Origin of the sequence: Terrabacter lapilli (assembly GCF_039531305.1) — a bacterium.
GTDB lineage: Bacteria > Actinomycetota > Actinomycetes > Actinomycetales > Dermatophilaceae > Terrabacter > Terrabacter lapilli.
Map to the genome: position 1 here is coordinate 335,254 of NZ_BAAAPU010000011.1, position 57,671 is coordinate 392,924.

Here is a 57,671-nt window from a genome sequence, read left to right on the forward strand (position 1 = left end):
AGACGAACCGGTCGTCGCGGTTGGGGGCGCACGCCTTGGCCACGAGGCGGTAGAAGGAGTCGTAGCGCTGGAAGACCGGGACGGTGTCCTGGGCGGGCAGGGTGTTGAGGTAGGTCGTCTGGTAGCCGCGGAACTCCATCGTCAGCACGACGAGGGTGCGCCCGATCGTGTAGATGTCGGAGGCGGGGGAGACACCGAGCTCGGCCACCTCGGGCGCCTGGTAGCCCACCGTGCCGAAGATCGCAGAGTCCTCGTCGTCGACCCGCCGCACGCCGCCGAGGTCGATGAGCTTGACCTCGTCGCCGACCTGGATGACGTTGTCGGGCTTGAAGTCGCAGAACACGAGGCCCAGGTCGTGGAGGTACTGGAAGGCCGGGAGGATCTCGAGGATGTAGGCCAGGGCCTGGTCGACGGGCAGCGGGTCGTACTTGCCGGCGGCCTGCAGGCGCTGCTTGAGGATCGACTTCAGCGACGTGCCGCCGACGTACTCCATGACGATGTAGCCGGCGTCGTCGTGGGTGACGAAGTTGTAGATCTCGACGATGCTCGGGTGGGACACCTGGGCGAGGAAGCGCTGCTCGGCGATGGCGGCCGCGAGGGCGTCGGGGTCGGCGGAGTTGAGCAGGCCCTTGAGCACCACCCAGCGGTCCGAGACGTTCTTGTCGCGCGCGAGGTAGATCCAGCCGAGGCCGCCGTGGGCGAGGCAACCGGCGACCTCGTACTGGCCCGCGACGAGGTCGCCCGCCTTGAGCTTGGGGTCGAAGGAGAACGGCTGGCGGCACTTCGGGCAGAAGCCGGTGGTGCGCCCCGGCCTGCCGTCGCGCCCCCGGCCCACCGGCTCGCCGCACTTGGGGCAGTAGCGCTTGTTCTCGGGCACGGTCGGGTTGGTCAGCAGCGCCTTCTCGGCGTCGATCTCGGGCGCCGGGCGCACCGTGGTGATGCCGCCGCCGAGCCGCGCAGCGCGCAGCCGCTGGGAGCCTCCGGTGCGACGGGTCGCGACCGACCCGGACTCGCGGGCCCGCTTGGAGCCCAAGGCTGCCGACGCGACGTTGCTCGAGGCGGCCGAGCGCGTGGACATCTCCGGGCCGACGCCGGCGGGGGCGCTCGCCGCACCGTTGGCGGACACGGGTGCGGAGGCGCTCGGTGCCGGGGTGGCGGCGGCATACGCCGCGGCGTCGAGCTGGTCGGCGGGGGTGCCGCACACGTTGCAGTAGCCGGCCTCGATCACGCCGGTGCACCCCGGCTGCTGGCACGCGCCGCCCTCGGGGATCGAGGGGACGGCGACGGGGGGCGGCACCGGGCTCGAGCCGGCGGCCATCCCGCACAGGTCGCAGTAGCCGTCGATGATGGTGCCGGTGCAGCCCGGCTGCGTGCAGTTCATGGGCGGGGCCTAACGGGTCGGGTCGCGGGCGTGCGGGTGGCCGGGCGCCCGGCACCCGGCTGAGGCCGCGTGGCCGTGTCGACGTAGGAGGAGAAGGCCGCGGCGAGGGCGCGGGCACGGAGGATCGGCATCGGCCGGGCCGCGAGGATCTCGTCGAGCCGGCGCCGCAGCTCGGCGATGTCCCCCTCCGCGTCGGGGTCGAGCGAGGCGGACGCGGCCATGGCGCCCACGGCGCCGACGAGCCCCACGACCTCGTCGCGCTCGGCCAGCCCGGCGGCATACGTCTCGTGTGCGAGGTCGAGCGCCCGCGACACCCGCTCGAGCCGGGCGCGGTATGCCGTGAGCTCGGCCGCCGCCTGCGGCACCGGTCCCAGCGCGCGGACGTTAGGGATGGCCAGGTGCGGGGCGGGGGTGATGGCCTCGAGGCAGGCCCGCTCCAGGGCACGGATCGCGGCGGCGCGCGCGTCGAGCTCCTCGACCTGCTGCTGGGTGCGCACCCGGCTGCGCGCGGCGGAGGCGCGTTCGGCGGCGGCGACGATGAGGTCGCGCTCGAGCACGGCGACGTCGATCTCGAGCGGGCCGATGATGCCGCCGACGTCGGCGCCGCGGCGGGCGCGCTCGAGGAGGTCCGCCATGCGCCGGTCGAGCCGGGCCAGCTTCTCGGCCGCCTCGTCGCGCTGCGGGCCGTCCGGGACCAGGGGGACCTGGTCGCGGGTGCGCTCGAGGCCGGCCCGGACGAGGGTGATGCGCTGGGTCGCCTCGGCGGCGCCCGGGGCGAGCGAGGCGCGCGCCTGCAGCGTGCGGGTCAGCGAGTCGAGCAGCCGGCAGGCCTCGGGCAGGCTGACCGCGAGCGACCCGCTCGAGGGCAGCGACAGGTGCTCGGTGGTGTTGGAGTCGAGCCGCCCGTGGATGAGGGTCGAGAGGCGCTCCGCCTCGACGGGGCCGACGCGGCCGCCGTCGAACGTCGTCTCGAGCAGCGTCAGCCGGTCGCTGACCGCCTTCCAGAAGGTGAGCGCGACGGTCAGGTCGTTGGTGATCGCCACCTGCTCGGCCGGCGACAGCTTGAGCACGGCACGGTCGACCTCGCCGAGGTCGGCGCGGCGCTGGGCGACCCACTCCCGCAGCGCGTTCAGGTAGGTCTGCGCCTCGGCTGCCTGGACGGGCACCCCGAGACGCCCGGGGGCCGTCGGCGCGACGGTCCCCGGGTCGGGCAGGCCCTGCGCGACGGCGCTCATCGCCCGTACACCGGCGTCGGCGGGGCGGGTGCCGGCCCCAGCTGGCCGGCGAGCCAGCGGTCGTAGATCTTCTTCCACTCGCCGCTCGCCTCGAGGTCGGCGATGACCCGGTTGACGTAGCGGGCGAGGTAGACGTCGGCCTTGTTGAGGCCCAGGCCGTAGGGCTCCACGGTGATCGCCTTGGCGCTCGTGACGACCGTGTTGGGGTCCTGCGCGGCGAGGCCGGCGAGCACCGTGTCGTCTCCGGTGATGGCGTCGGCCTTGCCCTGCTGGAGCAGCACCAGGCAGGCCGTGTGGGTCGGTGCGGTGACGACCACGGGGCCCTTGACCTGCTCGAGCTTGGCGAGGGAGGTCGTGCCTGCGGGCGCGCAGACCCGACGGCCCTTGAGGTCGGCCAGGGACAGGTCCTTGGCGCCGGGGAGGGCCTTGCTGACGAGCACCTTCTGGCCGGAGCGGTAGTACTCGGCCGAGAAGGCGATCTTCTGCCAGCGGTCGCAGGTCATCGACATGTTGCGGGCCACCATGTCGACCTGGCGCGACTCGAGCAGCGGCAGCCGGTCAGCGGCGGTGATGACCCGCAGCTGCACCTTGTTCGGGTCGCCGAAGATCGCCTTGGCGACGGTCCTGGCCATGTCGATGTCGAAGCCGGTGATGCCGCCGCTGAACGGGTCGCGGGCCCCGAACAGGTAGGTGTCGGCCGAGACCCCGACGACGAGGTAGCCGCGCTTGATGATGCGGTCGCGCATCGTCGGGTCGTCGATCTGGCCGCGGCTCGGCAGGCTGGGCAGCGGTGCATAGGACTGCGTGGCGTTGTCGCAGGTCTGGGCCGGGGCAGGGGGTGCGGCGCTCGACGACGACGGCGGGGCGGTGGGCGGCAGGGGCGTCTCGGCATACGTCACGCCGGAGCACCCGGCGAGCGCCCCGAGGGCCGCCACGGCGACCAGGGCGGGGAGGCGCCGTCGCAGTGCGGTGACCAGGGCGCTCATCGGTACTCCTCCAGGCGCTGGCTGATGCCCCTGACGATCAGCCAGGAGGCGACGAGCCCCGCCAGCGCGACGAGGACGGCGACGAGCGTGGTGCTCCCACCGACCCCCTGCAGCGTGGAGACGGTGTCCGTGCCGGCGGTGTCGCGCGCCTCGGTGACGGCGACGTCGAACGCGTCGAAGGCCTGCGCCGCGCCACCGGCGGCGGTGCTGGTCGAGAGCTTGACGGCGTCGTCCCAGCGTCCACCGTCGTCGAGTGAGCGGACCTTGACGTGGGCGTCGGCGTAGGCCTGCCACTGCTGCCGGAGGTCACCGCTGTCGTTGACGCCCTGGAGGGTGTCGTCCACCTTCTTGCTGTCGGCGACCCAGGCCTTCTCGTTGGCCGCCCCGGAGCCGCGCCGGATCAGGGTCAGGCTCTCGTTGGCCCGGGCGTCGTTGGCCGCGGTCGTGGCGTCGGCGAGCGCGACGGCACGCTGGTAGGACCCGCTGGACACCTCGCTCGTGGCGGAGGCGATCCCGCCGATCTGGCTCGCGGCCACGAACAGCGCGACGAGGAGCAGCGCGATCGCCCCGGTGAGCGAGGGGTTGAGGTAGCGGTGGGTGCGCCGGGCCAGCCACACCGCCAGGACCACCAGGCCCAGGAGGGACACGACGCCGACGAGCAGCTGCAGGCGCGAGTTGCTGCGGTCGAACTCCTTGGCCGACCGGTCCTCGTTGGCCTGCACCACCTGCTCGACGATCGGGATCGCGTCGGCGCGCAGGCCGGCGCTGGCCTGGGTGAGGTACTGCGCGCCGACCGGCAGGCCCAGCCGGTTGTTGGCGCGGGCCTGCTCGACGAGGGCGGCGTACGTCTGGACCCGCTGGGCGAGCACGCCGAGGGCCTTGCCGTCGGCAGGCTGCGCCGCCGCGGCCTGCGCGAGCCCGGAGGCGACGCGGCCCATGGCCGCCTCGTACTTCGCCCGGGACTGCGGCGACTCCAGACCCCCGACGAGGAACGCGTTGGTCGCGACCGCGTCGGCACGCAGCAGGTCCACGTGAATGGACTGGACGCGTACGACCTGAGCCGTGTTGTTGGCGGCCCGCTCCACGGCTGCCTGGGAGGCGACGAGGGCGTTGGCGCTGACGGCGCCGAGGAGCACGGCGGCGATGACCCCGAGCAGGCCGAAGAGGCGCATCCTCCCGGGCGTGCCGTGCAGGAGCCGGTCGGCGATGCTGCGCGCCGTGGGGATGCTGCCGGCGATGGTGCGCACCGGCTGGCCGGACGGCTGCCCCGACCCCTGCCCCGAGGACTGGCCGGAGGACTGGCCGGACGTGCGCGCCGGGACGGCGACCGGGATGTTGGTCATCGGTGCGCTCATGCGGTGTCCTCGGGCTCTGGCGTGCTGGCGTGCTGCTGCTCCTTCGAGACTCCCTCACCGGATGCCGCCCCACCATCAGGTTCTGCCCTGAGAGCCGCCTGATCCGTGCCGGTCTGGTCGTCGTGGTCCGGATCGTCCTGCTGCCCGGGCTCCTGCTCGGGCTGCTCGGGCTCCTGCTCGGGCTGCTCGACGAGGTCGTCTGCGGTGAGCAGACGCAGCTCGTCGCGCGTCGGCTCCGTCGCGTCGCGCAGGCGCCACGCGTGACGGCCCACGGCCTGCTCGAAGAGGTTGCGCGCGAAGCGGCCGTTGCCGAACGACGGCCCCCGCGGCGTCGCCTCGAGCAGGTGGCGCACCCGGCGCTGCGCCTCCTCGGTCAGCTCGTAGTCGCTCCCGGAGGCGATCGAGTCGAGGATCTCGAGCAGCTCGTCGTCGGTGTAGTCGTCGAACTCGATGGTGGTCGTGAAGCGGCTGGCGAGGCCGGGGTTCTGGGCGATGAAGCGGACCATCGGGTCGGGGTAGCCGGCCACGATGACGACGAGGTCCTCGCGGTGGTCCTCCATCTCCTTGACGAGGGTGTTGACCGCCTCCTCGGCGTACTGGTCGCCGGCGAGCGCGTACGCCTCGTCGATGAAGAGCACCCCGCCGGTGGCCCTGGCGCACACCTCGGCGGTCTTCATCGCGGTCTGGCCGACGTAGCCGGCGACGAGCTCGCTGCGGTCGACCTCGACGAGCTGGCCCTGCGGCAGCAGCCCGAGCGCCTTGTAGATGCCGCCGACGAGGCGCGCGACCGTGGTCTTGCCGGTGCCGGGGTTGCCGACGAAGATCAGGTGCCGGCTCATCTTCGGCGACCTGAGGCCGGCCTCGGTGCGCAGCTTCTCGACGGTCAGCAGGGCCACCTGGCGGTGGATCTCCTTCTTGACGCGCTCGAGCCCGATCATGGCGTCGAGCTCGGCCAGCAGCTCCTCGACCGACTTCTCCGGCTCGGGCGGCGGCGCCTGACGCTGGTCTGCCGGCTGGGCCGGTGCAGCCGTCGCGGCGGCGCCGTCGGCCGGCGCTCCCGCCGAGGGAGCCTGTGGCGCAGCGCCGTCCACGCCGGCCGGGCTCATCGGGCCGGGGAGCGTGGGACGCATCGCGTCGGGGGACCCGAGGCCCAGGCCGGGTATGCCGGCCAGGAGCCCGTGGTCGGCGCCGGACCCGTTCCCGGGGTAGGCCGGCAGCCCGCCGGACGGCATACGCGCGGCGGCGAGGTAGGCGCCCGAGGCGGCGGACGCGTTGGCGATGACCCAGATCGGCGCCGCGCCGAGCATGACCGCCGAGGACGCCACCTCGGTCAGCGCCTCGGCGTACTCCAGGGCGAGCGTGTGCCGCGAGTCGATGAGGGCCTGCAGCAGGTCGGTGGGTGCGCCACGCCACCGCCGCCCGCTCGAGGCGGCGTCGAAGAAGGCCTCGTTGATGCGGCCGAGGTCGGTCAGGCCCGGGTGGGCGACCTCGGCCCACGCGGGAGCCGCGCCGGGCACGGCCTCGGCCAGGGCGGCAGCGACCCGCAGGCCCTCCTCACGGGCGGAGCCGGGGTCGAGGCCGGCCTCCGCGGCGACGTCGGTGAGCTGCTCGAGACTCTCGGCGAGGCGAGTCTCCTGCGTGGTCATGCGTCCCCCTCCATGCATCACTCCGGTGGCGTCAGCGGTGCCGGCGACGTGGAGGCGCCGTTCGCGGGTGGCGGCGCCACGCGTACGGGGTCGGGACCCAGCCCGAGCACCCCTCCGGCGGAGGCGGGCCCGAACTTCTCCTCGAGGAACGCGCCGTGCACGATGATCGCCTCGGCGTCGGCCCGGTTCACCGCGTCGTAGACCTTGTCCATCGTCGTGCCGAGCAGGTCGAGCTGGTCGACGAGGAGCATGACCGAGCTCTTGCCGGCCGCGATCGGGCGGGTGTCGGCCCAGTCGCGCGGGAGGCGCAGGTAGTTGCCGATGGCCACCGGGAGGTAGTCGGTCACGGTGGCCATGACGCTGAAGCCCTGGCTGCTGCCGAGGCCGAGGTTGTCCAGGCGCGGCAGGGTCTGGCGCACGATGCGCGTCACCCGCAGCAGCCGTGAGAGGACGACCCCCGGCACCTTGCCGTCACGGGCCTGCTGCTCGATCGCGTCGAGCGCCCCCAGGAGCTGCTCGGTGGTGGGCGGTCCCGAGCGCACCGGCTCGGGTGCTTCGGGCCGGTCCAACCCGAACCACGACCGGATTCCCACTGCGTCTGTCCCCTTCGGTTCTTCGTGCTGGCTTCATGGCGAAGGGCCCCGCTCAGCGACCGGACCCGAGGTCCAGCAACCCCGGCGCGACGTTGTCGGCGCGGCGCTCGTCCTGCTTGGCGACGCGGTCGAGGTAGGTGCGCGACTTGGCGACCTCGGTCTCGAGCGTGCCGATGGTCGCCGCCATGTTGTCGAGGGCCCTGACCTTGAACTGGTCGATGGCGTCCATCGTCTCGTAGATGTTGGCGAACGCCTTCTGCAGCGACTCGATCGAGAGCGTCGCGCTCGCCGACTGCTCCTGGATGCGGGCCGAGTTCTGCTTGAGGGCCTCGGACGTGCGCTCGATGATGCCGGAGGTCGTCGTGTTGAGCGCCGTGATCTGGTCGAGCACGAGCTGCTGGTTGTTGAGCGCCTGGGCGACGATCACGGCCGTGCGCAGGGCCGAGACGGTCGTCGTGGTGGCTCGGTCGACGCCCTTGATGAGCTCGATGTTGTTCTTGATGATGATGTCGATCGCGAGGTAGTTCTGGATCGACACCGCGAGCTGGGTCAGCAGGTCCTGGTGCTTCTGGCGGACGTAGAAGAGCACGTCCTCGCGCAGCGCCTTGGCCCGCTCGGGGTCACTCACCTCGTAGGTCGCGACCTGGGCGGCGAGGCGGGCGTCGAGGCGCTCGGCGACGTAGACGTACTGGTTGAGTCGGCCCATCGACTGCCAGAGGTTCTTCTTCTCGAGGTTGAGCGCGACGTTGTCCTTGACGAGCTCGTCCTGGCCGGACTGCAGCGAGTGCAGGATGCCGTTGAGGTGGCTCTGCGCCGACTGGTACTTGCGGAAGTAGTCGGTGACGCGGTCGCCGAAGGGGATCATCCCGAGGAACTTCTTCGGCCCCTGGGCCTGGCCCGGGTCGAGGTCCTCGACGGTGCGGCGCAGGTCGAGGAGGGTCTGGCCCACCTTCGAGTTGCCGGAGAGGCTGCCCTCGTTGAGCGCCTTGACCGGCATCTGCAGCATCCGGTTGGACGACTCCGCGGCGAAGCGGATCTCGTCGGTGCCCATGCTGCGCACGTCGGCGGCCTTGACCTCCCACTCCGGCGACCGGGCGGCGACCTTCGTCAGCGAGTCGAGGTAGGTGTCGACCTTGGCGTCGAGCCCCGGCAGGGCCGCCTCGGGGACGGCCGGGGCCATCCTGGGCGCGGCCGTCTCGGCGACCGGGGCGGTCGGCGCCGGCGCGGTGAGCACGAAGGCCTCCGCGGGCGGCTCGAGGGGGGCGACCTGGGCCGGTGCAGCGGCGTTGGCGGCCGCCTGCTGGGCAGCGGGCTGGTCAGTCATGGTGGAGAGCGTCCTTCCCTCGCGTGCCGGCCGCGTCGGTGACGCGCCCGAAGTCCCTCACCCGGCGCCGAGCCGAGGCACGTGGCGTGCGCGGCACCCTCCGCGGCACGACACACGCCGGCGGCGCGATCGTCGGGCGTACGGCCACTCTACGTGCCGCCCGCCTGCGACGGGTGGGCCTTGCGGCCGGTTCCGTCGTGACGCGTCCGGCGCCTCGCGACCTGCTCGGCTCGGGCGTGAACTCGGCCGGTGAAGGCGTCCGGTGAAGGGGCGGCCGCGGCTCGGAGCCAGGGGGAATTCCGAGCCGCGGCCGCGTTCGTGGGGCGCCCACACCTGCTGAACGGGCGACGCGGTGGGCGGGTTCCCGCAGGACAGGGCGAGCCGTCTCAGCCGAACTGCCAGGAGCGCTTGCTCAGGCCGAACCAGAAACCGTCGATGACGCTCTTGTTGTCGAGGCCGCCGGACTCGTAGGCGGCCCCGAGGGTGACGAAGAGCGGGGCGAAGTGCTCGGTGCGCGGGTGCGCCTCGTGGGCGGCGGGCGCCTTGTCGAGGAAGTCGAGCAGGCTGTCGAGGTCCTGGGCCCGCATGGCCTCCTGAGCCCAGTGGTCGAACTCGGCGCTCGCCCTCGGGGGAAGGGCGTCGGAACCGGCACGCGGGTCGAACCAGCGCAGGTTGTGCGTGGTGAAGCCGGAGCCGACGATCATCGTGCCCTGCTCGCGCAGCGGTGCCAGGCGTCGCCCGATCTCGAAGAGCCCGCGCGGGTCGAGGGTCGGCATCGACATCTGCAGCACCGGCACGTCGGCCTCGGGGAACATCTCCTTGAGCGGCACGTAGGCGCCGTGGTCGAGGCCGCGAGCCTCGTCTCGGTGGACCGAGTGGCCGGGCCAGGTGAGCAGCTTGGTCACGTCGTCGGCCAGCGTCGGTGCGGCCGGGGCGTCGTAGGTGACCTCGTAGTACTTCTGCGGGAAGCCCCAGAAGTCGTAGGTCAGGGGCGCCCCGGTGGTGGAGCCGAGCGTCGTCGGGGCGTCCTCCCAGTGCGCCGAGATCATCAGTACGTCCTTGGGTCTCGCCAGCTCGCTCGACCAGCTGGAGAGCTCCGCCGTCCAGCGCTCGTCGTCGGCGAGGGGCGGGGCGCCGTGGCTGAGGTAGAGGACGGGGGCGGACATGGGCGGTTCCTTCCGAACTGGTTGAACAATAAACTATCACGGGAACGCCTCGGTCAGTCCCATGATCCCCGAGCACGTATGCCGTCCGCTGCCCTTCCGCAGGACGTGCGGTGCCGCGGTGGGCCCTTCGGCCCTGTCGAGCCGTGGCCCCGCAGCAGACGCTGGGAGCATGAAGGACACGAACGAGATCCGTATCGTCGAGACCGAGGAGAGGCCGACTGCGGTCCTGCGGGCCGAGGTCCCGGTCGCCGAGCTGCCGACGTTCTTCCAGAAGGCCTTCGGGGCGACGTGGAACGTGTTGCGCAAGCAGGGCCTGTCGCCCACCGGGCCGCCCTTCGCCCTCTACCACGGCATCCCCACGGGATCCGTCGACGTCGAGGTCGGCTTCCCCGTCACCACGTCGCCCCGGCCCGAGGGCGAGGTCGCCGCGAGCGCGCTCCCGGGGGGTCGCGCCGTCGAGGCGGTGCACGTCGGGCCCTACGACACCATGGGAGAGACGTACGGCCAGGTCGAGCAGTGGATGGTCGCCGAGCGCCTGAAGCCCGGACCGGTCATGTGGGAGAGCTACCTCAGTGACCCCCAGGCCGAGCCCGACCCCGCGACCTGGCGCACGCTGATCCACTGGCCGGTCGCCTGAGCCGCCCTTCCCGGCCCGGCGGAGTGACGGCATACGCCCGCTTCGGTGGAGGCGTGGCTGGACCGGGCCGCGTGTGCTGTTACGGTCGGTCCCGCGTCCACGTCGAGGCAGCGACGAATCCGCTGCACGTGAGATGCGGGAAGTTGAAGGTGCATCCATGGCCGCAGGCAAGGGCCGCAAGCTCGTCATCGTCGAGTCGCCCGCCAAGGCGAAGACCATCGCCGGCTACCTCGGCGGCGACTTCGAGGTCGAGGCCTCGGTCGGCCACATCCGTGACCTGCCCAACCCGTCGGAGCTGCCGGCGGACATGAAGAAGGGCCCCTACGGCAAGTTCGCCGTGGACGTCGACAACGGCTTCGACCCCTACTACGTCGTCGACCCGGACAAGAAGAAGAAGGTCGCCGAGCTCAAGCGGCTGCTCAAGGACGCCAGCGAGCTCTACCTCGCCACCGATGAGGACCGCGAGGGCGAGGCCATCGCGTGGCACCTGCTCGAGGCGCTCAAGCCCCGGGTCCCGGTCAAGCGCATGGTGTTCCACGAGATCACCCGCGAGGCGATCCAGCGAGCCGTCAACGACACCCGCGAGATCGACACCGCGATGGTCGACGCCCAGGAGACCCGCCGCATCCTCGACCGCCTCTACGGCTACGAGGTCAGCCCGGTGCTGTGGCGCAAGGTCCGCCAGGGCCTGTCGGCCGGCCGCGTGCAGTCCGTCGCGACCCGCATGGTCGTCGAGCGCGAGCGCGAGCGCATGGCCTTCGTCCGCTCCTCCTACTGGGACGTCGAGGGCGAGTTCACGCCGGAGGGTGCCGCCCAGCAGTTCACCGCCCGGCTCTCCTCGGTCGACGGCGTCCGCGTCGCCTCCGGCCGGGACTTCGCCGACGACGGCCGCCTGACCGGCAAGGGCGTCGTCCACCTCGACGAGGCGCTCGCCACGCGGATCGCCGAGGCCTGCCTCCCGCTCCGGGCCCGCGTCACCGACGTCCAGGAGAAGCCCTACACCCGCCGCCCGTCGGCCCCCTTCACGACCTCGACCCTCCAGCAGGAGGCGTCGCGCAAGCTGCGGATGTCGTCGAAGAACGCGATGCGCGTGGCGCAGCGTCTCTACGAGAACGGCTACATCACCTACATGCGTACCGACAGCACGACGCTGTCGGACGCGGCGACGACGGCCGCCCGCAGCCAGGCCCGCGACCTCTACGGCGCCGAGTACGTCCCGGACAGCCCGCGCCGCTACGAGAAGAAGGTCAAGAACGCGCAGGAGGCCCACGAGGCCATCCGGCCCGCCGGTGACCGCTTCCGCTCCCCGGCTCAGGTGGCCGGCGAGCTGCGCGGCGAGGAGTTCGCCCTCTACGAGCTGATCTGGAAGCGCACCGTCGCCTCGCAGATGGCCGACGCCCGCGGCTCCACCGCGACCGTCAAGCTCGCCGTCGACACGGCGGTCGAGGGCGCGCAGTCCGTCGAGTTCAGCGCGAGCGGCACCGTCATCACCTTCAAGGGCTTCCTCGCCGCGTACGAGGAGGGCCGCGACGACGAGGCCACCGCCAAGGCCGACGCCGCCGCCGAGGAGCGCCGCCTGCCGAAGCTCTCGGCCGGGGTCGCGCTCGAGGTCGTGCGGGCCGAGGCCGACGGGCACGAGACGAGCCCGCCTGCCCGCTACACCGAGGCCACCCTCGTCAAGGCGATGGAGGAGCGCGGCATCGGCCGACCCTCCACCTATGCCGCGACGATCGGCACGATCCAGGACCGCGGCTACGTCTTCAACAAGGGCCAGGCGCTCGTGCCGACATGGCTCGCGTTCGCCGTGACCCGGCTGCTCGAGGAGCACTTCGGCAACCTCGTCGACTACGAGTTCACCGCCTCGATGGAGGAGGACCTCGACCGCATCGCCAACGGCGACGAGCGGCGGATCGACTGGCTCAAGCGCTTCTACTTCGGCGAGGAGGCCACGACCGGGGCCGGCCTGAAGTCGCTCGTCGAGGACCTCGGCGAGATCGACGCCAAGGAGATCAGCACGATCCCGATCGGCGACGGCATGGTCGTCCGCGTCGGCCGCTACGGGCCCTACGTCGAGGAGGTCGTCCCCGCGGGGGTCGACCTCGCGACGGGTGAGGTCGCCGACGGGGCGCAGGTCTCCGGCACGCCGCGCCGGGCCACGATCACCGACGACGTGGCGCCCGACGAGATGACGCCCGAGAAGGCCCGTGAGCTCCTCGAGGTCGCCGCCGACGACGGCAAGGTGCTCGGCCGCGACCCCGAGACCGGGCGCGAGATCGTCGCCCGGGCCGGGCGCTACGGGCCCTACGTCACCGAGGTCATCGAGGACGACGACGCGGCTGCTGCCGGCGACAAGCCCAAGGCGCGCAAGGCCGCCAAGGCCAAGCCCCGCACGGCCTCGCTCTTCAAGGACATGGAGCTCGCGACGATCGACCTCGAGACGGCGCTGAAGCTGCTCTCCCTGCCGCGCGTCGTCGGCACCGACGCCGAGGGCGTCGAGATCACGGCCCAGAACGGCCGCTACGGGCCCTACCTGAAGAAGGGCACGGACTCGCGGACCCTGGCCTCCGAGTCGCAGCTGTTCGACATCACGCTCGAGGAGGCGCTCGCGATCTACGCGCAGCCCAAGCAGCGTGGCCGCGCAGCAGCAGCGCCGCCGCTCAAGGAGCTCGGCGCCGACCCGGTCAGCGGCAAGCCGGTCGTCGTCAAGGACGGCCGCTTCGGCCCGTACGTCACCGACGGCGAGACGAACGCGACGCTGCGCAAGGACGACGACCCGGCCTCCATCACGCCGGAGCGCGGCTACGAGCTGCTCGCCGAGAAGCGCGCCAAGGGCCCGACCACCCGCAAGCGCGCCGTGAAGAAGACGGCGAAGAAGACGGCGAAGTCCACCGCCAAGCGCACGACGAAGAAGGCGACGGCCAAGAAGGCCTGACGTCCCCGAGCTCGAGCGACGGGTGGCGTATGCCGGGTGGTTGCCCTCCCGGCATACGCTCCCTCGCGCTAGCGTCGGCCCGTGATCGAGACGCGACCTCTGGGGCCAGGCGACCGGGAGCGGTGGGAGCAGCTCTTCCGGGCGTACATCGACTTCTACGGGCGCGCCCTCGACGATGCGGCATACGACAGGGCGTGGCGCGAGATCGCCTCTGGCGCAAGGCTGCACGGTCGTGGCGCGTGGCTCGACGGTCGGCTCGTGGGGATCGCGCACTTCCTCGTCCACCCCAGCTCGAGCGAGCCGGACCTGTGCTACCTCGAGGACCTCTTCACCGACCCCGACGTTCGCGGTCGCGGCGTCGCCAGTGCCCTCATCGCGGCGGTGCGCGACTGGGCCCGGGAGCACGGCTGCGGCAGCGTCTACTGGCAGACCCACGAGTCCAACGCCGTGGCCCGGCGGCTCTACGACGAGCTCGCGACGTTCGAGGGCTTCGTGGTCTACACCCTGCCCGTCGCCAGGGGTGACGCGAGCGTCGGCTCCCGGTGAGAGGCTGTGGGCATGTCAACGCTCGTGTTCGTCCACGCCCACCCCGACGACGAGGCCTCGCAGTCGGCCGGCTCCATGGCGCGCGCCGTCAGTGAGGGCCACCGGGTCGTCCTCGTCGTCGCCACCAACGGCGACCACGGAGACGCGCCCGACGACCTCGCCGAGGGCGAGACCGTGGTCGACCGGCGCCGCGCCGAGGCGGCGGCGTCCAACGCCCTGATCGGCACGCACCGGGTCGAGTTCCTCGGCTACGCCGACTCCGGCATGACCGGCTGGGCGCAGAACGACCACGAGGCCAGCTTCGCTCGGGCCGACACCGAGGAGGCCGCGCAACGCCTCGCGGCCATCCTGCAGGAGGAGCAGGCCGACGTCGTCGTCGGCTACGACTGGCACGGCGGCTACGGCCACCCCGACCACGTCAAGGTGCACGCCGTGACCAAGCGTGCGGCGCAGCTCGCCGGGACGCCCCGCTACCTCGAGGCGTCGATGAACCGCGACGCGATGATCCGCTCGCACCAGGTGGCGCTCGCGGCGGGCGCCGACGTGGGGGAGTGGGACCCGACCCAGCCGATGGACGACGGCAACCCGCTCGGCAGCCTCGAGAGCGAGCTGCACTGGGCCTGCGACGTCAGCGAGTTCATCGAGGTCAAGCGCTCGGCGCTCAAGGCGCACGCCAGCCAGTCCGACGCGCGGTCGATCCTCGAGATGCCGGTCGAGATGTTCACCGTGGCCTTCTCGTGGGAGCACTACATCGAGCCCGCCCGCCCCGCCGGGATGGTGACGGGCTGGTTCCTGGACGTGGAGTGAGGCGGCGGTGTCCGGCGTCGACTTCAGCACCGCGAGTCCCGACCAGATCGCCGCGGTCGAGCCGGCCGAGTTCGTGCGCATCGTCAGGCGGATGTCCGACAAGCAGGTCGACCAGGTGATGGCGAGCCCCAACCGGGGACTGATCATCGAGGCGATCTTCCGGCGCATGCCCGGGCTCTTCCGCCCCGACCGGGCGCGTGGGGTGACCGCCACGACCCACTGGAGCATCACCGGGCGACCCGAGGGCGGCACGGACGACTGGACCGTGCGTCTCGCCGACGGGACGTGCACCTGCACGCCCGGTCACGACGGCGAGCCGACGGTGTCCCTGACGATGGCGCCCGTCGACTTCACCAAGGTCGTCACCCGGCGGGGCAACCCGACCATGATGTTCATGACCGGGCGGATCAAGGCCACGGGTGACCTCGCACTCGCGAGGAGGATCGCCGGCTTCTTCGAGATCCCCAAGCCCTGACCAACCGTCGAGAGGCCACGTCTTGCCGCCCCGCCAACGTCGAAAGGCCAACTCGTGCCGGCCCTGACACGTCGAGAGGCCAGCTCTCGTGACGAGAACTGGCCTCTCGACCTGCACACAGCGGCGAAAGATGGCCTTTCGACGGGTGGGGGTGGGGACTTGGAGACTAGACGACGAGGTTGAGCAGCAGCACGAACACGAGGCCGGTGACCGAGAGCACCGTCTCCATGAGCGACCACGACTTGATCGTCTGTCCGACCTTGAGGCCGAAGAACTCCTTGACCAGCCAGAAGCCGGCGTCGTTGACGTGCGAGAAGAAGACCGAGCCGGCGCCGATGGCGAGGACCATGAGGGAGACCTCGTTGGTGGACATGCCTGCGGCGAGCGGCGCGAGGATCCCCGAGGCCGTGACGGTGGCCACCGTGGCCGAACCCGTGGCGAGGCGGATGAGCACCGCGACGAGCCAGGCGAGCAGGAGCACCGAGAGGCCGCTGCCCGAGATCCAGTTGGCGACGAGCTGGCCGATGCCGGTGTCGACGAGGGTCTGCTTGAAACCGCCGCCGGCCGCGACGATGAGGATGATGCCGGCGATCGGCCCGAGCGAGGACTCGAGCGAGGAGCTGACCTGCTTGACGCCCATCCCGGCGCCACGGCCGAGGGTGAACATCGCCAGGATCACGGCGATGAGCAGCGCGACGAGGGGCGTGCCGAGGAAGTCGAGGACGGTGCGCCCCGTGGTGCCCTTGCCGGCGAGGATGTCGGCCAGGGCCTTGCCCATCATGAGCACGACGGGCGTCAGGACCGTAAACATCGTGATGCCGAACGAGGGGCGGGGGCCGTCCTCCGACTCGCGGGCCTCGAACAGGTCGGGTGCGGGCACGTCGACCCAGCGGGCGGCGAAGCGGGCGAACCACGGGCCCGCGATGGCGATCGTCGGGATGGCCACCAGGATGCCGAAGCCGAGGGTGACGCCGAGGTTGGCCTTGAGGGCGTCGATGGCCACGAGCGGGCCGGGGTGCGGCGGAACGAGGCCGTGCATGGCCGAGAGGCCGGCGAGGGCCGGGATGCCGACCCGGACCACCGACTGCTGCGAGCGGCGTGCGACGAGGAAGATGACCGGCATCAGCAGGACGAGGCCGATCTCGAAGAACATCGGCAGGCCGATGATGGCGCCGACGGCGGCCATGGCCCAGGGCAGCGAGCGGGTGCCGCTGCGGCCGATGATCGTGTCGACGATCTCGTCCGCTCCGCCGGAGTCGGCGAGCAGCTTGCCGAACATGGCGCCGAGGGCGATGAGGATGCCGACGCTCGCGGCGGTGCTGCCGAAGCCCTTGGTGTAGCTGTCGAGGGCGTCGGCCATGGGGACCCCGGCGATGACGCCGACGGTGAGCGAGCCCAGCGTGAGCGAGAGGAAGGGGTGCAGCTTGAACCGGACGATCAGCAGGACGAGGACGCCGATGCCGAGCAGGGCGGCGGCCACGAGGCGTCCGGCGGGGATGTCCGGCACCTTGGCCGCGGTCAGGGCCGAGGCGGGCAGGAAGGAGAGCAGGTGGGCGGTCATGATGGGGTCGCTTCCGAGTTGCGAAGGTCGAGTAGGTCGAGGGACTGGGTGACGAGGTCGTCGACCTGCTGGTCGACGTCGAGGACGGCTCCGTGCTCGCCGGGCCCGAGGGGTTCGAGCGTCGCGAACTGCGACTCGACGAGGGCGGCCGGCATGAAGTGGCCGGGGCGGCCGGCGACGCGGGCGGCGATGACGTCAGGGTCGCCGTGCAGGTGCACGAAGAGGACCTGGGGCGCGGCTGCTGCGAGCACGTCGCGGTAGGAGCGTTTCAGCGCCGAGCAGCTGGCGACGCCGCCGCCGGCGGCGTGGTCGGCGAGCCAGGTCGCAATGGTCGCGAGCCAGGGCCCGCGGTCATCGTCCGTGAGGGGGATGCCGGCCGACATTTTGTCGATGTTGGCCCGCGGGTGGAAGTCGTCGGCGTCCGCGAACGGGACGCGCAGGCGCTGCGCGAGGGCCGCGCCGATGGTGGTCTTGCCCGAGCCGGACACCCCCATGACGACGACCAGCGGGGGTGGATGGTGCTGCATGTTCCGTGACTCCTTCGTCCGGCTCGAACGACGTCTTCGTCGAGTCGCTCGCACTAGGGTGCAGCAACAAGAGCGTCTTATCAACCCCAAGAGTCAAATAAAACAGTTTTAAAGATGGGCTGGGTCGCCCAGACCGGTCGTGTGACAGGCTGAGCCCGTGCCGATCGACCGCCGACCCGCCCTCCACGCGAGCGTCCTCGACGCCCTCGGTCGCCAGATCGTCGGGGGTGAGCTGGAGGCGGGCACCGTGCTCCGGATCGACCAGCTCGACGAGCACTACGGGGTGTCCCGCTCCGTCGTCAGCGAGGCGATCCGGGTCCTGGACTCCATGGGCCTGGTCGAGGCCCGCAAGCGCCTCGGCGTCCGGGTGCTGCCCCGCACCTCCTGGAACGTCTTCGACCCCCGGGTGATCCGCTGGCGCCTCGACGGGCCAGGGCGTGAGCAGCAGCTGCTCTCACTCGGGGACGTGCGCCGCGGCATCGAGCCGGTCGCCGCCGAGCTCGCCGCCGCGCACGCGACTCCGGACCAGTGCGGGGCCCTCGTGGGGGCGGTCATGCAGATGGCCGTGCACGCGAAGTCCGGCGACCTCGAGGCCTACCTCGGGGCCGACCAGCTCTTCCACGCAACCCTGCTCGCGGCCTCCGGCAACGAGATGCTCGCCGCCCTGGCCGACGTCGTCGGCGAGGTGCTCGCCGGCCGCACCCACCACGACCTCATGCCTGCCACGCCGAACCCGGTGGCGGTGCGGCTGCACGGCGACGTGGCCGAAGCGGTGCAGTCCGGCGACGGCGCGGCCGCGGCGGCAGCCATGAACGCGATCATCGCCGAGGCCAGCGACGCCCTCCGCGACGCGGACGCCTAGCCCGCTGCTCGCGTACGTATGCCGCCCGGCTCGACCGGACGACAGTGCCCACTCGACGTGGCGGCCGGCGTACGAGAGCTGCTCCTTGGCGCGGGTTCGGTCCTGTCCCGGGGCCCGATGACGAACCGAACTGCGCCGCGGCGCGGTTCCCGGCCCCGACCCACTCGACAGCGTGGGGCGCCAACGAAAGTGCCCACCCGACTCCGTGAGTCGAGTGGGCACCTCCGCACGGCGCTCGGCCGTCGCTGCGCTCAGGCGAGGGCGTCGATGATCTCGTTGAAGGTCGTCGACGGACGCATCACCGAGGCGACCTTGTCGGCGTCGGGGCGGTAGTAGCCGCCGATGTCGACCGGGTGGCCCTGCGCGTCGACGAGCTCCTGGGAGATCGTGTCGATGCTGTCGGCGAGGGCCTTGGCGACGGGGGCGAACGTCTCGGAGAGGCCGGCGTCCTCGGTCTGCTTCGCCAGCTCCTGCGCCCAGTAGAGCGCGAGCCACACGTGGCTGCCGCGGTTGTCGATCTGGCCGACCCGGCGCGCCGGGCCCTTGTTCTCGTCGAGCAGCGTGCCGGTGGCGCGGTCGAGGGCCTCGCCGAGCACCTTGGCCCGCGCGTTGCCGGTGACGCCGGCGAGGTGCTCGAAGCTGACGGCCAGCGCGAGGAACTCGCCGAGGCTGTCCCAGCGCAGGTAGTTCTCCTGCACCAGCTGCTGGACGTGCTTCGGGGCCGAGCCGCCGGCGCCGGTCTCGAAGAGGCCGCCGCCGTTGATGAGCGGCACGACCGAGAGCATCTTGGCCGACGTGCCGAGCTCGAGGATCGGGAAGAGGTCGGTCAGGTAGTCGCGCAGCACGTTGCCGGTGACCGAGATCGTGTCCTCGCCCTTGCGGATGCGGTCCAGGGAGAAGGCGATCGCGTCGGTCGGCTTCATGATCTCGATGGTGAGGCCCTCGGTGTCGTGCTCGCCGAGGTACTCCTTGACCTTGGCGATGAGGTGCGCGTCGTGGGCGCGGTCCTCGTCGAGCCAGAAGACGGCCGGCGTGCCGGTGGCGCGGGCGCGGGTCACGGCGAGCTTGACCCAGTCGCGGATCGGCACGTCCTTGGTCTGGCAGGCGCGCCAGATGTCGCCGGCCGAGACCTCGTGCTCGAGCACCGTCGAGCCGGACGAGTCCACGACCCGCACCGTGCCGTCGGCCGGGATCTCGAACGTCTTGTCGTGGCTGCCGTACTCCTCCGCGGCCTGGGCCATGAGGCCGACGTTGGAGACGGAGCCCATCGTCGCGGGGTCGTAGGCGCCGTTGGCGCGGCAGTCGTCGAGGACGACCTGGTAGATGCCCGCGTACGAGCTGTCGGGCAGCACGGCCAGCGTGTCCTGCTCGGCGCCGTCGGCGTTCCACATGTGCCCGGAGGTGCGGATCATCGCCGGCATCGACGCGTCGACGATGACGTCACTCGGGACGTGCAGGTTGGTGATCCCCTTGTCGGAGTTGACCATCGCGATGGCCGGACCGTCCTCGAAGCCCTTGGCGACGGCGGCCTCGACCTCGGCCCGCTCGTCGGCCGGCAGTCCCTCGACGGCCTTGAGCACGGCGCCGAGCCCGTCGTTGGGGGAGGCGCCCACGGAGGCCAGCGCGCCGGCATACGTCTCGAAGACGTCGGGGAAGAAGGCGCGCACGACGTGGCCGAAGATGATCGGGTCGGACACCTTCATCATCGTGGCCTTGAGGTGCACGGAAAAGAGGACGCCCTCCTCCTTGGCGCGCTTGACCTGCTCGGAGAGGAAGTCGCGCAGCTTCGCGACGTCCATGAACGTGGCGTCGACGACCTCGCCGGCGAGGACGGGGATCGAGTCCTTGAGCACCGTCGTGGAGCCGTCGTGGCCGACGAGCTCGACGCGAAGGGTGTCGTCGGCCGGGATGACGACGGACTTCTCGTTGTGGCGGAAGTCGTGTTCGCCCATCGTCGCGACGTTGGTCTTGGAGTCCGCGCTCCACGCGCCCATCGAGTGCGGGTGCTTGCGGGCGTAGCTCTTGACCGACGCGGGAGCGCGGCGGTCGGAGTTGCCTTCGCGCAGAACGGGGTTGACGGCCGAACCCTTGACCTTGTCGTATGCCGCCCGCGCCGCCTTCTCGTCGTCGGTGGTGGGGTTGTCGGGGTAGTCGGGCAGGGCGTAGCCGGCGGCCTGCAGCTCGGCGATCGCGGCCTTGAGCTGTGGGATCGAGGCCGAGATGTTGGGCAGCTTGATGATGTTGGCCTCGGGCGTCTTGGCGAGGGCGCCGAGCTCGGCCAGGGCGTCGCCGATGCGCTGCTCGGGCTTCAGGGCCTCGGGGAAGGAGGCGATGATGCGACCGGAGAGCGAGATGTCACGGGTCTCGACCTCGACGCCGGCCTGCTTGGCGAAGGCCGAGACGATCGGCAGCAGCGAGGCCGTCGCCAGTGCGGGCGCCTCGTCCGTGTGCGTGTAGATGATTGTCGAGTCCAACGCGGGTGCTCCGTTCGGGTTGCTGGTCGTGCCGAGATCCGAGAGGCGGGTCCCGAATAAATCTTGATGTCAAGATATCCGATGCGCAGCGGCCGTGGGGCCGCCGTCCCATCCTGCCGGGGTGGCCCGCACGGCGCCACGTTCGGCCCCTCCTAGGCTGGCGCGGGTGAGCACCGACCACCGCCACGACTTCGACGTCGACCCGAGGACCGCACGCCACCTGCACCAGCTGCTCGCCACCGAGCAGGTGAGGGGTCGGCTGCCCTCGGTGGCGGCCGGGATCGTGCGCGACGGCACCCTCGTCTGGTCCGACGCGATCGGCACCGTCGACGGCCGCGCCGGAGGGGTGGCTGCCGACACCGACACGCAGTACCGGATGGGGTCCATCACCAAGACCTTCGTCGCGGTCGCCGTCCTGCGCCTGCGGGACGCGGGGCGTCTGGACCTCTCTGACCGCTTCGACGAGCACGTGCCGAGCTCGCGGATCGGCGCGGCGACCATCGCGCAGCTGCTCTCGCACGGCGGGGGAGTGCAGGCCGAGACCAACGGGCCGTGGTGGGAGCGCACGCCCGGGGGTGACTGGGAGGCGCTCGCCGCCTCGCCGGTCTCCCAGCGCTTCCGCGCGGGCCGCCGCTTCCACTACACCAACGTCGGTTTCGCGGCCCTGGGCGAGCTCCTCGCCAGAGCCCACGGCGAGGACTGGTACGAGGTCGTGCGCCGCGAGCTGCTGGCCCCGCTCGGCATGACTCGCACGACGACCCGGCCCGCGGGCAAGGCCGCCCAGGGCCTCGCGGTCCACCCGTTCGCCGACGTCCTGCTGCCCGAGCCCGAGCACGACGCGGGCGTGATGGCTCCGGCCGGTCAGCTCTGGACGACTGTCGAGGACCTGGCCCGCTGGGCGGCGTTCGCGGGCGGCGACACCGGGGACGTGCTCTCACCCGACACCCTCGCCGAGATGTACGAGCCGCACACGGTCGTCGACGACCCGGGCCAGCCGTGGACCACCGCGCACGGCCTCGGCTGGCAGGTCTGGAACGTCGGGGGCACGAGGTATGCCGGTCACGGCGGTTCGATGCCGGGCTTCCTCGCGGGACTGCGAGTCGACGTCGAGACCGGTGACGGCGTCGTCGTCGTCACCAACACGACGAGCGGCCTCGGGCCGGTCGGTCCCGAGCTGCTGAAGGTGTTCGTCGAGCGCGAGCCGCGCACGCCCGAGCCGTGGCACGCCGCCGGGGACCCGTCGGTGCTCGACCTCGTCGGGACCTGGCACTGGGGCCCGTCGGTCTCGACGGCCAGGGTCGTCGGCGGGCACCTCGTCCTCGGCGAGCCGGGCAAGGCCCGGGGGTCGCGCTTCGCGCCGGCAGGCGCCGACGAGTGGGTGGGCCTGGACGGCTACTACACGGGTGAGCCGCTGCGCGTGCTCCGCTCGCCCGACGGCACACCGACCCACCTCGACCTGGCGTCCTTCCGCTTCACGCGCACGCCCTACGACCCCGCCGCTGACGTGCCGGGCGGTGTCGACGAGCAGGGCTGGCGCTAGGGCCGCGGCCGCGGCCCGGTCAGAGCTGCGTCACGAGGTAGCGCTGGAGTCCTGCGACCGTGCGCGCGTTCCAGGTGGTGGCCCCGTCGTGGTAGAGCCACAGGTAGGTCTGCAGCGCCGCGACCGAGCGCGCGTCCCACACGCCGGTGACCGGTGTTCCGGTCCGGGCCTGCAGGGCCCGGATGGTGGTCGCGTCGAAGACGCCGGTCTGTGCGATGCCGAGCCACCGCTGCAGGGCCGTCTTGGTGAGCGGCCCGAAGTAGCCCGTGACCGGCAGGCGTGGTGCGAGCAGCCCGTACTGCGCCTTGACGGTCAGCACGCGCATCACGGCGGACTGCACCCATCCGCGGAAGACGGCGTCGGTGGCGGCACGTGCGGTCACGGCGCTGACCATGGCGGGGATGGTGTACGGGTTGACGGTAAGCACCACGTCTCCACCCGCGCCGATGAAGTCGACGGCCCGGGCGCCGAGCGACCAGGCGGCAACCTGCCTGGCGTTGCCGAGGTCGTCGCTGACGACGATGCCGGTGAAGCCGAGGTCTCCCCGGACCATCCCCCGAATGACGGTGCTGGAGAACGCCGCCGGGTGGTACGGATCGATCCGCGAGTAGTACGCGGAGGACACCATGAGCAAGTGCGCCCCGGCGCCCAGGGCCGCCCGGAACGGCGCGATGTCGGCCGAGGTGCGCGTGGTCACCGTGTCGGTCACCCCCGCGGTCGTGTCGGTGTTGCCGGCCACACGTCCGAGGCCGGGGAAGTGCTTGGCGGTCATCGCGAGGCCGTACGCCTGCATCCCCCGCAGGAACGTCGTGCCCTTGTCGGCGACGACCGCCTGCGTGTAGCCGTACTCCCGCTGGTAGTAGCCGATGGGCTTGTTGTACGGGGCGAAGGCCTGCGAGACGGTGTCCATCACGGGGGCGAGGTCGACGTCCACCCCGGATCGCATCACCTGGGCGCCCCACGACGTGGCGTATGCCGTGAGCGTCGTGTCAGCCCACGTGCCCTGGGTCAGGGCGGTCGGCATGCGGGAGAAGCCCGTCCCCTGGAGGACCTGGACGTAACCGCCCTCCTGGTCGGCGGCGATGAAGAGGGGGACCCCGCCGGTCGCCGTCGCCGTCGCCAGGTTGTCGGCCTGGCCGGCCAGGTAGCGCACGGGCGGTGCGCCGGACGTCGTGCGCCCCGTCAGCACGAGGTTGCCGACGTGGTAGGTGCTGATGGCGCTCGTCGTGGCGGAGCCCAGCCCGGTCACGGGGCCGCCGACCATGAACAGCTGACCGATGCGCTGGGCCGTCGTCATCCGGGCGTACACGGTGGCGGCGAGCTGGGCCGGCGTGGCGGAGAGCGCGACCGCGGTGCCGGGCGCGACTGCGGTGCCGGGCAAGGCGGCGCTGCCGGGAGCGGCGGCGGCAAGGGAGCTACCTGGGGAGCTACCTGGGGAACTGCCGTGGCCGGCGCTTGTGTCGACGCCCGGGCCCTGCCCAGGGCTGCACGCGCAGACCCCGAGGGTCAGGAGCGTGGCGATCGAGCCGGCGGCGAGGAGGGGCTGAGGGCGGGAACGCATGGCGATCCACCTGCGATTCAGGAGAGCTCGGCGCGACGTGCTCCCAGTCTACGGCGGGCGAAAGCGGTCAGAGGGCGTTTTCGGGACGCCTCGTCGGTCACCCCCTCGAGCGCCGGACGAGGGCCTCGATGCCGTCGAGCAGGAGCCCGAGACCGTAGGCGAACTCCTCGTCGAAGAAGTCCTCGTCGTCGTCCCCGACCTCCGAACCGGCCGCCGTGAGCCGGGGGAAGGCGTCCTTATCGACGAGTGAGCCGATGAGCTCGAGGTAGCCGCCCTGGGGGGTGCCGGGGTCGGCCGGCCCGGTGAGGCCCATCTGGATCGTCTGGCGCACGTGGTTCTGTCCCCAGCCGTCGATGGCGAGCAGGGCCGAGAGGCGCTGCTGGCTCGTGAGGGGCAGGCCCTCCAGGGCCTCAAGACCTGACTCGGTCCACCGGATGAGATTGGGGGTCAAGGGCGGTGACACCTGTCGCACCTCGGTGGCCCAGGGGTGGGCGAAACGCCGTGAGCTGATCTCTCGCGCCCACCGGGTGATGCGGTCGCGCCAGCCGTCCTCCGGGCCGAAGCGCAGGTCCGGGGGCCCGTAGGCGACGTCCAACATCACCGCACCGAGCTCGTCCTTGCTGTCGACGTAGCGGTAGAGCGACATCGTGGTGAAGCCGACCGCGGCGGCCACGCTCTTCATCGAGACGGCGTCGAGGCCGTCGGCGTCGGCGATCGCCACGGCCGCCGCCCCGATCTCCTCGATGCTGCGGCCCGGCCTGGGTCCGCGTCGGCCCCGGGGCTCTCGGTGCCACAGCAGCTGGAGGTAGCGCGGCAGCTGCGTCATGCGGTCATCCTAGCCAACTGCTTGCGGGATACGCAGATACGGCGGTAGTTTCCGCGTATCTCATAAACACTATGTGTCGTACGCAGATAAGGAGTGTCCTGATGACCGTCTCTTCTCCCGTCGCAACCCGTGCCGGGCGTCGCGAGTGGACCGCCCTGGCGGTCCTCTGCCTGCCGCTGCTCCTGGTCTCGATGGACGTGTCAGTGCTGTTCTTCGCGGTGCCACACATCGCCGAGGCCCTGGCCCCGAGCGCCACGCAGCTGCTGTGGATCTTCGACGTCTACGGCTTCGTCCTGGCCGGGCTGCTCCTGTCGATGGGCGCGCTCGCCGACCGCATCGGGCGACGCCGCCTGCTGCTCCTGGGCGCCCTCGCCTTCGGCGCCGCCTCGGCGCTGGCCGCTCTTGCCCCCACGGCCGGCTGGCTCATCGCCGCCCGTGCCCTGCTCGGGGTGGGCGGCGCCACCATCATGCCGAGCACGTTGGCGATCATCCGCTCGCTCTTCGTCGACGACCGAGACCGGGCGCGCGCCGTGGGCGTCTGGTCCGCCGTCCTGGCGGGCGGTGTCGGTATCGGGCCCGTGGTGTCGGGCCTGCTGCTCGAACGCTTCTGGTGGGGATCGGTGTTCCTCGTGAACGTGCCGGTCATGCTCGCCCTGCTCGCCGTGGCACCGTTCGTGCTGCCCGAGTCCCGGTCGGCCGTCGGCCGGGTCGACCTGCCGAGCTCGGCGCTCTCGCTGCTGGCCGTCCTCCCGCTGGTCCACGTCCTCAAGGAGCTGGCCGCGGACGGCTGGTCGCCGAGCCTGCCCGCGTATGCCGTCGTCGGCGTCGGCGCGGCAGTCGCCTTCGTGCGCAGGCAGTCCGGGCTCGAGTCCCCGATGGTCGATCCGCGACTCTTCGCCCACCGCGGCTTCGGCGGCTCGGTCGCGGTCCAGGTCATCGGCATGTTCGGCCTGATGGGCAACGCAGTGCTCCTGACGCAGTACCTCCAGTCGGTGCTCGGCTACTCCGCCCTCGCGGCGGCGCTGTGGAGCCTCCTGCCGTCACTCGTCGTGGGGGCGGCAGCGCCGGCCGCGGTGGCGGTCTCGCTGCGCACCGGACGGCCGGTCGTCATCGCGTCCGGGTTCCTTGTCGCCGCAACAGGTTTCGCCGCCATGCGGCTCGTCGAGGCGGACTCGTCGATCGGGGTGGTGCTGGTGTGTGCCTCGCTCGTCGCCATGGGGCTGGTGTCGGTGAGCGCCCTGGTCACCGAGTACGCGATCGGCGTGGCCCCTGCCGGGCGCACGGGTTCCGTCTCGGCGCTCGTCGAGACCGCGGGCGAGCTGGGCGGTGCGCTCGGGATGGCCGTCCTGGGCAGCGTCCTGGCGGCCGTGTATGCCGCCCGCCTCGACGTCCTGCTGCCGGCCGGCAGGCCCGGCGGGCTGTCGGCCGGGGCGCGCGAGTCGGCGGCCCAAGGGCTGGGCGAGGCGGTCGTGGTGGGCTCGCGGCTGGGCGGGGCGCAGGGCGAGCGGGTGCTGGCAGCCGCGCGGACGGCATACGTCGACGGGATGCATGCGGGGTCCTCGTCGCGGCCGCGCTGCTGCTCGGCGGCGCGGTGCTGGCGCTGCTCGCCCTGCCGCGGCGGGCCGAGGCCTCGGTCGGGAGCTCCGAGGCTGCGGCGATCTCGATGCTGTCACCGGGCTCCTGAGGCGCCGGCGCGGAGCCCGACAGGGGCGTGGGCCACGCACCGGAAGGGAGTCCGGCGCGTGGCCCACGGTGTGCTCGGCCGACAGGAGCGGGGCCGGCCGGGCGTGGAGGTGAGACGTGCGGTCACCAGGTGGCAGCGCGCCTCAGCACCAGAGTTGACGATGAGTCCGTGCAGCGTTGTGCTGAGATGAAGTCAACGGGGGGAGAGCAGGCGTGTCAAGGCTTTGTCGAACCTTTGCCAACGAGCTCCGGGGCGGTGGTCGCGCCGGACTCCTCCTGCCGTGAGGCGCTCGGGGTCGGGTGCGGTCGGCGTGGCCACCAGAACCGGTCGCCGAGCACCACGGCGATGGCCGGCACGAGCAGCGTGCGCACGACGAGCGTGTCGAGCAGCACACCGACGCAGATGATGACGCCGATCTGGGCGAGCACGACCAGCGGGAGCACGCCGAGCACCGCGAACACCGCGGCGAGCAGGATCCCTGCGCTCGTGATGACGCCACCGGTGGCCGCGAGGCCGCGCAGCATGCCCGTTCTCGACCCGTGCGTCCGTGACTCCTCGCGGGCTCTCGTCACGAGGAAGATGTTGTAGTCCACGCCGAGCGCCACGAGGAAGACGAAGGCGAAGAGGGGCGCGCTGTCGTCCAGCGCCGAGAAGCCGAACACCTTGGTGAAGATCCACCACGAGGCGCCGACGCTGGCCAGGAACGTCGCCACCACCGTGGACACGAGGACCAATGGGGCCACCACCGAGCGCAGGAGCAGGCCGAGCGCGAGCAGCACCAGGGCGAGCACGATCGGGAAGATGACGAGGCGGTCGCGAGCCGAGGCCTCGGCCTGGTCCAGGGCCACCGCCTCCGTGCCCGCGACGTGGCTCTGCGGGTAGCCGGCGACGGCGGCCCGCAGGGCCCGGACGGTGTCGGTGGCCTGCTCGGAGCCGGGAGCCGCGTCGATGACGGCGTCGACCTCGGCGACGCCGCTGCCCTCCTTGGCCACGCGGGCTCCGGCGATGCCCGGGACCCGCTGCACGGCGGAGGCGACGGCGCTCGGGTCGGCGGTGGTGACCACGACGGCCGGGTCCGCGCTGCCGGCCGGGAAGGACCGGGCCAGTCGCTCGCTCGCCGCGATGGCCTCCGGCTTCTTGAGGAACTGGTCGGAAGACTTCAGGCCGGTGTCGATCGCCGCGAGCCCGGCGGCCATGACGGCCAGCACCACGAGGGTCACGCCGATGATCCGCTTAGGGTGTGCGGCGACCCGGTCGCCGACCCGACGCCAGAGGCTGTGCCCGTCGGCGAGGGCCGCCTCGCCCTCACGCGGGATGCGCGGCCAGAACACCCACCGCCCGAAGCTGACGAGGACGGCGGGCAGCACCAGCAGGACGAAAGCGGCGGCGACGACGACGCCGACGGCGCACGCGAGCCCCAGCCCTCGGGTGGCGGGGAAGAGCGAGAGCAGCAGTGTGAGCAGGCCGATGACGACCGTGACGGCGCTCGAGAGCACCGCCTCCGCCGTGCGACGCAGCGCCACCGACATGGCCTCCCGGCGGTCGCTGTGGCGGCGCAGCTCGTCGCGGTAGCGGGAGATGAGCAGGAGGGCGTAGTCGGTGCCGGCGCCGAAGACGAGGACCGACAGGATGCCGATGGTCGACTCGTCCCAGGTGATGGAGAATGCCGCGAGCGTGTGCGTGGCGAGGACGGCTGCGAGTCGGTCCGCGACGCCGACGACGAGCAGCGGCAGGATCCACAGCACGGGGCTGCGGTAGGTCAGGACGAGCAGGAGCGCGACGACGGAGGCGGTGGCGATGAGCAGGCGCGTGTTGGCGCCCTCGAAGACCGCGGCGAGGTCGGCCTGCACGGCCGCCGGGCCGGTCACCTGGGCCGACACGCCGTCGGGCAGGTCGCCCTTGACCGCCGAGCGGATGTCGGCCACCCGCCTCGCCGTGCCGGATGCGTCCTGGCCGTCCACGGGCACGACGGCGAGGGCCGCCGTGCCGTCCTGGCTGCGCTGCAGCGGCGCCCGGCCCGCGTCCGGCAGGGCGGCCACCCGGGCCTCGATGGCGGAGACGTCGGCAGGCGAGAGCTTCCCGGACTCCCGGCTGAACACCACGACGGCGCTCGACCCCTCGCCCTGCGGCAGCCGGTCGCGCAGCGCGGTGGCGGCGGCGCTGTCGGAGCCGATGGGAAGGGCGTCGGTCGAGGCTGCCGTGCGCGTCGCCTCGCCCACCGCCCCGACGACGCCGAGCGCCCCGGCAAGGGCCAGCAGCACGATCGCCACGGCCCACCACCTGCGCGTGATCCTGTCGGTCACCCTGTGCACGCCACACCTCCGGATAGGATGAGTAACTGGGTTACTCAGTAGATTACTAAGTTGGTGAGTGACATTAGCAGCAAGAAGACTGACGGCAAAGAGCCGGCCCCCGGGCGTACGCGCCGGGCCGGTGATGCGGTGACGCCCGACGGGCGGTCGGCCCGGCCCTCCGGGCCTCCGGAGGTCGGCCTCGTTCCGGGCGTGCCCCAGTGGCGCACGACGGGCACGCTGTCGGCGCTGCAGGAGCTCGTCGAGGTGTCCGAGAGCGTCCCTGCCGTCGTGGCGCGCCAGGCCGGGCTCAGCACCTCCGAGCTGCACTCGCTGCGCCACCTCATGCGTGGGCCCCTGGGACCGGTGGACATCGCCCGCCTCCTGGGCGTGACGTCGGCGGCGTCGTCCGGCGTCGTCGACCGGCTCGTGCGGCACGGTCACGCAGAGCGGCGGTCGCACCCCGACGACGGGCGCCGCACCGAGGTCGTCATCACCGACAGCGGCCGCGCCGAGGTGCTGGCGCGCATGACACCGATGTTCGAGAGCCTGGCCGCGCTCGACGCCACGCTCAGCGACCACGAGCGAGAGGTCGTCGAGCGCTACCTGCGCGGTGCCACGGCTGCGATGAAGAGCCTCATGCGCTGACGGTCGCCGGTGCAGGCGTCAGAGGCTCGCGTGCACCGCCTCGGCGGCGCGCTGCCCGGAGACGAGGGCGCCCTGGATCGACGGGGTGTCGCGGTGGTCGCCGCACACGAACACGCCCTCGCCGAGGGCGACCGGCGAGCGCACGTCGAGTGGCGGGGGCATCGCAGGGAGGGCGGCCGCGATGCGGTGACGGACCACGGTCCGCCAGCCGGTGGTGTCGCAGCCGTAGATCTCGCCGACGTGGCGCAGGACGTCGCCCTCCGGGGCGTCGCCGTCGGGCCGGTCGAGCAGGCACGTCGCCTCGACGAGGTGCCGGGTCGGCGGGGCGTAGCTCGGGGCGGCGGCGGTCATGACCGCCGTGTTCCACACCGGTCCGGGCGCGGTGGGGCCGTCACGGCGCCCGTCGACCGCCACGAGAGGCAGGCGGGTCGGTGGCTCCGGCGCCTCGAACCACCACGTGACCAGGCCACGGGTGTCGCGGTCGGGCAGGGCAGTCAGCTGTGCCGCACCGGCCGGGTCGGTCGCCACGACGGCGGCGCGCGCACGCAGCGGGGCGCCGTCCACGCGTACGTCCACCCCGTCGCCGGCCGGCGTGACCGACTCGACGCGGCTGCGTAGCCGCACGCGGTCACCGAGGGACGCCGCGAGCTGCCCGGGCAACGCCTGCATCCCCGTCGCGGGGACCGCCGGACGCCCCAGTGCGAACATCCGCACGAGCAGCTTGGTGAAGGTGGCCGAGGATCGGCCGTGGCTGTCGACGAGCACGCCGGCGAGGAACGGCTCGAGGACCTCGCGGCGCAGCCGCCCGGTGACGCCGGCCGCGTCGAACGACTCCGCGAGGGTGGCGTCCTCCTGCGCCATGACGCCCTTCGGGTCGACAAGTACGCGTGCGGCCCAGCGGGCGAGCGCGGCCAGCTCGCGGGGGTCGAGGTAGCCGCTGCGCAGGGTCCGGCCGAGCAGGGCCGGTTCGCGGACCGGGTCCGCCACCACGCGCAGCCCGACGGGTCGGCGCACGAGGACGCCGGCGCCGAACGGCTTGAGGTCGAGCGCCTCGACGTCGACCCACCGCTTCACCGCGGGGTAGGCCGGGTTGAGCACCTGGAAGCCGCGGTCGCAGCGGAAGCCGTCGACGACGTCGGTGCGGATGCGGCCGCCGACCGCGTCGCCCGCCTCGAGGACGAGCGCCTCGTGTCCGAGCTCGCCCAGCCGCTGTGCGCACCTCAGCCCGGCGAGACCCGCCCCGACGACGACGACGTCAGCGTCCACCGAGGTCCTGCGTCCGGTGCCAGCGCTGGGCTGCGGCGAGGACGACCAGGGCGGCCACGACCGCGGCGATGCCGGTCGCGGGGGAGCGCGGCTCGTCGCCGAGGCGGCCGACCGCGATCCACGCGAGCCCCCACGCCATGGCGGCCGCGACGGCCCAACGGCCGCCCAGGCGACGGGCCAGGACGACCCCGAGCCCGGCGGCCACCGCCACCACCACGACGGCGGCGACCTGGTTGCCGGTCGCGCCGAGGTCGACGCCCGAGTCCACCAGTGCCGCGGTGACGTTGGCGCAGGTCGCCACGGCGACCCAGCCGAGGTACAGCCCGAAGGTGCCGTCGAGCAGCACCCGCTCCCACGTCGAGCGGGGCGCCTCGCGGGTCAGCCGGAGGACGAGCAGCCCCAGGGTGAGGGCGAGCGCGACGATGACCACGACGCTGACCCAGATCCAGCCCTGCTGGGTGACGAGCAGCCACAGCGCGTTGAGCACCATGGAGGCCGCCGCGAGCCACCCGGTCGAGCGCACCCGCTCGCGAACGGCGTTGGCGGGCGCGAGCTGCCACACGGCATACCCGAGCAGGCCCAGGTAGATCGGGGTCCAGATGGAGAAGGCCGGGCCGGCCGGCGCGACAAGGGTCGCGGTGGCGGCGAGGGCGCCGCCCGAGGACTCCTCGACGCGCGTGCCGAGCACGCCGATGCCGAAGAGCGTCCCGACGACGCAGAAGATCTCGGCGCCCACGACGGCGAACCGCCGCGTCTGGTCAGCGGTGCTCAGCGGGCTGGTGGGACGGGCTGCGGTCGCGGTCACGTCGATCTCCTCGGTCGCGAGGTCACTCTGACGATTGCTCACTCACTTAGCGATTTTAACAGAGTGCGCCCACGTCGCCACGGGCGGCGGCGCTAGCCGCGCAACCGCACCGAGAGGCAGGTGACGCAGCCCTCGAGCTTCTCGAACTCGGAGATGTCGACGGTGGACACGTCGTGGCCGAGCGAGGCGAGCAGCTGCGCCGTGCGCGGCGCGGAGGCCGACATCAGCACCGACAGGCCGCCGAGGAGCACGACGTGGGCGCCGGACTCCTCGGGGACGGCGAGGAACCGCGGCCACACCGTGGGGTCGTCGACGAGCGGCGGGTAGCCGATGACGGTGCCGTCGGGCAGCGCCGTGACGGCGGACTTCAGGTGCAGCACCTTCGACACGGGCACCGGCACCACCTCGACCCGGTGACCCTCCAGCGCCGCCCGCAGCTGCTCGACGCCCGCGAGGTTCGTCCGGCCGCCGACGCCGACCCAGACGTGGTGCCCGTGCTTGAGCACGTCACCGCCGTCGAGGGTCCCCGGCTCCGTGATCTCGACCGTGCGGTAGCCGTATGCCGCCACGGCCTCCCGCAGGCCGGCGCGCTCCCCGCGTCGCTCCGGAGCCCCCGACCGGCACAGCACCGCGACGTCGCCGTGCACGACGACCTGGTCCTCGACGAAGACGCCGTCCGGGCAGCCGTCCACCGGCGGTGCCTCGACGACCGACCAGCCGCGGCGGCGCAGCACGTCGCAGTACTCCTGCCACTGCCGCAGGGCCAGCTCGCCGTCGACCGAACCCGACCGCTCGATGTGCGTCACGATCCCGTCCGCGAGTCGGGGCGAGGGGCGGCGGACGAGCGCGAGGCGACGGTGCACCCGCTCACTGTAGGGGCGGCATACGGTGGGTCCACCAGCGCACTGCGGTGCTCGACCGGGCTCTGCCGCCTCTGTGGCACAAGGGGCTTGACCCTCACGCGACGTGAGGCGCGACGCTCGGTGCATGACCGGAAGGACGCAGCAGATGACCACCTGGACGGTGGGGCAGGTCGCCGACCTCTTCGGCGTGACGGTGCGCACGCTGCACCACTACGACGAGATCGGCCTGCTCGTCCCGAGCGGGCGCTCGCGGGCGGGCTACCGGCTCTACACCGACGGAGACCTCGAACGGCTGCAGCAGGTCGTGGTCTACCGGCGGCTCGAGCTGCCGCTCGAGCAGATCGCGACCCTGCTCGACAGCGGCGAGGACGCGGCCGAGCACCTGAGGCGACAGCGCGCGACGGTCATGTCCCGGCTCGACGAGCTGCACGAGCTCGTCGCGGCCATCGACCGAGCACTGGAGAGAGAGATGACGAACCAGCCAGCCACCCCCGAGGACCTCAAGGAGCTCTTCGGCGACGGCTTCCAGGACGAGTACCAGCAGGAGGCGCAGGAGCGCTGGGGCGAGACCGACGCGTGGAAGCAGTCGGCTTCGCGCACCAAGCGCTACACCAAGGGCGACTGGGAGCAGGTCAAGGCCGAGATGGACGCCGTCAACGCGGCCTTCGTCGCGGCACTCGACTCAGGACAGCCGGCCACCAGCGAGGCGGCCATGGACGCCGCCGAGCAGCACCGCCGGCACATCCACGACCGGTTCTACGACCTGAGCCACGACTTCCACCGCGGCCTGGCCGACATGTACGTCGCGGACCCGCGCTTCACGAAGACGTACGAGGACCTCGCACCCGGCCTCGCGGCATACGTCCACGACGCGATCCACGCCAACGCCGACCGCCACGCGACCGCCGACTGAGCGTCGGGCGACGGCCGACGCGCGACCGACAGGTGAACGCGGCGGGGGAGGGCCACCTCCCTCGCCGTAACCTTGGCCCATGCGAGTCGGAGTCTTCGGTGCAACCGGTCAGGTCGGCGGCGTCATGCGTGCCCTTCTCGAGGAGCGCGACTTCCCGGTGACGCAGGTGCGCTTCTTCGCGTCCGAGCGGTCGGCCGGCACGACGCTGCCGTTCAAGGGCGAGGACGTCGTCGTCGAGGACTCCGCGACCGCGGACTTCTCCGGCCTCGACATCGCCCTGTTCTCCAACGGCGGCGCCGCCTCCAAGGTGCTCGCCCCCAGGGTCGCCGCCGCCGGCGCGACCGTCATCGACAACTCGAGCGCCTGGCGCAAGGACCCCGAGGTCCCGCTCGTCGTCTCCGAGGTCAACGCCGACGACCTGCGCGAGATCCCCAAGGGGATCGTCGCCAACCCCAACTGCACCACCATGGCCGCCATGCCGGTGCTGAAGCCCCTGCACGACAAGGCCGGGCTCGTGCGCCTGCACGTCAGCAGCTACCAGGCCGTCAGCGGCTCGGGCGGCAAGGGCGTCCAGGAGCTCGACGGGCAGCTGCGCGGGGCGTATGCCGCCGGCGACCCCGCCGGCCTCGCCCTCGACGGCCGCGCGGTGGCCGTGCCCGACCCGAGCGTGTATGCCGTGCCGGTCGCCTTCAACGTCGTGCCCCTCGCGGGGTCGGTCGTCGACGACGGCTCGCTCGAGACCGACGAGGAGCAGAAGCTGCGCAACGAGTCGCGCAAGATCCTGCACGCCCCCGACCTGCGCGTCTCTGGCACGTGCGTGCGCGTGCCGGTCTTCACCGGCCACAGCCTCGCCATCCACGCCGAGTTCGAGCGGGACATCACGCCCGACGAGGCGCTCGACCTGCTCAAGAACGCCCCCGGTGTTCTCGTCACCGACGTGCCCAACCCGCTCGAGGCCGCCGGTCGCGACGAGGTCTTCGTCGGCCGGGTCCGCACCGACCAGGCCGCCCCGGAGGGCAAGGGCCTCGTGCTCTTCGTCGTCGGCGACAACCTCCGCAAGGGCGCGGCCCTCAACGCCGTCCAGGTCGCCGAGGAGCTCCTCGCCCGGCGCTGACGGGCGCTGACGGGCAGCGACGGACGCTGGCGGGCGGTGACGGGCACTGACGGTGGGGTCGCATAGGCTCGGGCCGTGACGGAGAACCTCGCGGCAGCGACCCATCGAGCCGACACCGCCCCGGGGCTCTTCGTGTGCTTCGAGGGCGGCGACGGCGCCGGCAAGACCACCCAGGTGCGCCTGCTCACCGAGGTGCTCCAGCAGCAGGGGCGCGAGGTCGTCGTGACCCGGCAGCCCGGCGGCACGCCCCTGGGGGAGCAGATCCGCGAGCTCGTGCTGCACGGTGACCACGTGTCGCCCCGGGCCGAGGCGCTGCTCTTCGCCGCCGACAAGGCGCACCACGTCGACCAGCTCATCAAGCCGGCGCTCGCCGAGGGCAAGGTCGTCATCACCGACCGCTACGTCGACAGCTCGGTCACCTACCAGGGCGCCGGCCGGGCCCTGGGCCGCGACGAGATCATGGCCCTGCAGCACTGGGCCGTCGGCGGCCTGCTGCCCGACCTCACGATCGTCCTCGACGTCCTGCCCGAGCTCGGTCGCGAGCGACGGGGCCACGCCCCCGACCGGCTCGAGTCCGAGGCGGACGCCTTCCACGGTGCGGTCCGCCGCGGCTACCTCGAGCTCGCTGCCACCGACCCCGAGCGCTACCTCGTGCTCGATGCCAGCCAGCCCGTCGAGCGGGTCCACGCCGCCGTGCTCGACGGGGTCGACCGGGTCGTCACCGCACGCCGATGACCGTCTGGGACGACCTCGTCGGGCAGGAGCCCACCATCGAGACCCTGTCGCGCGCGGTGGCCGACGAGTCGGCGATGACGCACGCGTGGCTCTTCACCGGGCCGCCCGGGTCCGGCCGCTCCACGGCGGCCCGTGCGTTCGCGGCCGCGCTGCAGTGCCCGGAGGGCGGCTGCGGGCAGTGCCGCGAGTGCCGCACCGCCCTCGACGGCAGCCACGCCGACGTCAAGGTCGTGGCCACCGAGGGCCTGTCGATCAAGGTCGCCGAGGCCCGTGCCCTCGTCCAGGAGGCGGCCCTGCGCCCGTCGGTCGGCCGCTGGCGCATCATCATCATCGAGGACGCCGACCGCCTCACCGCCTACACCGACGCCCCCGCCGACGCGCTGCTCAAGGCCCTCGAGGAGCCGACGCCGCGCACCGTCTGGATGCTCTGCGCCCCGAGCCTCGAGGACGTCATCGTCACCATCCGCTCGCGCTCGCGGCACGTGCGCCTGCGCACGCCCCCGGTGGAGGCGGTCGCCGACCTGCTCCAGCGCCGCGACGGCGTCGACCCGGCCATGGCGCTGTATGCCGCCCGCGCCGCCCAGTCGCACATCGGCCTCGCTCGCCGCCTGGCTCGCGACGAGCAGGCCCGAATCCGGCGTCGTGACGTCATCGCCATGGCGACGAAGATCATGGGCATCGGAGACGCCATCGGCGCCGCGGCCGACCTCGCCCAGATCGCCGAGGAGGAGTCGTCGGCCTCCAGCGCCGAGCGCGACGCGGCCGAGCGGTCCCGGCTCATGGAGACCCTGGGGGCCGACCCCACCGCCCGCACCCAGCCGCCGCACATCCGCTCGCAGCTCGCGGCCCTCGAGCGCGAGCAGAAGATGCGCGCCACCCGCTACGGCCGCGACGTCGTCGACCGGGCCCTCGTGGACCTCACCTCGATCTACCGCGACGCGCTCGTGCTGCGGCTCGGCTCCGACGTCGACCTCGTCAACCCCGACGCCGTCGACAAGGTGCGCGCCCTCGCCGGCGTCTTCGCCCCCGAGCAGCTGCTCGGGGCGATGGACGCCATCAACGAGGCCCGCGACCGCATCAACGCCAACGTGCCGCCGCTGCTGGCGCTCGAGGCCATGGCGCTGCAGCTGCGCGTGCCCCGCGAGCTCGGCCTCTGACCGACCTCCGACCAGCGCGAGCCCCCATCGGATCGTCGTGCCGGTCGGCGTCGGCCGGCGTCGGCCGGCGTCGGCCTGCGTCGGCCTGCGTCGGCCTGCCGCGGAACCCTGCGTGCCCTCGCGACCCGGGCACCCGGCATACGGCCTCGATGCGGTCACGAGCCCTGGACGCGGGAGGCCGCTCGCAGGTGCACCCGTTACGGTTTCGGGCATGACGAGTCGTCCGGCCGCCACCGCCCGTGCCCGCTCCGCCGCCGTGTCGGCGCTCGTGCCGGTGCTCGTCGCGGCCCTCGCCTCGGTGCTGGCCCTCGCGGGCTGCACGAGCACCTCCGGGGAACCGGTCGTCGCCACCCCGGGCGCCGGCCTCCCGGCGGCCACGGCGGCACCGACCTCGGCCCTCGCCCGCTACTACACGCAGAAGCTCGACTGGAAGAAGTGCGGCAACCTCGAGTGCGCCGACCTGCGCGTCCCCCTCGACCACGCAGCACCCGACCCGGCCAAGGACCTCACGATCAAGGTGGCGAGGGTCAAGGCGCTCGACCAGTCCAAGCGGCTCGGCTCCCTGCTCGTCAACCCGGGCGGTCCCGGTGCCTCCGGCGTCGCGTACGTGCGCAACGGCGCCGAGACGATCGGCGGACCCCAGGTGCGCCGCTACTACGACCTCGTCGGCTTCGACCCCCGCGGCGTCGGGGGCTCCGACCCGATCGACTGCCTCGGCGACAAGGCCCTCGACCGCTTCCTGGCCACCGACCCGACGCCCGACACCCCGGCCGAGGAGCAGGCGTGGCTGGCGCAGTCCAAGGACATGGCGGCGGGCTGCCAGGCCGCCTCCCCGGACCTGGTCAAGCACCTCTCGACCGCTGACGCCGCGCGCGACCTGGACATCCTCCGCGCCGCCGTCGGCGACCCCCAACTGAACTACCTCGGCAAGTCCTACGGCACCTTCCTCGGGTCGACCTATGCCGACCTCTTCCCCAAGCGGGTCGGACGCATGGTCCTCGACGGCGTCGTCCCGCCCGACCTGACCAGTGCCGAGCTCGGTGAGGGCCAGGCGCGCGGCTTCCAGATCGCGACCCAGTCCTACGTGGAGGACTGCGTCAAGCAGGACTGCCCGCTCGGCAGCACGCCCGAGGCGGCCCTCAAGGGTCTGGACGACTTATTCCAGGAGGTCGACCGCCAGCCGCTGCCCACCGGCGACCCGAGCGCCCCGCTGCTCACCGAGGGCTGGGCCCGCATCGGGGTCGCGGTGGCGCTCTACGACCAGGGCTCGTGGGGCATCCTCACCGACGCCCTGCGGGAGGCGAAGTCCGGCAACGGCCAGAGCCTCATGCAGCTCGCCGACGCCTATGCCGAGCGGCGCCCCGGCGGCGGCTACGACGGCAACCTGATGGAGTCGATCTACGCCGTCAACTGCCTCGACCGCCCCGACAGCCCGAACCTCTCCGCCTACGAGAAGTACGCCAAGGACTTCTCGGCCAAGGCCCCGACGTGGGGCGCCAACCTCGCGTGGGGCGCCCTCCCGTGCGGCGTCTGGCCGGTGAAGTCGACCGACCTCCCGCACAAGATCAGCGCCCCCGGCAGCAACCCCATCGTCGTCGTCGGCACGACGCGCGACCCCGCGACCATCTACGAGTGGTCGAAGCGGCTGCGCGACCAGCTCGACAACGCGGTCCTCGTGTCCTTCGACGGCGACGGCCACACCGCCTACGGCCGCAGCAACACGTGCGTCGACAGCGCCATCGACGACTACTACGTGCAGGGGCGCGTCCCGAAGGACGGCCTCCGATGCTGAGCGAGCCACCACGCCCCGACGACCTCCCGGACGGCCCGACGGGGTATGCCGCCCTCCCGCCCGACTACCCGCCGCCCCCGCCGGGTGCGGGCGACGGCACCGCCACCGCGCCGCCTCCCGGTGGCCGCGTGCCGCGCTCCTCCCTGCGCCGCGTCCTGGCCGCGGTGGCCGTGCTCGCCGTCGTGGCCGTCGCCGTGCTCGCGGTCTGGCGGGTCGGCAACCCGCCGCCCGTCGCCCAGCCAGGCGTCCCGGTCCCCGCCTCGAGCGCCTCAGGCGTGCCCACCCCCTCGACGCCAGGGGCGCCCTCGCCCGGCAGCTCCCTGCCGCGGGACTACCCGGCGGCCCTGAGCGCCTTCTACACGCAGCGGCTGACCTGGTCGCCCTGCTCCGACAACCCGCAGCACCAGTGCACGACGATGCAGGTCCCGGTCGACTACGCCCAGCCGGGCGGCGACCGGTTCACCCTCGCCCTGCGCAAGGCCCCGGCGACCGACCCCGGGAAGCGAGTCGGCTCGCTCGTCATCAACCCCGGCGGCCCCGGCGCGTCGGGGGTGGAGTACGCCCAGTACGCGTCGTTCGTCTTCTCGCCGGCGGTGCGGGCGGCATACGACATCGTGGGCTTCGACCCGCGCGGCATCGGCGCCTCCAGCCCCGTCCGGTGCCTCACGAACTCCGACATGGACCTGCTCTTCAGCGCCGACCCGACCCCGGACTCGCCGGCCGAGCGCTCGCAGCTGCTCGCCGACGTCGACGGCGTGACGAAGCGCTGCGCGGCCCGGGGCGGCGTGCGCGCCCGGCACATGAGCACCGCCGAGGTGGCTCGCGACATGGACGTCATGCGGGTCCTCCTCGGCGACCCGAAGCTCAACTTCTTCGGTGGCTCCTACGGCACCTTCCTCGGCGCGATGTACGCCGACGCGTTCCCCAAGAAGGTCGGGCGGATGGTGCTCGACTCCGCGATGTCGCCGAACCAGACCGACCAGCAGGAGATGACCTACGACATCCAGGGCTTCGAGTCCTCGATCGACGCCTTCATCGCCTGGTGCGTGGCCCGCCCCGACTGCGCGCTCGGGCGTGACAAGGGCGCGGCCCGGCAGAAGATCGTCGACCTGCTCGACGCGGTGGAGAAGACGGGCCTGACGACGACGAAGCCGGGCCTGTCCCGCATCGGCGAGGGCTGGGTCGGCTTCTCGATCTTCATGTGCCTCTACTCCGACACCTCGTGGCCCACCCTCAACCAGGGGCTGGCGCAGGCCTTCACCGGGAAGGGCGACATCCTGCTGGCCAAGGGGATGTCGGTCGTCGAGCGCAGCAGCAGTGGCGCGTACGCACCGAGCACCTACCTGCAGGCGATGCTGCCCGTGCGGTGTGCCGACTGGCCGAGGTCCAGGACGGACGCGTCCGTCCTCGCGGCGCAGCAGAAGGCGAAGGCCGCCCACCCGCTCTGGGCCCGGATGACCGGTGAGCTCTACGACAACTGCCGCGACTGGCCGACGCCCGGACGCACCGAGAAGGGCACGACCCTCGCCGTGGGCGCCGACCCGATCCTCGTCATCGGCAACCAGCGCGACCCGGCCACGCCCATCGGCGGCACGAAGCAGCTCGCAAAGGACCTCGACTCGGGCATTCTGCTCACTTCAGACCATGACGGGCACGGCACCTACTACGCTGGCAACCCGTGCGTGGACTCCGCCGTGGACGGGTACCTGCTCAGGGGAACGGTGCCGGCCGACGGAACCACCTGCTGAGCCGGCTGCTCGCGCCCCTCGTCTCCGTCGCGGTCCTCGCGACACTGCTCCTGCTGGCCGCGGCCCCTTCGCGGGTGCCGGACGCAGCCGCTCCGGCGACCACGGCGGGCACCACGAGCGACTCGTTGCGCCCGACGTCGGAGCTTTCGACGCCCTCGGCCACCAACGCGCCCACGAACGCGCGCACGAACGCGCCGACCGGCGGGCGGGCCGTGGCGGACGCCAAGGCACCGGGAGGGGCCACGACGCCGGTCACCTTCACCGGTCCGGTCGACCCCGAGCCGCCCGCGCTCCGCGCGTTCTACGGCAAGGCGGTCGCGTGGACGCCCTGCACCGACGACGACACCTTCGACTGCGGCACCGTCAGGGTGCCGGTGGACTACGAGCAGCCCGGTGGCGCGACGACGACCGTGGCGCTGCGCCGGCTCGCGGCCTCGGGACCCGGAAGCCGCATCGGCTCGCTCTTCATCAACCCGGGCGGTCCCGGAGGCTCCGGCATCGAGTTCGCGAAGGCCGCGCCCGACGTCTTCGACGACGCCGTCCGGGAGCGCTACGACATCGTCGGCTTCGACCCGCGCGGCATGGGTCAGTCCGATCCCGTCCACTGCCTGTCGGACGCCGACCTCGATGCGATGTATGCCGCCGACCCGACCCCGGACACGCCCGCGGAGCAGGCTGCCGCGCACCGCGCACCTGCTGCCCTCAACCGGAAGTGCCTGGCGCAGGGCGGCCCCCTGGCGGCGCGGATGGGCACCGAGTTCGTCGCACGCGACCTCGACATCCTCCGCTCCGCGGTGGGCGACGAACGGCTCAACTACTACGGCGTCAGCTACGGCACGATGATCGGAGCGCTCTACGCCGACCTCTTCACCAGCAGGGTCGGGCTCATGGTGCTCGACTCCGCGGTCGTCACGGACGCGATCGACGGTGGCGCGCCGAGCCAGCAGGAGGTCGACGCGTCGGCGCGCGGGCGCGCCTACGACTTCGACGACGTGGTCGACGACTTCGCCACCCAGTGCGGCGCGAGCACCTCCTGTCCACTGGGCACGAGCACGGCCGCGGTGTCGCGCTCGCTCGTCTCCTTTCTGGACCGGCTGGACCGGAGGCCGCTCCCGACCGGCATCGACTCGCTACCGCTCCTGACCGAGGGGTGGGCCCGTACGGCGATCGCCTCCGGCCTGCGGGAGCCCAGCTCCTGGCCCGGCCTCGTCGACGCGCTGGACGCCGCCGTCAACGCTGACGACGGCGAGGCCCTCGCATCGTTCGCCATGCTCCTGACCGAGCGCACCGAGGACGGCACCTACCCGGCGACGACCTTCGGGCGCTCCCACCTGCTCGTCACCTGCTCGGACTGGCCTGCCACACCCTGGCAGACGGCGGTTCCAAGCACGGACGTCCTCGAGAACCACCCGCTGTGGGCGCGCGTCGAGCCGCCGGCCACCGACCCCTGCACCGGCTGGCAGGGGGTGCGCCGCAACACCCTGCTCGTCGCGGCCGAGCCGGCGACGCCCGTGCTCGTCATCGGCAACGAGGACGACCGGACCACGCCCATCCAGGACACCCAGGCGCTGTCCGGGCAGATCTCGCGGTCGCGGTTCGTCACGGTGAAGGCGGCCGGGCACGGGGCGTACGGCAACGACAACGACTGCGCCGACGCTGTCGTCGACGGCTACCTGGCGGGCCAGCGCGCGCCCGAGAACGGCTACGTCTGCGGGAGCTGACGGGATTGCTCGGGCCGGGCTGCCCGCGAGCGGAACCCTGCCTGGCGAGCGGAACCCTGCCTGGCGAGGTCCCGGCTCAGTCGGTGGAGACCTGCACGACGATCTTGCCGGCCGCGTGGCCCTCGGCGCTGAGCCGGAAGGCGTCGGCGAGCTGGGCGAGCGGGAAGGTGCGGGCCACCGGCACGGACAGCTCACCCTTCTCGACGAGCCGGGTCAGGTGCGTCAGGTCGTCCCCGTCGGGTCGCACCCAGACGTAGTGGCCACCGGCCTCGATGACCGACGCGTCGGCGATCGAGCCGTGCCGGCCGCCCTCGGCGAGCACGGCCTCGGTCACCTCGAGCACCCCGCCCACGAAGTCCGCCACCGCGTCGACACCGTCGGGTGCCAGCGCCCGGACCCGCTCGACCACTCCGTCGCCGTATGCCACCGGCTCGCCGCCGAGCTCCCGCAGCCGTTCGTGGTTGCGCTCGGAGGCGGTGCCGATGACGCGGGCGCCGAGCGAGCGCGCGATCTGCACGGCGAGCGAGCCGACCCCGCCGGCGGCGGCGTGGACGAGGACGGTGTCGCCCTGCCCGACGTCGAGGCAGTTCAGCAGGCGCAGCGCGGTGAGCCCGGCGAGCGGGAGGCCGGCCGCCTCGTCCCACGACATCGACGCGGGCTTGCGGGCCAGGGCGCGGACGGGGACGGTCACGAGCTCGGCGAAGGTGCCGCCGTGGACGTAGTCCTTGCGCGCGTAGGCGAGCACTTCGTCGCCTGCCGAGAACTCGGGCGTGTCGAAACCGACCGCCTCCACGACGCCCGACACGTCCCAGCCCGGGACCACCGGGAAGCGCACGTCCATGACGGCGTCGAGACCGCCGGACATCAGCTTCCAGTCCACCGGGTTGACCGACGCGGAGCGCACGCGCACGAGCACCTCACCGGGACCGACCTTGGGCCGCGGCTGCCGGGTCAGCGCCAGCACCTCGGGTCCGCCGTAGGTCTCGTACGTCATGGCCTGCATCGTGTCGGCGGCGACCGTCGCGGTGTCGGCGGCGGTGTCTGCGTCGGTGTCTGCGTCGGTGTTGCTCGTGCTCTCTGGCATCGGGTCCACTCCTGGTTCGTCGACGAGCCGGTGTCGGCTCTCTCCTGAGGGTCAAGGCGCACCGACCGGACGGGCATTCCCGGAGGTCGCGGCGGGTCCGTCCGCGGCCTCGTCGGTGCGCCGGGACGGCTCTGTCGGCGGATTTTTCTCCCGTGGGGGTCGTGCGTATACTCAACGTCCGTGTCCGGTTGCGCTCGCCGCAGCCCGCACGACCAGCCGCTTTAGCTCAGTCGGCCAGAGCGATTCACTCGTAATGAATAGGTCGTCGGTTCGATTCCGACAAGCGGCTCCACGCATCACCACAGGTCAGGCCCCCAACTCGCCAGAGTCGGGGGTCTTTGCCTTACCTGCGACGGTGGCCCCGGATGCCCCTGCGGTGCCCCACCGCACAGGGCGAGCCGGGCTACAACGGCGGACGGTGGCAGGTGCACAAGGTCTCGGCCCCGCCTGGGTACGCCGCCGCACTGGCCGCAGGAGACCTCGACTCCAACGGCGTGCTGGACTCGGCCGACGACGTCAACGCAGCCCTCCGGGGGCGGTCAGCGGAGGACGTCGAGGACCTGCTTCTGGATGCCGTTGGCGTAGACCTGGTGCTCGAGGAGGCGTAGCCGTTGCGCGGTGATGTCGGCGTCGCTGAACAGTGACTTGCCGGCGCCGAGCAGCACCGGGAACACCAGCAGGTGGTAGCGGTCGATCAGGCCGGCCTCTTGCAGCGCGCGGTTGAGCGTGGCGCTCCCGTGCACGAGCAGCGGGTCGCCGTCGGTCTCCTTGAGCGTGGCGACCTGCTCGAGGGAGCGGAGGATCGTCGTCTCGCCCCAGTCATCGACGAGGTCGTCCTCCTCGAGGGTGGTGGAGACGACGTACTTGGGCAGGGTCTTGTAGCGGGCGAACTCCGCCATGCCGGGCCACGCCGGCGCGAACAGCTGGTAGCTCCGGCGCCCCAGCAGCAGGGCGCCCGCCGCCTCCTGCTCGCGGCCCTTGAGCTCGTAGGCCTCCGGCAGGAACTCGACCGTCTTGAAGGTCCACTGGGTGTCGTGTAGCCCCGGGTCGCCGCCGGTGGGGTCGAGCTTCCCGTCGAGCGAGACGAACGCGGTGGAGATCAGGGTGCGCATCGGCGTCCTCCTTCACAGTTGGTGATGACGCTTCGTCACCACGTCGAATGGCAGCAGGCGGATTCAACCTCGTGCCCGGATTTTGCCGCGTCAGACCGAACGCTGACAGAACTTCGCTCCGGGCGGGGCCTTGCCGCCCCAGCACACCCCTCACTCTTGACGCGAGATGACTCTGCAGTGCAGAGTTGCCGCCTCGAGCGCGCAGGGGCGCTCTCCAGCCGAGGGGCCGCTCATGAACGCCAACCAGCCCGACGAGGTCGCCGCCGCCGAGGCCGTGCTCGCCCGTACCGAGCAGCTGCGCCGGGTCGCCCGGCGCGACGCCAAGGGACTGGCCGTGCCGCTGTTCGTGCTCGGCGTCCTCACGCTCGGGTACGCCGTGGTGTCGTACGTCGAGCTCGACGTCATCGCCTCGGACCTCGGTCCCGGCCAGTCGAGGGCCGCCACCGACACGGAGCTCCGGCTCGGTCAGCTCGCCGACACCTACTGGGGCCTCGCGGGCGCGGTGGGCCTGCTCGTGATCGGTATCTGGCTGGGCGTCCGCAGCCGGCGCCTGGGCGCAGGAGCAGGCGCCGGTGCCTGGGTCGCCGGAGGTGTGGGGCTCTTCCTCCTGGCGACCGTCGGGCTGCCGTTCTCGCCCTTGGCGACGGTGGTCGGCATGGTGGGTTTCATGGCTCCGACCGCGTTCATCGGGATCGCGCTGCTCCTCATCGCCTGGCGCCGGCACGACGGACGGCTCGCCGTGTGGACCGTCGTCTTCGGCGTCGTCGTCACGATGGCCCACCTCGGCTTCTTCACCAACCGGCTCGGCGACCTCCTCCGGGTCACCGGCCAGGCGGACGACGTCGACGTCGACGTCGTGGTGCAGGCCGACCTCGCCGTCCTGGCCGTCGTCGGCCTCGTCCTCGTCGGCGCCGCGGTGCGCAACCGCCGCGCCGGGGCAGCACCCGGCCACGTCGACGAGCTGGTGGTCTCGTGACCGAGTCCGACGCGTCACCCGACGGCCACCCGCAGGCCACCGACGCGTCGGGCCGTGACGAGCCACACCCGACGAGCCGGCTCGACGACGTCGTGCACCAGAAGGCGCGACTCGGCATCCTCGCGGTGCTCGCAGAGGCCGAGCGTGCCGACTTCTCGTACCTCAAGTCGAACCTCGGCCTCACCGACGGCAACCTCGGCCGGCACCTCGAGGTGCTCGCCGGCAGCGGACTCGTCCACGTCGAGAAGGGCTACGCCGGCCGGCGGGCGCGCACCTGGGTCACCATCACACGTGCCGGACGTCACGCGCTCGCCGAGGAGATGGCCGCGATCCGCGAGCTGCTCCGACGCTTCGAAGGCGGCTGAGCACCAGCGCGATGACGCGTCCCGAGGAGTCCCGGGCCACTCACCCCGGCTCGGTCCGCGGTGGATCACGAGCGTGGCCGGCCGAGCGGCCGGACGGACGGGTCGCCACGGCCCACCCCGGAAATTGCGAAGGAGCCCACCTGCGGGGGCAGGACGGGCTCCTTCGAGGCTGGTGCGGATGGGGGGGTGCGTGCCAGCCGTGGGGGTGTTACAGAAGTGACACTAATGAAGCCGTATGCCGTTGTAAGCGTTTTCGACGAAATAGCCCCACATTCCTCGTTTCGACCGGTCCGCCCCGGCTCAGGCCTCGGTGGCAGGCGCGGTCGAGGGCCTGGGTGCGGGGTCGCCGGCAGGATCGGTGACTGGTCCGACGCCCGCCGGCCGCTCCGCCCTCTCGAGGACCCGCCGGCAGGCCCACGACACGAGGACCGCGGCGCCGCCCGCGCCGACCGTGACGGCATACGCCGGGGTGTGGCCACCCCAGTCGGCGAGGCGACCGGCCAGCGCGGCGCCCACCGCGTAGCCCAGCCCGGTGGCGGCGGCCAGGACCGTCATGGCGGCCCCGGTGCTCGACGGCGGCGTGACCCGCTCGGCCAGGGTGAACGTCGTGATCATGTAGGGCGCGACCGTGCAGCCGAGGACGAGCAGCACGGGCACCAGGGCGGGGAGCGACCCGACGAGCAGCAGCGGGGCCGCGAGCACGAGCAGGCCCGCGGCGAACCAGCGCAGCCTGCTGGGCAGTGACCACCTCGCGGGCAGCCCGGCGACCGCGAGCCCCGCGATGACGCTGCCGACGCCGAGGAGGGCGTGGAAGTAGCCGGTCAGGCCGGGGGAGCCGGCGGCGGTCGCGAGCACGGACGTGCCGGTCTGGACGGAACCGAACACGGTGCCGACGAGGAGCTGCGCGACGCACAGCACCACGAGAGCCGGTCCGAGCAGGCGCCCGACCGGGCCAGAGGCCTGCGAGGTGGCGGCGTGGGTGGCCACGGCCGTCTCGTGCAGCGCGAACCAGGTGCCGAACACGGCCAGGGCCGCCGCGGCGAGCGCGAGCGCCGCCGGCGGACTCGCCACGGACACGCCGAGCCCGACCAGCGCCGGGCCGAGGACGAACGAGGCCTCGTCCGCCGCGCCCTCGTAGGAGAAGGCGGCGTCGACGAGGCGAGGCTGCCGCGGGCCCGTGCCGGCAGTGATCGGCCGCCAGCGCACCCGTGCGAGGGGTCCGATCTGCGGCAGCAGCAGACCCGCCACGGCGCTCGCCACCCCAGCCGCGCCCCAAGGGAGCCCGGCCCCGACGACGACCAGGACGGCGACGAGCCCGCCGGCGCCGGCCAGGGACTGGAAGGTGACGCCGCGGCGCTGCCCGAGCCGGTCCGACCGCGCGCCCCAGAAGGGTGCGCCCAGCGCGTTCGCCACGGCGAGCGCGCCCGCGCAGACGCCGCCGGCGCCATAGCTGCCGGTGGCCTGGGACACGAGCAGGAGGGTGCCCAGCTGGCTCATCGCCAGCGGCATGCGGGCCAGGAAGGCGACGACGATGTAGGTGCGGCCGGTGAGGCCGAAGAGGTGGCGGTACGAGTCCGTGGGTGACACGAGGCGGCTCCGGTTCTGGTCGCGGGGTACGCGACAGCGGGTGCGCGCCTACCCGCCCAACAGGCCACGCCGGATCCCTGTGCGAGCCACAGTCTAGGCGATGCGAGCCATGGTCGGCGTGGCCCACGACGGACCTCGGCGAGCGCCGCGGGAGCTCAGTCGGGGACGTGGTGGGCGGCCTGCAGGCTCGGTGAGGTCCGGTAGACGACCTCGACGAGGACGGCGCCGGCCACGCCGACCGCCAGCGACTGCCCCACCAGCGGCAGCGGCGCGTCGAGGTAGAAGAACTGCGCCGCCGCCGGCACGAGGAACGCCCCGGCGGCGAGCCCGACCATGGCGGCGACCAGCGCCGCCTTCCACGGCCGGAACGGCCGGGCGAGGACGGCGAGGATCCAGAAGAAGACGGTCAACAGGGTGATCGTGGCGCCGCTGCCCGGTTGCCAGCAAGCGACGTCGGCGACAGCCGCCGAGCCCGGCTGCACCGAGCACCGGCTGGCGAACTCGTCCACCGGGACGCCGTAGCTGCTGCCGGCCAGCAGGTAGGCGGCGATGACCGCCACGCCCGCCACGGCGCCCGCCGGCACGGCAAAGCGCAGGATCCGGTGCAGGAAGCCGGGCAGGTAGCGCCGCCGGTTCGGTCCGAGCGCGAGGAAGAACGCCGGTATGCCGATGGTGACCGCCGAGACGAGGGTCAGGTGCCGTGGCAGGAACGGGAACGGGACGGCGATGACGGCCGCCGCGAGGATGGCGACGAGGCTCATGGCGTTCTTGGCGACGAAGAGGTTCGCGACCCGCTCGACGTTGCCGATGACGCGTCGGCCCTCGGCCAGCACGTCGGGCAGGTGCGCGAACCGCCCGTCGAGCAGGACGAGCTCCGCGACGGCCCTGGTGGCCTGCGCTCCGTTGCCCATGGCGACGCCGATGTCGGCGTCCTTGAGGGCCAGCGCGTCGTTGACGCCGTCGCCGGTCATGGCCACGACGTGCCCGTCGGCCTGCAGGGCGTGCACGAAGGCACGCTTCTGCTCCGGGGTCACCCGGCCGAACACGGTGTGCGTGCGCAGGACCTCGCGCAGCGCCTCCGGGTCGTCGTCCGCAAGGGTGCGTGCGTCGACGGGCTCACCGACCTCGAGGCCGACCTCTCGCGCGACGGCCGCGACGGTGACGGGGTTGTCGCCCGAGACGACCTTGACCGCCACGCCTTGCTCGCGGAAGTAGCGGAGCGTGGCGGCGGCGTCGGGGCGCACCTGCTCCGTGAGCGTGACGAGGGCGGCGGGCTCGACGTCGGCGGGCAGGGTCCCGGACGCCGGCAGTCCCTCGCTCCGGGCGAGGAGCACGACCCGGCGACCTGCCTCGGCGAGCTCGGCGACCTGCGCACGGATCGCGCCGGCCCCCCACGCCCCCCGCGCCCCCTCGGCCGCCTCCGGTCCGGAGTGCCGCGGCTGGGCGGCGAGCAGCACCTCCGGGGCGCCCAGGACCCAGGACGGGTGACCCTCGAACGACGCCGCGCTCCACTTGCGCGCAGAGTTGAACGGGACGGTGTCCGTGCGTTCCCAGCCGGGGGAGGGCAGCGCCGCCGCGATGGCGGCCAGGGTGCCGTTGGCGTTCGGGTCGTCGGCGAGCGCGCCGAGCGCACCACGGATCTCGTCGCGGTCGTGGCCGCCGAGCGGCCACACCTCCTCGAAGACGATGTCGCCGGCCGTGAGCGTGCCCGTCTTGTCGAGGCAGACCACGTCGACCCGGGCGAGACCCTCGACCGCCGGCAGCTGCTGCACGAGGACCTGCTGCCGGGTCAGCTGCACGGCGGACAGCAGGAACGCCACCGACGTCAGGAGCACGAGCCCCTCCGGCACGAGACCGACGACTCCTGCCGCCGACCGGATGACCACCTGCTGCCAGCCCTGGTCGCCGACGGTGCGCCACTGCGACCAGATGGTGATCGGCAGGGCCACGGCGATGACCCACGTGATGTACCTCAGCAGGACGTTGATCGACTCCTGGATCTCCGAGCGCGTACGCGTGAACCTCCTTGCGTCGGCGGCGATCCGGTTGACGTAGGCATCCGCGCCCACCTGCTTGGCGTGGTAGCGGCCGGAGCCCGCGACGACGCTCGTGCCCGAGAGGATCTCGTCGCCCTCGTCATGCGCGACCGGGTCGGACTCGCCGGTGAGGTTCGCCTCGTCGAGCTCGAGCCCGGCGCTGGCGAGGAGCGTGCCGTCGGCCGGCACCTGGTCGCCCGTGCGCAGCTCGATGAGGTCGTCCTGCACGACGTCGCGCGTCGCGACGACCAGGACGGTGCCGTCCCGGACCACCCGCGTCGTCGGGGCGTTGAGCAGCGCCAGGCGGTCGAGCTTCCGCTTGGCGAGGTACTCCTGCACGATCCCGATGCCCGAGTTGACGACGAGCACGAGCCCGAAGAGGCCGTCGGCGAAGGACCCGGTGACCATCACGAGGACGAAGAGCCCGCCGAGGATCGCGTTGAACCGGGTGAGGACGTTGGCCCGGACGATCTCGCCGACCGAGCGCGAGGTCCGCTCGGTGAGCCGGTTGACCGCGCCGCGCGAGACCCGGTCAGTGACCTCGGCGCTCGTCAGCCCGTCCGTGCGGGCGAGCGTCGACTCGCCGGGTGTCGTCACCGCCCCATTGTCGTATGCCGTGTGCCCGGCCCTGCCGGGAACGCGCACGACCGCTGGGGTCACGTCGGCACGCGGCGGCGTGACGGCATACGGCTCGGTGTGCCACGGGCGCCTCGGGGCCGGTCCCGACGGGGCGCCGGCGGCGGGGACGAATGTTACTGATCGGTCCTCGGACCACGTCCGGTCCGCCTCCCGGATCGTGGGACGATATGGGGCGTGACTGAGTCGATCCAACGTGCCCGCGCCACCACCGCCTCCTACTCGATCACGATGCGGATCCACGCCGGGACGGACCCGGCCGTCATCGGGGCGCTCGCGGTCAAGGTCGCCGAGAGCGGCGGCATCACGACGGCGCTCGACATCGTCGACTCGCACCCGGACCGGCTCGTCATCGACCTCACCTGCTCGGCCAGCAACGCCGAGCACTCCACCGAGATCGTCGCCGCCGTCGAGACGCTCGAGGGCGTGCGGGTCCACAAGGTCTCCGACCGCGTCTTCCTGCTGCACCTCGGCGGCAAGATCTCCGTCGAGTCCAAGGTCAACCTGCGCAACCGCCAGGACCTCGCGATGGCCTACACGCCGGGGGTCGGCCGGGTCAGCCAGGCGCTCGCCGACCACCCGGAGGACGTGCCGAAGCTGACGATCAAGGGCAACTCGGTCGCCGTGGTCACGGACGGGTCGGCGGTGCTGGGTCTCGGCAACATCGGCCCGCAGGCGGCGCTGCCGGTCATGGAGGGCAAGGCGGCCCTCTTCAAGCGCTTCGCCGACATCGACGCGTGGCCCATCTGCATCGACACGACCGAGGTCGACGAGATCGTCCGCACGGTCGAGCTCATCGCGCCGGGCTTCGGCGGGATCAACCTCGAGGACATCGCCGCCCCGCGCTGCTTCGAGATCGAGGCCAAGCTGCGCGAGCGCCTCTCGATCCCCGTCTTCCACGACGACCAGCACGGCACCGCGATCGTGGTGCTGGCGGCGCTGAAGAACGCGCTGCGCATCATCGACAAGAAGCTCTCCGACGCGCGGGTCGTCGTGTCGGGCGGCGGCGCCGCCGGCTCGGCCATCGTGCAGCTGCTCCTCGCCGCGGGGGCCATCGACGTCACCGTCTCCGACCGCCCCGGCCTGCTCAACAAGGACGACGAGTCGCTGACCCCGGCCTGGCGCGAGCTCGCGGAGAAGACCAACCCGCGCGGCCTCACCGGTACGCTGCGCGACGGCCTGCAGGGTGCAGACGTGTTCATCGGCGTGAGCGCTCCCCGCATCCTCGACCCGGAGTGGATCGACGAGATGGCCGACCGGCGCATCGTCTTCGCCCTGGCCAACCCCGACCCCGAGGTCGACATCTACGAGGCGACCCAGCGCGCGACCGTCGTCGCCTCGGGTCGCAGCGACTACCCGAACCAGATCAACAACGTGCTCGCGTTCCCCGGCGTCTTCCGCGGACTGCTCGACGCGCGCGCCACCGACGTCACGACCGAGATGCTCATCAAGGCCGCCGACGCCATCGCCTCCGTCGTCACCGACGAGCAGCTCAACCCGAACTACATCATCCCGAGCGTCTTCCAGCCCGACATGAGCAAGACCGTCGCCAAGGCGATCGTCGACTGCGTGCCCAAGGCCCCGGCGAAGTCGATCCCGATGACCGGCGCGAACTGAGGAGCCGGCCGACCGGATGAGCATCACCCAGTCGGGACAACGGTTCCCGCTCGACGGCCGACGCGCCTGGGCGGTCTGGGCGGCGGCGATCGCGGTCTACGTCCTCGCGGTCTTCCACCGCACCTCGCTCGGCGTCGCCGGCCTCGACGCGGCGCAGCGCTTCGGGATCAGCAGCTCGCAGCTGTCGACGTTCACGATCCTGCAGGTCTTCGTCTACGCAGCGATGCAGCTGCCCGTGGGGGCGCTCCTCGACCGCTTCGGCTCCAAGAAGCTGCTCGGGGTCGGGCTCACCTTCCTGACCGTCGCGCAGTTCGGCTTCGCCTTCGTCCACTCGTTCCCGGCCGCGCTCCTCTGCCGCGTGCTGCTCGGGATGGGCGATGCCATGGTGTTCATCTCGGTGCTGCGCCTGGTCGCCCTGTGGTTCTCGCCGCGTCGCACCCCGATGGTGACGCAGCTGACCGGCGTGCTCGGGCAGCTCGGCGCGCTGGCCGCGGCCGGCCCGCTGGCGGCCGCGCTGGCGCACTTCGGGTGGACGCCGTCGTATGCCGTCGCCGCGTCGGTCGGCGTCGTCAGCGGGGTCGCGCTCGTGCTCGTCGTCAGGGACAGCCCCTACACCGACCACCACCGCGACGAGCTGCGGCTGCGCGCCATCGCCCGCACGCTCCGGGCCGCCTGGCTCGTGCCCGGGACCCGGCTCGGGCTGTGGTCGCACTTCACGTCGCAGTTCGCGGCGAACATGTTCACGATGCTCTGGGGCTTCCCGTTCCTCGTCTCGGGACAGGGGCTGCCCGCCTCGACGGCGAGCGTCCTGCTCATGCTCATGGTCGTCACCACCGTCCTGACCAGCCCGGTCATCGGCACCCTGACGATGCGCTACCCCTTCTCCCGGAGCACGCTCGTGCTCTGGATCGTCGCCGCGGCGATCGCCGCCTGGACGGTAGTGCTCCTGTGGCCCGGGCGGGCGCCGCTGTGGCTGCTCGTGGTCCTCGTGGTTCTCATCGCGGTCGGCGGCCCGGGCTCGATGATCGGCTTCGACCTGGCCCGCACGTTCAACCCGCCGACGCGCATCGGCAGCGCGTCGGGCATCGTCAACACCGGCGGTTTCATCGCCACGCTCACGGCGGTCGCGCTCGTCGGCGTGGTCCTCGACCACGTGTCGCCCGCGGGACCGTCGAGCTGGGACGTGGACTCGTTCCGTGTCGGGATGACGGTGCAGTACCCCGTCTGGGCGCTCGGCGTCCTGCAGATCCTGCGCTACCGGCGCAGGGCCCGGCGTGCCGCGCTCGAGGCCGACCCGGAGGCGTACGCCGCCATGCAGGCCGGCCAGTCCGTCACCTTCCACTGACCGACCCGACCACCCCACCGTCGAGAGGCCACGTGTGGCCGTCCCGCACCCGTCGAGAGGCCACGTGTGGCCGCCTCGGCCCCGTCGAGAGGCCACGTCTGGCCGCCCTGCACCCGTCGAGAGGCCACGAGCGGCGGCACGGGCTAGCCTCCCGGTGAGGGAGGTGCCGTGACGACGTGGGGCGACGTGGACGGGCTGGCCGGGCGGCTGCCGGGCGCTGAGCCCGTGGTCGCCCACGACGGCTCGCCGGCATGGCGCGCGGGACGGCATACGTTCGCTCGCCTGCGACGTGACGAGGACGCGAACGAGCTCGTCCAGGTGTGGACCCGCGAGATGGACTCGGAGCAGGCGCTCGCCGACCGGCGCGCCACCTTCGTGCGGATCGACACCTTTCGGTTCCGAGTCACCCTGTGGGTGCGCCTCGACCTCGTCGACCGGACCGAGCTGGCTGAGCTGCTCCTCGACTCCTACGACGCGCGCGGCGGCCCGCGACGCCGGGGCGACACCGGGCTCGCGGACCTGCTCAGCTGAGGCGCGGACGCGGCGCGCTGCTTCCCAGGGTTTTCTCAGGTTCTCGGGTATGCCGTCGTGCGGGCCCGACGGAGTCCCCGCCGGCCCCTGACTTCAGGGAGGCACGGATGGCAGCACCAGCGCCGACTCGGACGAAGCTCACGTCCGACCAACGCAACTCGTTCCTCGCCGCCTACCTCGGGTGGGCCATGGACGCGTTCGACTACTTCCTCGTCGTCCTCATCTACGCCGACATCGCCAAGGACTTTCACAAGTCCCTGCCGCAGATGGCGTTCATCACGACGATGACCCTCATCATGCGCCCGGTCGGGGCCCTCATCTTCGGCTTCTGGGCCGACCGGCGCGGCCGACGCATACCGCTCATGACGTGCGTCGCGTTCTACAGCGTCGTCGGGTTCGTCTGCGCCTTCGCGCCGAACTTCGCCGTCCTCATGCTCCTGCGGATGCTCTACGGCATCGGGATGGGCGGCGAGTGGGGCCTCGGCGCGGCGCTCGCCATGGAGAAGCTGCCGACCGACCGCCGCGGCTTCTTCTCGGGGATCCTGCAGGGCGGCTACTCGATGGGCTACCTGCTGGCCTCGCTGGCGTTCCTCGGCGTCAACTCGTGGCTGGGCCTGTCGTGGCGCTGGATGTTCGCGCTGTCGATCATCCCGGCCGTCATCACCTTCGTCATCCGCTCGCGGGTGGTGGAGTCGGAGGTCTGGCGCGAGGCCGACCAGCGGGTGCGCCAGACGAGCACGACGGTGCGCCAGCTGCTCGCCAACCCGGCGATCTGGCGCCGGTTCGTCTTCCTCGTGCTGCTCATGACGGCGTTCAACTGGATGAGCCACGGCACCCAGGACGTCTACCCGACGTTCCTCAAGGCCACCGACGACGGCGGTGCGGGTCTGGCCAAGAGCACCGCATCGTGGATCGCCGTGATCTACAACGTCGGCGCGATCGCCGGTGGCGCCGCCGCCGGGGCGCTGTCCGAGCGCTACGGGCGCAAGGTGATGATCATCTTCTGTGCCGCGCTCGGCCTGCCGATCGTGCCGCTCTTCGCGTACTCGCACACCGCCGGCATGCTGGCACTCGGCTCCTTCCTCATGCAGGTCATGGTCCAGGGTGCCTGGGGCGTGATCCCGGCCCACCTGACCGAGCTGAGCCCCGACGAGATCCGCGGGTTCTACCCGGGCGTCACCTACCAGCTCGGCAACTGCCTGGCGGCCTTCAACCTGCCGATCCAGGAGGCCATTGCCAGCACGCACGGCTACCCGTTCGCGCTGACGGTGACGATCGTGCCGGTGTTCCTCGCCGTGATCGTGCTGACCGCGCTCGGCAAGGAACGCCGCGGTGTCCGCTTCGGCACGGCGGAGACGAGCCTGGTCGAGTCGGGCCAGGGGAGTCTGGCGTCCACGCGCGCCGACGCCCTCCGGCGCTGACCTGCGCGGAGTGCCCGAACGCCGCGCCCCCGGCGAGGGGCGCGGCGTTCGACGTACGCGTGGAGCGCGCCGGTCAGGCGTCGCCGACCGTGAGCGCCTCGGCCTCCGTGCGCGAGGTGACGGGCTCGGCGCCGTGGCCGGGCGCCTCGTCCAGGGCACTGATGATCGTGCGGGCCGTGAGCAGCACGAGCACGGCCAGCACGACGGCGGCCGAACCGACCCAGAACGGCAGGTGGATCGAGCGCTCACCGAGGTTGCCCGCCAGCCACGGGGCGATCGCGCCGCCGCTGAAGCGGACGAAGGAGTATGCCGCCGACGCGACACCGCGCTCGACCGGGGCGATCTTCATGACCGTCTCGGTGATCAGCGTGTTGTTCACGCCGAGGAACGCGCCCGCGAGGATGACGCCGACGATGAGGACCGTCTTGTTGTCGGTCGCGATCGCCATGACGGCGAGGATCGCGGCGAAGCCCAGCAGCGCGCCGGAGATGCCGGCCATGGTGCCGAACCGGCGCTGCACCATCGGTGCCACGAAGACCGACGTGATGGCGAGGAGCAGGCCCCAGCCGAAGAAGATGAACCCGATCTGGTGGGCACCCATGGCGAGCGGGAACGGCGTGAAGGCCAGCAGGGTGAAGAAGCCGAAGTTGTAGAGCAGCGCGGTGATGCCGACGGTGAGCAGCCCGCGGTGGCCCAGGGCGCGCAGCGGCGCGCTGATCGACGTCGGCTGGGCGGCCGGCGGCGTCTTCGGCAGGGTGGTGGTGGTCGCGATGAAGGCGATCGCCATGAGCACGGCGACGCCGTAGAACGGCCAGCGCCACGAGATGCCGCCCAGCCAGCCGCCGAGCAGCGGACCGGTCGCGATGCCGACTCCGAGCGCGGCCTCGTAGAGGATGATGGCCTGCTTCACCGAGCCGGACGCGGCATTGACGATGGTGGCCAGGGCCGTCGCGATGAAGAGGGCGTTGCCGAGGCCCCACAGCGCGCGGAAGGCGACGATGCCGCCGACGGTGTCCTGACGGCCGGCAAGGGCCGCGCCCACGATGATGAGCGCGAGGCCGAGCAGCAGCGTCCGCTTGGCGCCGACGCGGCTGCTGACCCAGCCGGTGCCGAGCATCGCGACGCCCATGACGGCCAGGTAGCTGGTGAAGAGCAGGGAGACCTGCGAGGGCCCGGCGCCGAGCTCGTCGGCGATGGGCTTGAGGATCGGGTCGACGAGGCCGATGCCCATGAAGGAGATCACGCAGGCAAAGGCGATCGACCAGACGGTCTTGGGTTGGCGCCACATGGGTGTGGTCATCCGTCCTTTCGGGTGTTGTGTGGGATGGGGGCGTCTGCCGCGGCGGCGAGCAGCTCGTTCATGACCTCGACCGCGATGCGGACGCGGTCGAGGCCGGTGTCGTCGAGCTGGTCGAGGACGGGGGACAGGACGGCCAGCCGGGCGCGGCGCACGGTCTCGATCGCGGCAATGCCCTCGTCGGTGAGGCAGATCACCGTGGCGCGCGCGTCGTCGGGGTCGGACGCGCGGGTCACCCAGCCGGACGCCTCGAGGCGCCGGAGCTGGGTGGTGATCGTGGGCTGGCTGCTGTGGTCGGCGGCCGCGAGGGTGCTGACCCGTGAGGGCCCGAGCTCGTCGAGGAGCGCGAGCAGCCGGGCCTGGGCGAACGGCACGTCGAACGACGCGTGCCGGCTGGCCCAGCGCGAGAGTCGCGCGGCCGAGCGCAGCAGGTCGTTGCCCAGGGTCGATGGAACGCTCACCCGGAGCAAGTTACATAGATAACCTATGCATATCAAGTCGAGCCGGCAGTGGACGCAGGAAAGTGCCCACTCGACGTGTTGGCCGTCGAGTGGGCACCTCTCGTCAGGCGGCCGGGACGGCCTAGGTGAGCTGGGACAGCACGCCCGTGGCGATGTCGGCCAGGTGGTCGAGGTCCGAGAGGTCGAGGACCTGCAGGTAGACCCGCTCGGTGCCCACCTGTGCGAACGCCGCGAGCTTGTCGACGACCTCGTCGGCCGAGCCCGCCAGCCCGTTCTCGCGCAGCTCCTTCACGTCCCGCCCGATAGCGTCGGCGCGACGGCGCAGGGTCGCCTCGTCCTTGCCGACGCACACCACCTGCGCGGCCGAGTACGTCAGCGTGCCGGGGTCGCGGCCCGCCTCGCGGGCGACCTCGCGGACCCGCTCGAAGAGCCTGCCCGACTCGGGAGCCGGGGCGAAGGCGGCGTTGAACTCGGCGGCATACTGCACCGCCAGCGCCGGCGTGCGGCGCTTGCCCCCACCGCCGATGATGATCGGCACGCCACCGTCCTGGACCGGCTTGGCCAGCGCGGGGGAGTCGGTGACGGGGTAGTGCCGCCCCTCGTGGGAGAACGTCGCGCCGGCGGGCGTCGCCCACAGCCCGGTGATGACCTCGAGCTGCTCCTCGAGCCGGTCGAAGCGCTCACCGAGCGGCGGGAAGGGGATGCCGTATGCCGTGTGCTCGGCCTCGAACCAGCCCGCGCCGAGGCCCAGCTCGACCCGTCCGCCGCTCATCTGGTCGACGCCGGCGACCTGGATGGCCAGCGGCCCGGGGAGGCGGAAGGTCGCGGAGGTGACGAGGGTGCCGAGTCGGATCGAGGAGGTCTCGCGCGCGAGCCCGGCGAGGGTGGTCCAGGCGTCGGTCGGCCCGGCCCCTCCGTCGCCGCCCATGTGGAGGTAGTGGTCGGAGCGGAAGAAGCCGCTGAAGCCGAGGTCCTCGGTGGCCCGGGCCACGCGGAGCAGGTCGTCGTAGGTGGCGCCCTGCTGGGGCTCGGTGAAGATGCGCAGGTCGAGAGTCATGACCTGTGCAACGACGGGTCAGTCCCGGACAATCCCGTCCACGACGACCTCGAGCATGGGTCGCACGTCGAGCGCGGTGTGGCTCGTGTCGGCGACGCTCGCGACGCCGCTGACGAGGCGCATGACGTTGGCCGGGTCGACCCCGGGCCGCAGGTCGCCGTCGGCCTGCACGTGGTCGATGACGCGCGCGTTGGCGTCGCTCATGACGCGGCACTTGCGGTACATGGGGGAGGCGGGGTCGTCCATGGCTGCACAGATCTTGCTCGCCGCGCCGCGGTGCAGGGTGATGTGGTCGACGAAGTGCTCGAACCAGCCGAGCAGCATCTCCCGTGGCGGCAGGCCGGTCGCGATGGCGGCGTCCGCGTCGGCCGCGACCCGGTCGGTCCAGTCCTGCATCAGGGCGTCGATGAGCGCATCGCGGGTGGGGAAGTGGCGGTAGAGCGTGCCGGGGCCGACGCCGGCCCGCTTGGCGATCTCGTCGAGGGAGCAGTCGGCGCCGCGCTCGGTGAAGACAACTCGGGCGGTGGCCAGGATCTTGTCGTAGTTCCGCTTGGCATCGGCCCGCATGGGGCGCTTGACCGCGCTGGACTCCTCGGCGGAAGGCGCGACCTCGGGAGATGAGGGGCGCGGATCGCCTTGCGCCGCAGCGGTTTCCGGCGACGATGCGATCGTCGCCTTGCCGGTGTCGGCAGCCGTCACGACAAACTCCCTTGCTAAACGGAGACTGTCTCCGTATTGTTGGTCAGGCAGAACCGGAGTGGCTCTCCGTTAATCCTAACGCCAACCGACGTTCCTTGAGGAGTCCGGCACCGATGTCCACCACACTCCGCCCCACCCGCCAGGCCCAGCGCCTGCACCTGTCCCACCTCGCGACGACGCACCGTGCGCCCCTCGTGCCACGTGACGCGGACCCCCGCAGTGCGCGCGCCCACACCTTCACCCCCATGGCCCGCGAGCCCCTCGGCGCCGACGCGC

48 protein-coding genes and 1 tRNA gene (2 of these 49 only partly in view) are annotated in these 57,671 nt (G+C 72.3%); 24 read left to right on the forward strand and 25 right to left on the reverse strand.

Annotated features, from left to right (window positions below):
* From ABD241_RS19110 to ABD241_RS19145, 8 genes are all read right to left on the reverse strand, one after another.
* Nucleotides 1–1,381, reverse strand: partial view of a serine/threonine-protein kinase gene (locus ABD241_RS19110; protein WP_344066553.1) — the 5' portion only. 1,004 nt of this gene lie to the left of the window's left edge; only the first 1,381 of its 2,385 coding nucleotides appear in the window; the start codon lies at nt 1,379–1,381; its stop codon lies off the left edge, out of view.
* Nucleotides 1,378–2,616, reverse strand: a complete 1,239-nt coding sequence (locus tag ABD241_RS19115) for a coiled-coil domain-containing protein (RefSeq protein ID WP_344066556.1) — start codon at nt 2,614–2,616, stop codon at nt 1,378–1,380. The genes ABD241_RS19110 and ABD241_RS19115 overlap by 4 nt, the downstream gene beginning before the upstream one ends.
* Entirely contained in the window at nt 2,613–3,602 is a 990-nt protein-coding gene (locus ABD241_RS19120; protein WP_344066559.1) for a glutamate ABC transporter substrate-binding protein, read from the reverse strand. The genes ABD241_RS19115 and ABD241_RS19120 overlap by 4 nt, the downstream gene beginning before the upstream one ends.
* A complete protein-coding gene (locus ABD241_RS19125) occupies nt 3,599–4,957 on the reverse strand; it encodes a hypothetical protein (protein ID WP_344066562.1) in 1,359 nt (452 codons plus the stop codon). The genes ABD241_RS19120 and ABD241_RS19125 overlap by 4 nt, the downstream gene beginning before the upstream one ends.
* Entirely contained in the window at nt 4,954–6,603 is a 1,650-nt protein-coding gene (locus ABD241_RS19130) for an AAA family ATPase (RefSeq protein WP_344066565.1), read from the reverse strand. Before ABD241_RS19130 ends, ABD241_RS19125 begins: the two co-directional genes overlap by 4 nt.
* Nucleotides 6,604–6,620: 17 nt before the next feature.
* Nucleotides 6,621–7,145: a hypothetical protein gene (locus tag ABD241_RS19135; RefSeq protein ID WP_344066567.1), complete on the reverse strand. Its 525-nt coding sequence runs from the start codon at nt 7,143–7,145 to the stop codon at nt 6,621–6,623.
* 103 nt (nt 7,146–7,248) lie between these two features.
* Nucleotides 7,249–8,520: a toxic anion resistance protein gene (locus ABD241_RS19140; protein WP_344066569.1), complete on the reverse strand. Its 1,272-nt coding sequence runs from the start codon at nt 8,518–8,520 to the stop codon at nt 7,249–7,251.
* A gap of 386 nt (nt 8,521–8,906) precedes the next feature.
* Nucleotides 8,907–9,686 carry a DODA-type extradiol aromatic ring-opening family dioxygenase gene (locus ABD241_RS19145; RefSeq protein WP_344066572.1) on the reverse strand — a complete coding sequence of 260 codons (780 nt, stop codon included), beginning with the start codon at nt 9,684–9,686 and terminating at the stop codon, nt 8,907–8,909.
* A 169-nt stretch (nt 9,687–9,855) separates the two neighbouring features.
* On the opposite strand from ABD241_RS19145, the gene ABD241_RS19150 reads away from it, so the two are divergent.
* From ABD241_RS19150 to ABD241_RS19170, 5 genes are all read left to right on the forward strand, one after another.
* Nucleotides 9,856–10,323 carry a GyrI-like domain-containing protein gene (locus ABD241_RS19150; RefSeq protein WP_344066575.1) on the forward strand — a complete coding sequence of 156 codons (468 nt, stop codon included), beginning with the start codon at nt 9,856–9,858 and terminating at the stop codon, nt 10,321–10,323.
* Between the two features lie 157 nt (nt 10,324–10,480).
* The gene (gene topA, locus ABD241_RS19155) at nt 10,481–13,255 is read left to right on the forward strand and encodes a type I DNA topoisomerase (protein WP_344066578.1); all 2,775 of its coding nucleotides are present in this window, start codon (nt 10,481–10,483) and stop codon (nt 13,253–13,255) included.
* Nucleotides 13,256–13,336: 81 nt separating this feature from the next.
* Nucleotides 13,337–13,801, forward strand: a complete 465-nt coding sequence (locus ABD241_RS19160; RefSeq protein WP_344066581.1) for a GNAT family N-acetyltransferase — start codon at nt 13,337–13,339, stop codon at nt 13,799–13,801.
* A 12-nt stretch (nt 13,802–13,813) separates the two neighbouring features.
* Complete coding sequence (locus tag ABD241_RS19165) at nt 13,814–14,608, forward strand: PIG-L deacetylase family protein (protein WP_344066583.1); 795 nt, start codon at nt 13,814–13,816, stop codon at nt 14,606–14,608.
* Between the two features lie 7 nt (nt 14,609–14,615).
* Nucleotides 14,616–15,083 (forward strand): SCP2 sterol-binding domain-containing protein, encoded by a 468-nt coding sequence (locus ABD241_RS19170; RefSeq protein ID WP_344066586.1) that lies wholly within the window; start codon nt 14,616–14,618, stop codon nt 15,081–15,083.
* Between the two features lie 166 nt (nt 15,084–15,249).
* Here the strand turns inward: ABD241_RS19170 and ABD241_RS19175 are convergent, their stop codons facing one another.
* Both ABD241_RS19175 and ABD241_RS19180 read right to left on the reverse strand, forming a co-directional pair.
* The gene (locus ABD241_RS19175) at nt 15,250–16,644 is read right to left on the reverse strand and encodes a GntP family permease (RefSeq protein WP_344066588.1); all 1,395 of its coding nucleotides are present in this window, start codon (nt 16,642–16,644) and stop codon (nt 15,250–15,252) included.
* Nucleotides 16,641–17,171 (reverse strand): gluconokinase, encoded by a 531-nt coding sequence (locus ABD241_RS19180; protein WP_344066591.1) that lies wholly within the window; start codon nt 17,169–17,171, stop codon nt 16,641–16,643. Before ABD241_RS19180 ends, ABD241_RS19175 begins: the two co-directional genes overlap by 4 nt.
* Before the next feature lie 157 nt (nt 17,172–17,328).
* Between ABD241_RS19180 and ABD241_RS19185 the strand changes: the two genes are divergently transcribed.
* Nucleotides 17,329–18,033 (forward strand): FadR/GntR family transcriptional regulator, encoded by a 705-nt coding sequence (locus ABD241_RS19185; protein ID WP_344066594.1) that lies wholly within the window; start codon nt 17,329–17,331, stop codon nt 18,031–18,033.
* A 251-nt stretch (nt 18,034–18,284) separates the two neighbouring features.
* On the opposite strand, the gene ABD241_RS19190 is transcribed toward ABD241_RS19185, so the two are convergent.
* Entirely contained in the window at nt 18,285–20,507 is a 2,223-nt protein-coding gene (locus tag ABD241_RS19190) for an NADP-dependent isocitrate dehydrogenase (RefSeq protein WP_344066597.1), read from the reverse strand.
* A gap of 166 nt (nt 20,508–20,673) precedes the next feature.
* Here ABD241_RS19190 and ABD241_RS19195 point away from each other — a divergent pair, with 166 nt between their 5' ends.
* On the forward strand, nt 20,674–22,047 hold the full coding sequence (locus tag ABD241_RS19195) for a serine hydrolase domain-containing protein (RefSeq protein WP_344066600.1): 1,374 nt from the start codon (nt 20,674–20,676) through the stop codon (nt 22,045–22,047).
* Nucleotides 22,048–22,066: 19 nt separating this feature from the next.
* On the opposite strand, the gene ABD241_RS19200 is transcribed toward ABD241_RS19195, so the two are convergent.
* Together ABD241_RS19200 and ABD241_RS19205 are read right to left on the reverse strand one after the other, a co-directional pair.
* Nucleotides 22,067–23,428, reverse strand: coding sequence for a glycoside hydrolase family 3 N-terminal domain-containing protein (locus ABD241_RS19200; protein WP_344066603.1), 1,362 nt, complete (start codon nt 23,426–23,428; stop codon nt 22,067–22,069).
* A gap of 277 nt (nt 23,429–23,705) precedes the next feature.
* Nucleotides 23,706–24,434, reverse strand: a complete 729-nt coding sequence (locus ABD241_RS19205) for a TetR/AcrR family transcriptional regulator (protein WP_344066606.1) — start codon at nt 24,432–24,434, stop codon at nt 23,706–23,708.
* Between the two features lie 101 nt (nt 24,435–24,535).
* Here ABD241_RS19205 and ABD241_RS19210 point away from each other — a divergent pair, with 101 nt between their 5' ends.
* Nucleotides 24,536–26,308 (forward strand): MFS transporter, encoded by a 1,773-nt coding sequence (locus ABD241_RS19210; protein WP_344066609.1) that lies wholly within the window; start codon nt 24,536–24,538, stop codon nt 26,306–26,308.
* Nucleotides 26,309–26,333: 25 nt separating this feature from the next.
* On the opposite strand, the gene ABD241_RS19215 is transcribed toward ABD241_RS19210, so the two are convergent.
* On the reverse strand, nt 26,334–28,421 hold the full coding sequence (locus ABD241_RS19215) for an MMPL family transporter (protein ID WP_344066612.1): 2,088 nt from the start codon (nt 28,419–28,421) through the stop codon (nt 26,334–26,336).
* Between the two features lie 63 nt (nt 28,422–28,484).
* Here ABD241_RS19215 and ABD241_RS19220 point away from each other — a divergent pair, with 63 nt between their 5' ends.
* A complete protein-coding gene (locus ABD241_RS19220) occupies nt 28,485–29,057 on the forward strand; it encodes a MarR family winged helix-turn-helix transcriptional regulator (RefSeq protein WP_344066615.1) in 573 nt (190 codons plus the stop codon).
* 18 nt (nt 29,058–29,075) lie between these two features.
* Here the strand turns inward: ABD241_RS19220 and ABD241_RS19225 are convergent, their stop codons facing one another.
* The 3 genes from ABD241_RS19225 to ddaH are packed head-to-tail and all read right to left on the reverse strand — an operon-like array spanning nt 29,076 to nt 31,991.
* Nucleotides 29,076–30,323 (reverse strand): NAD(P)/FAD-dependent oxidoreductase, encoded by a 1,248-nt coding sequence (locus ABD241_RS19225; protein WP_344066618.1) that lies wholly within the window; start codon nt 30,321–30,323, stop codon nt 29,076–29,078.
* A complete protein-coding gene (locus ABD241_RS19230) occupies nt 30,313–31,170 on the reverse strand; it encodes a tryptophan-rich sensory protein (RefSeq protein ID WP_344066621.1) in 858 nt (285 codons plus the stop codon). Before ABD241_RS19230 ends, ABD241_RS19225 begins: the two co-directional genes overlap by 11 nt.
* Nucleotides 31,171–31,220: 50 nt before the next feature.
* Entirely contained in the window at nt 31,221–31,991 is a 771-nt protein-coding gene (gene ddaH / locus ABD241_RS19235; RefSeq protein ID WP_344066624.1) for a dimethylargininase, read from the reverse strand.
* Between the two features lie 124 nt (nt 31,992–32,115).
* Here ddaH and ABD241_RS19240 point away from each other — a divergent pair, with 124 nt between their 5' ends.
* The 7 genes from ABD241_RS19240 (at nt 32,116) to ABD241_RS19270 (ending at nt 41,171) form a co-directional block, all read left to right on the forward strand.
* Nucleotides 32,116–32,904, forward strand: a complete 789-nt coding sequence (locus ABD241_RS19240) for a MerR family transcriptional regulator (RefSeq protein WP_344066627.1) — start codon at nt 32,116–32,118, stop codon at nt 32,902–32,904.
* A gap of 79 nt (nt 32,905–32,983) precedes the next feature.
* Complete coding sequence (locus tag ABD241_RS19245; RefSeq protein ID WP_344066630.1) at nt 32,984–34,018, forward strand: aspartate-semialdehyde dehydrogenase; 1,035 nt, start codon at nt 32,984–32,986, stop codon at nt 34,016–34,018.
* A gap of 75 nt (nt 34,019–34,093) precedes the next feature.
* Entirely contained in the window at nt 34,094–34,753 is a 660-nt protein-coding gene (gene tmk, locus ABD241_RS19250; protein ID WP_344066633.1) for a dTMP kinase, read from the forward strand.
* Nucleotides 34,750–35,910 carry a DNA polymerase III subunit delta' gene (locus tag ABD241_RS19255; protein WP_344066636.1) on the forward strand — a complete coding sequence of 387 codons (1,161 nt, stop codon included), beginning with the start codon at nt 34,750–34,752 and terminating at the stop codon, nt 35,908–35,910. The genes tmk and ABD241_RS19255 overlap by 4 nt, the downstream gene beginning before the upstream one ends.
* Nucleotides 35,911–36,121: 211 nt before the next feature.
* A complete protein-coding gene (locus ABD241_RS19260) occupies nt 36,122–37,702 on the forward strand; it encodes an alpha/beta hydrolase (protein ID WP_344066639.1) in 1,581 nt (526 codons plus the stop codon).
* Nucleotides 37,696–39,450, forward strand: a complete 1,755-nt coding sequence (locus tag ABD241_RS19265; RefSeq protein ID WP_344066643.1) for an alpha/beta hydrolase — start codon at nt 37,696–37,698, stop codon at nt 39,448–39,450. The genes ABD241_RS19260 and ABD241_RS19265 overlap by 7 nt, the downstream gene beginning before the upstream one ends.
* Nucleotides 39,381–41,171: an alpha/beta fold hydrolase gene (locus ABD241_RS19270; RefSeq protein WP_344066646.1), complete on the forward strand. Its 1,791-nt coding sequence runs from the start codon at nt 39,381–39,383 to the stop codon at nt 41,169–41,171. Before ABD241_RS19265 ends, ABD241_RS19270 begins: the two co-directional genes overlap by 70 nt.
* 76 nt (nt 41,172–41,247) lie before the next feature.
* Here ABD241_RS19270 and ABD241_RS19275 read toward each other — a convergent pair whose 3' ends face one another.
* Entirely contained in the window at nt 41,248–42,174 is a 927-nt protein-coding gene (locus ABD241_RS19275; protein ID WP_344066997.1) for an NADP-dependent oxidoreductase, read from the reverse strand.
* Nucleotides 42,175–42,470: 296 nt separating this feature from the next.
* Between ABD241_RS19275 and ABD241_RS19280 the strand changes: the two genes are divergently transcribed.
* Nucleotides 42,471–42,547, forward strand: a tRNA-Thr gene (locus ABD241_RS19280).
* 247 nt (nt 42,548–42,794) lie between these two features.
* Here ABD241_RS19280 and ABD241_RS19285 read toward each other — a convergent pair.
* On the reverse strand, nt 42,795–43,367 hold the full coding sequence (locus ABD241_RS19285) for a dihydrofolate reductase family protein (RefSeq protein WP_344066649.1): 573 nt from the start codon (nt 43,365–43,367) through the stop codon (nt 42,795–42,797).
* Nucleotides 43,368–43,599: 232 nt separating this feature from the next.
* Between ABD241_RS19285 and ABD241_RS19290 the strand changes: the two genes are divergently transcribed.
* Nucleotides 43,600–44,343 (forward strand): hypothetical protein, encoded by a 744-nt coding sequence (locus tag ABD241_RS19290; RefSeq protein ID WP_344066652.1) that lies wholly within the window; start codon nt 43,600–43,602, stop codon nt 44,341–44,343.
* Nucleotides 44,340–44,708: a winged helix-turn-helix domain-containing protein gene (locus tag ABD241_RS19295; RefSeq protein ID WP_344066655.1), complete on the forward strand. Its 369-nt coding sequence runs from the start codon at nt 44,340–44,342 to the stop codon at nt 44,706–44,708. The genes ABD241_RS19290 and ABD241_RS19295 overlap by 4 nt, the downstream gene beginning before the upstream one ends.
* 300 nt (nt 44,709–45,008) lie before the next feature.
* On the opposite strand, the gene ABD241_RS19300 is transcribed toward ABD241_RS19295, so the two are convergent.
* Nucleotides 45,009–46,295 carry an MFS transporter gene (locus ABD241_RS19300; protein ID WP_344066658.1) on the reverse strand — a complete coding sequence of 429 codons (1,287 nt, stop codon included), beginning with the start codon at nt 46,293–46,295 and terminating at the stop codon, nt 45,009–45,011.
* A 155-nt stretch (nt 46,296–46,450) separates the two neighbouring features.
* Complete coding sequence (locus tag ABD241_RS19305) at nt 46,451–48,928, reverse strand: HAD-IC family P-type ATPase (RefSeq protein ID WP_344066661.1); 2,478 nt, start codon at nt 48,926–48,928, stop codon at nt 46,451–46,453.
* A 216-nt stretch (nt 48,929–49,144) separates the two neighbouring features.
* Between ABD241_RS19305 and ABD241_RS19310 the strand changes: the two genes are divergently transcribed.
* From ABD241_RS19310 to ABD241_RS19325, 4 genes are all read left to right on the forward strand, one after another.
* Entirely contained in the window at nt 49,145–50,584 is a 1,440-nt protein-coding gene (locus ABD241_RS19310) for an NAD-dependent malic enzyme (protein ID WP_344066664.1), read from the forward strand.
* Between the two features lie 16 nt (nt 50,585–50,600).
* On the forward strand, nt 50,601–51,929 hold the full coding sequence (locus tag ABD241_RS19315; protein WP_344066667.1) for an MFS transporter: 1,329 nt from the start codon (nt 50,601–50,603) through the stop codon (nt 51,927–51,929).
* 168 nt (nt 51,930–52,097) lie between these two features.
* Nucleotides 52,098–52,460, forward strand: a complete 363-nt coding sequence (locus tag ABD241_RS19320) for an MmcQ/YjbR family DNA-binding protein (protein ID WP_344066669.1) — start codon at nt 52,098–52,100, stop codon at nt 52,458–52,460.
* A 107-nt stretch (nt 52,461–52,567) separates the two neighbouring features.
* Nucleotides 52,568–53,881, forward strand: a complete 1,314-nt coding sequence (locus tag ABD241_RS19325) for an MFS transporter (RefSeq protein ID WP_344066672.1) — start codon at nt 52,568–52,570, stop codon at nt 53,879–53,881.
* 73 nt (nt 53,882–53,954) lie between these two features.
* Here ABD241_RS19325 and ABD241_RS19330 read toward each other — a convergent pair whose 3' ends face one another.
* The 4 genes from ABD241_RS19330 to ABD241_RS19345 all read right to left on the reverse strand — a co-directional run bounded on the left by ABD241_RS19330 (nt 53,955) and on the right by ABD241_RS19345 (nt 57,395).
* Entirely contained in the window at nt 53,955–55,181 is a 1,227-nt protein-coding gene (locus ABD241_RS19330) for an MFS transporter (RefSeq protein WP_344066674.1), read from the reverse strand.
* The gene (locus ABD241_RS19335; RefSeq protein WP_344066676.1) at nt 55,178–55,639 is read right to left on the reverse strand and encodes a MarR family winged helix-turn-helix transcriptional regulator; all 462 of its coding nucleotides are present in this window, start codon (nt 55,637–55,639) and stop codon (nt 55,178–55,180) included. The genes ABD241_RS19330 and ABD241_RS19335 overlap by 4 nt, the downstream gene beginning before the upstream one ends.
* A gap of 121 nt (nt 55,640–55,760) precedes the next feature.
* Nucleotides 55,761–56,696 (reverse strand): LLM class F420-dependent oxidoreductase, encoded by a 936-nt coding sequence (locus tag ABD241_RS19340; protein ID WP_344066678.1) that lies wholly within the window; start codon nt 56,694–56,696, stop codon nt 55,761–55,763.
* An 18-nt stretch (nt 56,697–56,714) separates the two neighbouring features.
* Entirely contained in the window at nt 56,715–57,395 is a 681-nt protein-coding gene (locus ABD241_RS19345) for a TetR/AcrR family transcriptional regulator (RefSeq protein WP_344066680.1), read from the reverse strand.
* A 113-nt stretch (nt 57,396–57,508) separates the two neighbouring features.
* Between ABD241_RS19345 and ABD241_RS19350 the strand changes: the two genes are divergently transcribed.
* A protein-coding gene (locus ABD241_RS19350; protein ID WP_344066682.1) for a hypothetical protein crosses the window boundary here: on the forward strand, nt 57,509–57,671 show its 5' portion. The gene runs 32 nt beyond the window's last position; only the first 163 of its 195 coding nucleotides appear in the window; it begins with the start codon at nt 57,509–57,511; the stop codon falls past the right edge of the window.

Bases quoted from the DNA above. Each gene is read 5' to 3' on its own strand.
- ABD241_RS19255 (WP_344066636.1), top strand. From the start codon at position 34,750: ATGACCGTCTGGGACGACCTCGTCGGGCAGGAGCCCACCATCGAGACC.
- ABD241_RS19325 (WP_344066672.1), top strand. From the start codon at position 52,568: ATGGCAGCACCAGCGCCGACTCGGACGAAGCTCACGTCCGACCAACGC.
- ABD241_RS19290 (WP_344066652.1), top strand. From the start codon at position 43,600: ATGAACGCCAACCAGCCCGACGAGGTCGCCGCCGCCGAGGCCGTGCTC.
- ABD241_RS19130 (WP_344066565.1), bottom strand. From the start codon at position 6,603: ATGACCACGCAGGAGACTCGCCTCGCCGAGAGTCTCGAGCAGCTCACC.
- ABD241_RS19240 (WP_344066627.1), top strand. From the start codon at position 32,116: ATGACCGGAAGGACGCAGCAGATGACCACCTGGACGGTGGGGCAGGTC.
- ABD241_RS19120 (WP_344066559.1), bottom strand. From the start codon at position 3,602: ATGAGCGCCCTGGTCACCGCACTGCGACGGCGCCTCCCCGCCCTGGTC.
- ABD241_RS19150 (WP_344066575.1), top strand. From the start codon at position 9,856: ATGAAGGACACGAACGAGATCCGTATCGTCGAGACCGAGGAGAGGCCG.
- ABD241_RS19245 (WP_344066630.1), top strand. From the start codon at position 32,984: ATGCGAGTCGGAGTCTTCGGTGCAACCGGTCAGGTCGGCGGCGTCATG.
- ABD241_RS19315 (WP_344066667.1), top strand. From the start codon at position 50,601: ATGAGCATCACCCAGTCGGGACAACGGTTCCCGCTCGACGGCCGACGC.
- ABD241_RS19205 (WP_344066606.1), bottom strand. From the start codon at position 24,434: ATGACGCAGCTGCCGCGCTACCTCCAGCTGCTGTGGCACCGAGAGCCC.
- ABD241_RS19210 (WP_344066609.1), top strand. From the start codon at position 24,536: ATGACCGTCTCTTCTCCCGTCGCAACCCGTGCCGGGCGTCGCGAGTGG.
- ABD241_RS19260 (WP_344066639.1), top strand. From the start codon at position 36,122: ATGACGAGTCGTCCGGCCGCCACCGCCCGTGCCCGCTCCGCCGCCGTG.
- ABD241_RS19265 (WP_344066643.1), top strand. From the start codon at position 37,696: ATGCTGAGCGAGCCACCACGCCCCGACGACCTCCCGGACGGCCCGACG.
- ABD241_RS19180 (WP_344066591.1), bottom strand. From the start codon at position 17,171: ATGCAGCACCATCCACCCCCGCTGGTCGTCGTCATGGGGGTGTCCGGC.
- ABD241_RS19275 (WP_344066997.1), bottom strand. From the start codon at position 42,174: ATGCAGGCCATGACGTACGAGACCTACGGCGGACCCGAGGTGCTGGCG.
- ABD241_RS19175 (WP_344066588.1), bottom strand. From the start codon at position 16,644: ATGACCGCCCACCTGCTCTCCTTCCTGCCCGCCTCGGCCCTGACCGCG.
- ABD241_RS19145 (WP_344066572.1), bottom strand. From the start codon at position 9,686: ATGTCCGCCCCCGTCCTCTACCTCAGCCACGGCGCCCCGCCCCTCGCC.
- ABD241_RS19330 (WP_344066674.1), bottom strand. From the start codon at position 55,181: ATGACCACACCCATGTGGCGCCAACCCAAGACCGTCTGGTCGATCGCC.
- ABD241_RS19140 (WP_344066569.1), bottom strand. From the start codon at position 8,520: ATGACTGACCAGCCCGCTGCCCAGCAGGCGGCCGCCAACGCCGCTGCA.
- ABD241_RS19285 (WP_344066649.1), bottom strand. From the start codon at position 43,367: ATGCGCACCCTGATCTCCACCGCGTTCGTCTCGCTCGACGGGAAGCTC.
- ABD241_RS19115 (WP_344066556.1), bottom strand. From the start codon at position 2,616: ATGAGCGCCGTCGCGCAGGGCCTGCCCGACCCGGGGACCGTCGCGCCG.
- ABD241_RS19340 (WP_344066678.1), bottom strand. From the start codon at position 56,696: ATGACTCTCGACCTGCGCATCTTCACCGAGCCCCAGCAGGGCGCCACC.
- ABD241_RS19165 (WP_344066583.1), top strand. From the start codon at position 13,814: ATGTCAACGCTCGTGTTCGTCCACGCCCACCCCGACGACGAGGCCTCG.
- ABD241_RS19125 (WP_344066562.1), bottom strand. From the start codon at position 4,957: ATGAGCGCACCGATGACCAACATCCCGGTCGCCGTCCCGGCGCGCACG.
- topA (WP_344066578.1), top strand. From the start codon at position 10,481: ATGGCCGCAGGCAAGGGCCGCAAGCTCGTCATCGTCGAGTCGCCCGCC.